Source organism: Caulobacter sp. GW821-FHT09B11, from assembly GCF_059418205.1.
Map to the genome: position 1 here is coordinate 1 of NZ_JBWKPK010000036.1, position 49,623 is coordinate 49,623.

General features: G+C 69.1%; 48 protein-coding genes and 2 pseudogenes. 24 read left to right on the top strand and 26 right to left on the bottom strand.

Going from position 1 to position 49,623, the window contains the following annotated elements:
- Positions 1-313 precede the first annotated feature (313 nt).
- From AC07N1_RS21700 to AC07N1_RS21710, 3 genes are all read left to right on the top strand, one after another.
- Positions 314-1,966, top strand: a complete 1,653-nt coding sequence (locus AC07N1_RS21700) for a M28 family metallopeptidase (RefSeq protein WP_494673677.1) — start codon at positions 314-316, stop codon at positions 1,964-1,966.
- Positions 1,967-2,113: 147 nt separating this feature from the next.
- Entirely contained in the window at positions 2,114-3,502 is a 1,389-nt protein-coding gene (locus tag AC07N1_RS21705) for an L-serine ammonia-lyase (protein WP_494673678.1), read from the top strand.
- 276 nt (positions 3,503-3,778) lie between these two features.
- A complete protein-coding gene (locus tag AC07N1_RS21710) occupies positions 3,779-5,218 on the top strand; it encodes an aldehyde dehydrogenase family protein (RefSeq protein ID WP_494673679.1) in 1,440 nt (479 codons plus the stop codon).
- A gap of 200 nt (positions 5,219-5,418) precedes the next feature.
- Here the strand turns inward: AC07N1_RS21710 and AC07N1_RS21715 are convergent, their stop codons facing one another.
- Complete coding sequence (locus AC07N1_RS21715) at positions 5,419-7,845, bottom strand: M20/M25/M40 family metallo-hydrolase (RefSeq protein WP_494673680.1); 2,427 nt, start codon at positions 7,843-7,845, stop codon at positions 5,419-5,421.
- A gap of 183 nt (positions 7,846-8,028) precedes the next feature.
- Between AC07N1_RS21715 and AC07N1_RS21720 the strand changes: the two genes are divergently transcribed.
- Entirely contained in the window at positions 8,029-8,364 is a 336-nt protein-coding gene (locus AC07N1_RS21720) for a DUF3060 domain-containing protein (protein ID WP_494673681.1), read from the top strand.
- 159 nt (positions 8,365-8,523) lie between these two features.
- Here the strand turns inward: AC07N1_RS21720 and AC07N1_RS21725 are convergent, their stop codons facing one another.
- From AC07N1_RS21725 to AC07N1_RS21735, 3 genes are all read right to left on the bottom strand, one after another.
- On the bottom strand, positions 8,524-9,753 hold the full coding sequence (locus tag AC07N1_RS21725) for a hypothetical protein (protein WP_494673682.1): 1,230 nt from the start codon (positions 9,751-9,753) through the stop codon (positions 8,524-8,526).
- Between the two features lie 193 nt (positions 9,754-9,946).
- Complete coding sequence (locus tag AC07N1_RS21730; RefSeq protein ID WP_494673683.1) at positions 9,947-11,062, bottom strand: tyrosine-protein phosphatase; 1,116 nt, start codon at positions 11,060-11,062, stop codon at positions 9,947-9,949.
- Positions 11,063-11,066: 4 nt separating this feature from the next.
- The gene (locus tag AC07N1_RS21735) at positions 11,067-13,391 is read right to left on the bottom strand and encodes a TonB-dependent receptor (protein WP_494673684.1); all 2,325 of its coding nucleotides are present in this window, start codon (positions 13,389-13,391) and stop codon (positions 11,067-11,069) included.
- 160 nt (positions 13,392-13,551) lie between these two features.
- Between AC07N1_RS21735 and AC07N1_RS21740 the strand changes: the two genes are divergently transcribed.
- The gene (locus tag AC07N1_RS21740) at positions 13,552-14,793 is read left to right on the top strand and encodes a TetR family transcriptional regulator (RefSeq protein WP_494673685.1); all 1,242 of its coding nucleotides are present in this window, start codon (positions 13,552-13,554) and stop codon (positions 14,791-14,793) included.
- A gap of 78 nt (positions 14,794-14,871) precedes the next feature.
- On the opposite strand, the gene AC07N1_RS21745 is transcribed toward AC07N1_RS21740, so the two are convergent.
- A complete protein-coding gene (locus tag AC07N1_RS21745; RefSeq protein ID WP_494673686.1) occupies positions 14,872-17,481 on the bottom strand; it encodes a TonB-dependent receptor in 2,610 nt (869 codons plus the stop codon).
- Between the two features lie 267 nt (positions 17,482-17,748).
- Here AC07N1_RS21745 and AC07N1_RS21750 point away from each other — a divergent pair, with 267 nt between their 5' ends.
- The 3 genes from AC07N1_RS21750 to AC07N1_RS21760 all read left to right on the top strand — a co-directional run bounded on the left by AC07N1_RS21750 (position 17,749) and on the right by AC07N1_RS21760 (position 21,207).
- Positions 17,749-19,200 (top strand): protein adenylyltransferase SelO, encoded by a 1,452-nt coding sequence (locus tag AC07N1_RS21750; protein ID WP_494673687.1) that lies wholly within the window; start codon positions 17,749-17,751, stop codon positions 19,198-19,200.
- 160 nt (positions 19,201-19,360) lie between these two features.
- Positions 19,361-19,486, top strand: a complete 126-nt coding sequence (locus tag AC07N1_RS21755; protein WP_110120497.1) for a hypothetical protein — start codon at positions 19,361-19,363, stop codon at positions 19,484-19,486.
- A 500-nt stretch (positions 19,487-19,986) separates the two neighbouring features.
- Positions 19,987-21,207, top strand: coding sequence for an RtcB family protein (locus AC07N1_RS21760; protein WP_494673688.1), 1,221 nt, complete (start codon positions 19,987-19,989; stop codon positions 21,205-21,207).
- A 141-nt stretch (positions 21,208-21,348) separates the two neighbouring features.
- Here the strand turns inward: AC07N1_RS21760 and AC07N1_RS21765 are convergent, their stop codons facing one another.
- Together AC07N1_RS21765 and AC07N1_RS21770 are read right to left on the bottom strand one after the other, a co-directional pair.
- Complete coding sequence (locus AC07N1_RS21765) at positions 21,349-23,415, bottom strand: KAP family P-loop NTPase fold protein (protein ID WP_494673689.1); 2,067 nt, start codon at positions 23,413-23,415, stop codon at positions 21,349-21,351.
- A complete protein-coding gene (locus tag AC07N1_RS21770) occupies positions 23,393-24,484 on the bottom strand; it encodes a hypothetical protein (protein WP_494673690.1) in 1,092 nt (363 codons plus the stop codon). Before AC07N1_RS21770 ends, AC07N1_RS21765 begins: the two co-directional genes overlap by 23 nt.
- Positions 24,485-24,617: 133 nt before the next feature.
- Here AC07N1_RS21770 and AC07N1_RS21775 point away from each other — a divergent pair, with 133 nt between their 5' ends.
- A complete protein-coding gene (locus AC07N1_RS21775) occupies positions 24,618-25,697 on the top strand; it encodes a hypothetical protein (RefSeq protein WP_494673691.1) in 1,080 nt (359 codons plus the stop codon).
- 75 nt (positions 25,698-25,772) lie between these two features.
- Here AC07N1_RS21775 and AC07N1_RS21780 read toward each other — a convergent pair whose 3' ends face one another.
- The 10 genes from AC07N1_RS21780 to AC07N1_RS21825 all read right to left on the bottom strand — a co-directional run bounded on the left by AC07N1_RS21780 (position 25,773) and on the right by AC07N1_RS21825 (position 32,759).
- Positions 25,773-26,462: a dienelactone hydrolase family protein gene (locus tag AC07N1_RS21780; RefSeq protein WP_494673692.1), complete on the bottom strand. Its 690-nt coding sequence runs from the start codon at positions 26,460-26,462 to the stop codon at positions 25,773-25,775.
- Positions 26,459-27,157 carry a dienelactone hydrolase family protein gene (locus AC07N1_RS21785; RefSeq protein WP_494673693.1) on the bottom strand — a complete coding sequence of 233 codons (699 nt, stop codon included), beginning with the start codon at positions 27,155-27,157 and terminating at the stop codon, positions 26,459-26,461. The genes AC07N1_RS21780 and AC07N1_RS21785 overlap by 4 nt, the downstream gene beginning before the upstream one ends.
- A 55-nt stretch (positions 27,158-27,212) precedes the next feature.
- The gene (locus tag AC07N1_RS21790; RefSeq protein ID WP_494673694.1) at positions 27,213-27,725 is read right to left on the bottom strand and encodes a hypothetical protein; all 513 of its coding nucleotides are present in this window, start codon (positions 27,723-27,725) and stop codon (positions 27,213-27,215) included.
- Complete coding sequence (locus tag AC07N1_RS21795) at positions 27,722-28,300, bottom strand: hypothetical protein (protein WP_494673695.1); 579 nt, start codon at positions 28,298-28,300, stop codon at positions 27,722-27,724. The genes AC07N1_RS21790 and AC07N1_RS21795 overlap by 4 nt, the downstream gene beginning before the upstream one ends.
- A gap of 182 nt (positions 28,301-28,482) precedes the next feature.
- Positions 28,483-29,583: a redox-regulated ATPase YchF gene (gene ychF, locus AC07N1_RS21800; protein ID WP_487290445.1), complete on the bottom strand. Its 1,101-nt coding sequence runs from the start codon at positions 29,581-29,583 to the stop codon at positions 28,483-28,485.
- Positions 29,584-29,928: 345 nt separating this feature from the next.
- Complete coding sequence (locus tag AC07N1_RS21805) at positions 29,929-30,399, bottom strand: NUDIX domain-containing protein (RefSeq protein ID WP_494673696.1); 471 nt, start codon at positions 30,397-30,399, stop codon at positions 29,929-29,931.
- A 432-nt stretch (positions 30,400-30,831) separates the two neighbouring features.
- On the bottom strand, positions 30,832-31,434 hold the full coding sequence (locus tag AC07N1_RS21810; protein ID WP_494673697.1) for a hypothetical protein: 603 nt from the start codon (positions 31,432-31,434) through the stop codon (positions 30,832-30,834).
- Between the two features lie 19 nt (positions 31,435-31,453).
- Positions 31,454-31,861: a GreA/GreB family elongation factor gene (locus tag AC07N1_RS21815; protein WP_494673698.1), complete on the bottom strand. Its 408-nt coding sequence runs from the start codon at positions 31,859-31,861 to the stop codon at positions 31,454-31,456.
- Positions 31,862-32,245: 384 nt separating this feature from the next.
- Entirely contained in the window at positions 32,246-32,527 is a 282-nt protein-coding gene (locus AC07N1_RS21820) for a BrnA antitoxin family protein (RefSeq protein ID WP_494673699.1), read from the bottom strand.
- On the bottom strand, positions 32,478-32,759 hold the full coding sequence (locus AC07N1_RS21825) for a BrnT family toxin (protein ID WP_494673700.1): 282 nt from the start codon (positions 32,757-32,759) through the stop codon (positions 32,478-32,480). Before AC07N1_RS21825 ends, AC07N1_RS21820 begins: the two co-directional genes overlap by 50 nt.
- A gap of 240 nt (positions 32,760-32,999) precedes the next feature.
- Between AC07N1_RS21825 and AC07N1_RS21830 the strand changes: the two genes are divergently transcribed.
- The 8 genes and pseudogenes from AC07N1_RS21830 to AC07N1_RS21865 all read left to right on the top strand — a co-directional run bounded on the left by AC07N1_RS21830 (position 33,000) and on the right by AC07N1_RS21865 (position 37,821).
- A complete protein-coding gene (locus tag AC07N1_RS21830) occupies positions 33,000-33,776 on the top strand; it encodes an SDR family oxidoreductase (protein WP_494673701.1) in 777 nt (258 codons plus the stop codon).
- Positions 33,777-33,787: 11 nt separating this feature from the next.
- The gene (gene folB / locus AC07N1_RS21835) at positions 33,788-34,204 is read left to right on the top strand and encodes a dihydroneopterin aldolase (RefSeq protein WP_494673702.1); all 417 of its coding nucleotides are present in this window, start codon (positions 33,788-33,790) and stop codon (positions 34,202-34,204) included.
- Positions 34,201-34,755 (top strand): hypothetical protein, encoded by a 555-nt coding sequence (locus AC07N1_RS21840; protein ID WP_494673703.1) that lies wholly within the window; start codon positions 34,201-34,203, stop codon positions 34,753-34,755. The genes folB and AC07N1_RS21840 overlap by 4 nt, the downstream gene beginning before the upstream one ends.
- Before the next feature lie 48 nt (positions 34,756-34,803).
- Positions 34,804-34,911, top strand: a pseudogene (locus tag AC07N1_RS21845) (hypothetical protein); the annotation flags it as partial.
- A 129-nt stretch (positions 34,912-35,040) separates the two neighbouring features.
- On the top strand, positions 35,041-35,409 hold the full coding sequence (locus AC07N1_RS21850; RefSeq protein ID WP_494601253.1) for a DUF4870 family protein: 369 nt from the start codon (positions 35,041-35,043) through the stop codon (positions 35,407-35,409).
- A gap of 4 nt (positions 35,410-35,413) precedes the next feature.
- Positions 35,414-35,830, top strand: coding sequence for a DUF4870 family protein (locus AC07N1_RS21855; protein ID WP_494673704.1), 417 nt, complete (start codon positions 35,414-35,416; stop codon positions 35,828-35,830).
- 139 nt (positions 35,831-35,969) lie between these two features.
- The gene (locus AC07N1_RS21860; protein WP_494673705.1) at positions 35,970-37,031 is read left to right on the top strand and encodes a tetratricopeptide repeat protein; all 1,062 of its coding nucleotides are present in this window, start codon (positions 35,970-35,972) and stop codon (positions 37,029-37,031) included.
- Positions 37,032-37,164: 133 nt separating this feature from the next.
- A complete protein-coding gene (locus AC07N1_RS21865; protein ID WP_494673706.1) occupies positions 37,165-37,821 on the top strand; it encodes a class I SAM-dependent methyltransferase in 657 nt (218 codons plus the stop codon).
- Positions 37,822-38,003: 182 nt separating this feature from the next.
- Here the strand turns inward: AC07N1_RS21865 and AC07N1_RS21870 are convergent, their stop codons facing one another.
- Positions 38,004-38,894: a branched-chain amino acid aminotransferase gene (locus AC07N1_RS21870; RefSeq protein ID WP_494673707.1), complete on the bottom strand. Its 891-nt coding sequence runs from the start codon at positions 38,892-38,894 to the stop codon at positions 38,004-38,006.
- 80 nt (positions 38,895-38,974) lie between these two features.
- Here AC07N1_RS21870 and AC07N1_RS21875 point away from each other — a divergent pair, with 80 nt between their 5' ends.
- The 4 genes from AC07N1_RS21875 to AC07N1_RS21890 all read left to right on the top strand — a co-directional run bounded on the left by AC07N1_RS21875 (position 38,975) and on the right by AC07N1_RS21890 (position 42,778).
- Complete coding sequence (locus AC07N1_RS21875) at positions 38,975-39,466, top strand: MarR family winged helix-turn-helix transcriptional regulator (RefSeq protein WP_058349175.1); 492 nt, start codon at positions 38,975-38,977, stop codon at positions 39,464-39,466.
- Positions 39,463-40,164, top strand: coding sequence for a response regulator (locus AC07N1_RS21880; RefSeq protein ID WP_494673708.1), 702 nt, complete (start codon positions 39,463-39,465; stop codon positions 40,162-40,164). Before AC07N1_RS21875 ends, AC07N1_RS21880 begins: the two co-directional genes overlap by 4 nt.
- A 236-nt stretch (positions 40,165-40,400) precedes the next feature.
- On the top strand, positions 40,401-41,738 hold the full coding sequence (locus AC07N1_RS21885) for an ATP-binding protein (RefSeq protein WP_494673718.1): 1,338 nt from the start codon (positions 40,401-40,403) through the stop codon (positions 41,736-41,738).
- 314 nt (positions 41,739-42,052) lie between these two features.
- Positions 42,053-42,778, top strand: coding sequence for an NlpC/P60 family protein (locus tag AC07N1_RS21890; protein WP_494673709.1), 726 nt, complete (start codon positions 42,053-42,055; stop codon positions 42,776-42,778).
- Between the two features lie 12 nt (positions 42,779-42,790).
- On the opposite strand, the gene AC07N1_RS21895 is transcribed toward AC07N1_RS21890, so the two are convergent.
- The 3 genes from AC07N1_RS21895 to AC07N1_RS21905 all read right to left on the bottom strand — a co-directional run bounded on the left by AC07N1_RS21895 (position 42,791) and on the right by AC07N1_RS21905 (position 44,105).
- The gene (locus AC07N1_RS21895) at positions 42,791-43,111 is read right to left on the bottom strand and encodes a HigA family addiction module antitoxin (RefSeq protein ID WP_110120603.1); all 321 of its coding nucleotides are present in this window, start codon (positions 43,109-43,111) and stop codon (positions 42,791-42,793) included.
- A gap of 26 nt (positions 43,112-43,137) precedes the next feature.
- Positions 43,138-43,419, bottom strand: a complete 282-nt coding sequence (locus AC07N1_RS21900) for a type II toxin-antitoxin system RelE/ParE family toxin (protein ID WP_494673710.1) — start codon at positions 43,417-43,419, stop codon at positions 43,138-43,140.
- Positions 43,420-43,559: 140 nt separating this feature from the next.
- Positions 43,560-44,105, bottom strand: coding sequence for a TetR family transcriptional regulator (locus AC07N1_RS21905; RefSeq protein WP_494673711.1), 546 nt, complete (start codon positions 44,103-44,105; stop codon positions 43,560-43,562).
- An 81-nt stretch (positions 44,106-44,186) separates the two neighbouring features.
- On the opposite strand from AC07N1_RS21905, the gene AC07N1_RS21910 reads away from it, so the two are divergent.
- On the top strand, positions 44,187-44,495 hold the full coding sequence (locus tag AC07N1_RS21910; RefSeq protein WP_494673712.1) for a DUF6881 domain-containing protein: 309 nt from the start codon (positions 44,187-44,189) through the stop codon (positions 44,493-44,495).
- Positions 44,496-44,615: 120 nt separating this feature from the next.
- Here the strand turns inward: AC07N1_RS21910 and AC07N1_RS21915 are convergent, their stop codons facing one another.
- Positions 44,616-44,915 (bottom strand): AzlD family protein, encoded by a 300-nt coding sequence (locus AC07N1_RS21915; RefSeq protein ID WP_494673713.1) that lies wholly within the window; start codon positions 44,913-44,915, stop codon positions 44,616-44,618.
- A complete protein-coding gene (locus AC07N1_RS21920; RefSeq protein WP_494673714.1) occupies positions 44,912-45,595 on the bottom strand; it encodes an AzlC family ABC transporter permease in 684 nt (227 codons plus the stop codon). Before AC07N1_RS21920 ends, AC07N1_RS21915 begins: the two co-directional genes overlap by 4 nt.
- A gap of 231 nt (positions 45,596-45,826) precedes the next feature.
- Here AC07N1_RS21920 and AC07N1_RS21925 point away from each other — a divergent pair, with 231 nt between their 5' ends.
- Both AC07N1_RS21925 and AC07N1_RS21930 read left to right on the top strand, forming a co-directional pair.
- On the top strand, positions 45,827-46,285 hold the full coding sequence (locus AC07N1_RS21925) for an Lrp/AsnC family transcriptional regulator (RefSeq protein WP_494673715.1): 459 nt from the start codon (positions 45,827-45,829) through the stop codon (positions 46,283-46,285).
- Between the two features lie 54 nt (positions 46,286-46,339).
- A pseudogene (locus tag AC07N1_RS21930) lies at positions 46,340-46,429 on the top strand (hypothetical protein); the annotation flags it as partial.
- Between the two features lie 50 nt (positions 46,430-46,479).
- Here AC07N1_RS21930 and AC07N1_RS21935 read toward each other — a convergent pair.
- The 3 genes from AC07N1_RS21935 to cobS all read right to left on the bottom strand — a co-directional run bounded on the left by AC07N1_RS21935 (position 46,480) and on the right by cobS (position 49,439).
- Complete coding sequence (locus AC07N1_RS21935) at positions 46,480-47,604, bottom strand: NADH:flavin oxidoreductase/NADH oxidase (RefSeq protein ID WP_494673716.1); 1,125 nt, start codon at positions 47,602-47,604, stop codon at positions 46,480-46,482.
- A gap of 255 nt (positions 47,605-47,859) precedes the next feature.
- Positions 47,860-48,141: a hypothetical protein gene (locus tag AC07N1_RS21940; RefSeq protein ID WP_494673717.1), complete on the bottom strand. Its 282-nt coding sequence runs from the start codon at positions 48,139-48,141 to the stop codon at positions 47,860-47,862.
- 290 nt (positions 48,142-48,431) lie between these two features.
- On the bottom strand, positions 48,432-49,439 hold the full coding sequence (gene cobS, locus AC07N1_RS21945) for a cobaltochelatase subunit CobS (RefSeq protein ID WP_487290473.1): 1,008 nt from the start codon (positions 49,437-49,439) through the stop codon (positions 48,432-48,434).
- Positions 49,440-49,623: the final 184 nt, after the last annotated feature.

Here is a 49,623-nt window from a genome sequence, read left to right on the forward strand (position 1 = left end):
GGGGAGGATCTAGCAGCGCCGCACCAAGAAGATGCTCCCCCTCTGGGGGAGCTGTCGCGGAGCGACTGAGGGGGCCAGCGCCGCTTCTCCAGACCCTCCTCCCGAAGGGGGGGAGGTGGCCGCGAAGCGGTCGGAGGGGGAAGCAACTGCTGATTCAGAAGGATTTTCCCCCTCCGTCGCCTTCGGCGACACCTCCCCCTTCAGGGAGAGGGTCTTTGCAGCAAACCCACTTTCTTCCCACCCCCTAGCGGCGGTCAAAACCACCCGCTAGGGTCCGCGCCTTCGAATGAACCGCTCGAAAAGAACAGCGACGATGAAACGCCTTCTCCTCGCCACGGCCCTGATCGCCGCGCCCATGCTGGCGCACGCGGCCGACGCCCCCAAGATCGATCCCGCCAAGCTGTCGCAGCACATCAAGGTGCTGTCCTCGGACGAGTTCGAGGGCCGGGGCCCCGCCACCGAGGGCGAGAAGAAGACCGTCGCCTACATCACCCAGCAGATGCAGGCGATCGGCCTGGAGCCGGCCGGCGACCTGCAGAAGGACGGCAAGCGCGCCTGGACCCAGGACGTGCCGCTGGGCAAGTTCGAGATCAAGGGCCCGGTCGCCGCCCACATCATGACGGCGTCGAACCATATCAACCTGGCCCAGGGCGAGCAGATCTCCATCCGCGCGGCCATGACCAACGTCGACAAGGTGTCGATCAAGGACGCGCCGCTGGTCTTCGCCGGCTACGGCGTCACCGCGCCCGAGCGCAACTGGGACGATTTCAAGGGCCTGGACGTCAAGGGCAAGATCGTCGTCGTGCTGATCAACGACCCGGACTTCGAGACGGGGAAGGGTGATTTCGGCGGCAAGGCCATGACCTATTACGGCCGCTGGACCTACAAGTACGAGGAGGCCGCCCGCCGCGGCGCCGCCGGCCTGCTGATCGTGCACGAGACCGCCCCGGCCTCCTACGGCTGGAACACGGTCAAGAACTCCAACACCAACACGATGTTCGACATCGTCCGCAAGGATCCGAGCAAGAGCCACCCGGCCCTGGAAGGCTGGATCCAGCGCGACCTGGCCGTCGCGCTCTTCAAGCAGGCCGGTCTCGACTTCGAGGCCTTGAAGCAGCAGGCCCAGACCCGCGACTTCAAGCCGGTGGACCTGAAGGCGACCTTCTCGGCCGACTACGCCGTCGACCACCAGGTCATCGTGTCGAAGAACATCGCCGGCCGGGTGAAGGGCACGAAGTTCCCCGACGAGAGCATCATCTACAGCGGTCACTGGGACCACCTGGGCGTTGGCCTGCCCGACGCCAAGGGCGACAAGATCTACAACGGCGCCGTGGACAACGCCGACGGCATCGCCGCCTTGCTGGAACTGGGCCGCGCCTTCAAGGCCGCCCCCGCGCCGCAGCGTTCGGTGCTGTTCCTGGCCGTGACGGCGGAAGAAAAGGGCCTGCTGGGCTCGGAATACTACGCGGCCAACCCGCTGTTCCCGCTGGCCAAGACCGTCGCCGACCTCAACATCGACGCCCTGTCGGCCGCGGGGCCCGCCAAGGACGTCACCACCTCGGGCGACGGCAAGGTCGATCTGCAGGACATGCTGGTGGCCAAGGCCAAGGAAGAGGGCCGCTACTTCACGCCCGACCCGTCGCCGCAGGCCGGCCACTTCTACCGCTCGGACCACTTCCCCTTCGCCAAGCGCGGCGTGCCCGCCATCTCGGTCGGCTCGGGCAACGACCTCGTGAAGGGCGGCAAGGAAGCCGGCGAGAAGGCCGAGGAAGACTACACCACCAACCGCTACCACCAGCCGGCCGACGAATGGTCGGCGGACTGGGACCTGTCGGGCCAGGCGCTGGACATCGGCCTGTTCTACAAGGTCGGCGCGGATCTGGCGAACTCCCGGACTTGGCCCGAGTGGCAGGCGGGGTCCGAGTTCAAGGACCTGCGCGACAAGACCAAGGCTGAACGGAAGTAGTCATCTGACACCGCGCTCCCCCTAGCCGTCATCCCGGCCGGAGCGCAGCGTAGAGCCGGGACCCAGGGGCCGTGCGCACCGCCCCTGGGTCCCGGATAGCGCCTGCGGCGCTTCCGGGATGACGATCCATTTTGTGATTTCCCTACAATGACCGCCTCCGTCTTCGATCTCTTCAAGCTGGGCGTCGGCCCTTCCAGCAGCCACACCATGGGGCCGATGACGGCGGGGGTGATGTTCGTCGAGCGGCTGCGCGCCGCCGGCAAACTGCCCTCCACGGCCCGGGTCGAGACCCGGCTCTACGCCTCGCTGGCCCTGACCGGCAAAGGCCACGCCACCGACCGCGCCGTGATTCTGGGCCTGATGGGCTTTTCCCCCGCCGACCTCGATCCGGACGCCGGCGAGGCGGCGCTGGCGCAGACCAAGGCCAACCAGTGGATGCTGCTCGGCGGCGAGGTCGGCATCGGCTTCGACGAGGCCCGCGACATCGTCTTCGCCGGCCACGAGCGCCTGCCCCAGCACCCCAACGCCCTGACCTTCACCGCCTTCGACGCCGAAGGCGGCGTGCTGGCCGAGCGCACCTATTTCTCGATCGGCGGCGGCTTCGTGCGCGACGAGAGCGAGATGGGCCGCAACGCCCCGCCCGAAGAAGGCCCGGCCATCCCGTTCCCGTTCGAGAGCTCGGCCGACCTGCTGGAGCGCGCCGACCAGGCCGGCCTGACCATCGCCCAGGTGATGGCCGCCAACGAGCTGGCCCGGATGAGCGAGGGCGAGATGAACGCCGGCCTCGACCGCATCTTCGGGGCCATGGAGGCCTGCATCGACCGGGGCATGCGCGAGGACGGGATCCTGCCCGGCGGCCTGTCGGTCAAGCGCCGCGCCCGCCAGATCCACCAGACCATCCTTGGCCGAATGGAGCGCCAGATGAGCGATCCGCTGGCGGCCATGGACTTCGTCAACCTGTGGGCCATGGCGGTCAACGAGGAGAACGCCGCCGGCGGCCGCGTCGTCACCGCCCCCACCAACGGCGCGGCCGGTCTGGTCCCAGCCGTGCTGCGGTTCTTCATGCGCTTCCACAAGGGTACGCCGGAGCAGGCGCGGGTGTTCCTGCTGACGGCGGCGGCGATCGGCGCGCTCTACAAGAGGAACGCCTCGATCTCGGGGGCCGAGGTCGGCTGCCAGGGCGAGGTGGGGGTGGCCTGCTCGATGGCGGCCGGCGGCCTCTGCGCCGCGCTGGGCGGGACCAACGCCCAGATCGAGAACGCCGCCGAGATCGGCATGGAGCACAACCTCGGCCTCACCTGCGATCCCATCGGCGGCCTCGTCCAGATCCCCTGCATCGAACGCAACGCCATGGGCGCCATCAAGGCCATCGACGCCGCGCGCCTGGCCCTGCTCGGCGACGGCCAGCACAGCGTGTCGCTGGACAAGGTCATCGCCACGATGAAGCGCACGGGCGAGGACATGAACGAGATCTACAAGGAGACGTCGCTGGGCGGCCTGGCGGTGGGCCTGTCGGTGAACCGGGTGGAGTGTTGAATTAACTCCTCCCCCGTGAAGCGGGGGAGGGGGACCACGAAGTGGTGGAGGGGGCGAGACTGGGCTCCGTGCCGGCGGTCGCCCCCTCCGTCACGCTGCGTATCCGCAGCGCGCCACCTCCCCCGCTAAAGCGAGGGAGGAGCTACTCTCACCGATTCCTCGCAGCGGAGGGTCTCCGCTTTCTCCCCTTCCCACCTGATCACCGTTCTCTAAAATGAGCGTTTGAACGAGGCCCGCCCCCACACCAGGTTAGAGCGGCCCGGCAGGAGGATCCCCATGCGCGACTACCTGAAGTTCTACATCGACGGCCAATGGACCCCGGCGAAGTCCGACAAGACGGTGGACGTCATCAACCCCGCCACCGAGGCCGTCGCCGGCCGGGTGACCCTGGGGTCGGTCGAGGACGTGGACCTGGCCGTCCGCGCCGCCCGCAAGGCCTTCGCGACCTTCTCCCAGACCAGCCGCGAAGAGCGCATCGACCTGCTCGAGCGGATCATCTCCGAGTACCAGAAGCGCTTCGAGGACATGGCCAAGGCCATCACCGAGGAGATGGGCGCCCCCGCCTGGCTGGCCCAGCGCGCCCAGGCGGCGATGGGGATCGCCCACGTCCAGACGGCGCTGCAGGTGCTGAAGGACTACAAGTTCGAGGAAGACCGCGGCACGACGCGTCTGGTCAAGGAGCCGATCGGCGTCTGCGCCTTCATCACCCCGTGGAACTGGCCGGTGAACCAGATCGCCTGCAAGGTCGCGCCCGCCCTGGCCGTCGGCTGCACCATGGTGCTGAAGCCTTCGGAAATCGCGCCGTTCTCGGCCTGGGTGTGGACCGAGATCCTCGAGGCCGCCGGCGTGCCGGCCGGGGTGTTCAACCTGGTCAACGGCGACGGCCCCACCGTCGGCGCTGCGCTGTCGAGCCATCCTGAAGTCGACATGGTGTCGTTCACCGGCTCGACCCGCGCCGGCATCGAGGTGGCCCGAAACGCCGCCCCCACCGTCAAGCGCGTGCACCAGGAACTGGGCGGCAAGAGCCCCAACATCATCCTCGACGACGCCGACTTCCAGCGCGCCATCGGCGGCGGCGTGGCCTCGGTGATGATGAACTCGGGCCAGTCGTGCAACGCCCCGACCCGCATGCTCGTGCCCGCCAAGCGCATGGACGAGGTGATCGCCATCGCCAAGGCCGCCGCCGAGGCCCACACGGTCGGCGACCCGAGCGGCAATTCCAAGCTCGGCCCGGTGGTCTCGGAAGTGCAGTGGACCAAGATCCAGGGCCTGATCCAGAAGGGCGTCGACGAGGGCGCGACCCTGGTGTCCGGCGGCCCCGGCAAGCCCGAGGGGCTGGAGACCGGCTACTACGTCAAGCCGACCGTCTTCGCCAACGTCACCCCCGACATGACCATCGCCAAGGAAGAGATCTTCGGCCCGGTGCTGGCCATCCTCGGCTACGACAGCGTCGACCAGGCGGTCGAGATCGGCAACGACACCGAATACGGCCTGGCGGCCTACGTCTCGGGCGGCGATCCGGGCGAGGTGCGTAAAGTCGCCGCCAAGCTCCGCGCCGGCCAGGTCAACCTCAATGGCGCCAGCCCCGACCTGATGGCCCCGTTCGGCGGCTACAAGATGAGCGGCAACGGCCGCGAATGGGGCGACCACGCCTTCGGCGAGTTCCTCGAGACCAAGGCCATCCTGGGCTACGCGCCCAAGCCGGCGGCTGAATAGTCCTTCTCCCCTCCAACCAACCCTTCTCCCATAGGGAGAAGGAGGGGCCCAAGCCGCAGGCTTGGGAGGATGAGGGGTTACGAGGCCAGCCGGCGTGCCGGCACGACGTGGACAACCGGGTGAGGGCGTAACCCCTCACCCTCCCACCGCTGCGCGGCGGGCCCCTCCCTCTCCCTATGGGAGAGGTTTTCCGAAACGGATCACCACTTCACGCTCGCCCGCGTCAGCACCAGCGTCTTGTCCGACAGCCCCCAGGCCATCAGCCCCTCGGGCTTGGCCCCCGGCGAGGGCGTGGCCCTCGGCCAGCCTTCGCGGACTTCCAAGGCGGCGGCCTCGACGCGGCCGGAGCCGTTCAGGCGGCTGAAGCTGAGGGTCACGCCGCTGGGGTCGGGGGCGTGGTAGGTCAGGCTGGTCCATTCGCCGGCCTTGGTGGTCAGGGGCACGGGGCGGCCGTTGAGGCGGGCGCCGGCCAGCATGCCGTCGGGCCTGATCCGCACCGTGACGTATTCGGCGCCCGGACCGGGGATCACCCGCACCAGCAGCCGCTCGCCGGCCTGTTCGAGCACGAGTTGCGGCGGATCCAGCGGCACGGGCCGGGCGTCGGCCAGCCAGGCCTTGGACTTGAAGAACGGAACCAGCTCCTGCTGCACGGGCGTGCCGCCCTGGGCGGTCAGGGCGCCGCGCGACCAGGCGTCCAGCCGCGGCAGGGTCGAGATCCGGTAGGCGCGGCCGGTCGACAGGTCCGAAAGGTGCGCGGCCTCGGTCAGCTCCGGCCGGGCGGCGCTGGCCCCGGCCAGCACGGCGTAGGCGACAAGCGCCGCGCCCAGGCCGGCGACCAGGGTGGCGGGGATGGCCGCCAGCTTCAGGGCCGAGAAGTCGTGGGCCAGCGGGATCAGGGCCGGCAGGGCCAAGAGGCCGAACGCCGCCAGGATCGCCGGCAGCTCGACGCCGAGGCCGGCGAAGGTCCAGCCGCCCCAGGCGCCGACCTGGGCGACAACGGCCACGGCCGCCAGGGCCACGAAGAAGGTCAGGGCCAGGGCCACGCGCTTGTTGCGCGTGCCGCCCTTGGCCAGCACCAGCACCGCCGCCAGGGCCGCGACCAGCAGCGGCCAGGTGGTCATCACCGAGCCGCCGGGCAGCAGCACCATGGTCGCCACGGCGATGGCCAGCAGGCCGAACAGAGCCCCGATCCAGGCCCCCAGCACGCCCACCGGCTTGCCCAGCGACGCCCAGACCAGCACGGCGGCGGCGACGCCCAGACCCAGGCCGATCGGATCGAGCGCCGGCGGGCCGCCGATCAGGCAGGTCAGGCCGCCGGCGGCCAGGGCCAGCAGGCTGGGCCAAATCCGCGCCGCGCCCTTGGCCTGGCCGATCACCACGGCGAGCGCCGTGCCGACCAGCAGCGCCGTGCCGCCCAGCAGCAGCGGGTTGAACCGGCCCAGGAGGGCGTAGTGTCCCTGCAGATCCACGACGCCCAGCAGCTTGCCCGCCAGGTGCAGCACCAGGCCGCCCGAGACGCCCACCAGCAGGAAGCCGCACAGGCCCTTCAGCAGCTCGACGACGCTGGCGCCCTTGATCATCAGGCCGCGCACCAGGGCGTAGAGCACCAGCGCGCCGGCCAGGGCCAGCAGGCCCCAGGCGACCTCGACCGGATAGCTGACCATCACCAGGCCGAAGAGGTCCGAATAGACCGCGTTGGGCGCCTTGGCCGGCAGGTCGGCGGCCGTGGCCAGGGCGCGCACCGTCGGCAGCACCTGGTCGCCCAGGTGCTGCAGGCTGCCCTGGTCGAGGTGGTCGGCGCGGGCCAGGGGCGTGTGATAGGCCAGTTGGTCGTCGATGAAGGCGAAGTTCAGCCCCGGAAGGCCGGCCTTCACCGCGTGGGTGAAGTCGGTGTCGTTGGGCATCTTCTCGTAGACCGCCGCGGCCAGGGAGTTGGCGGCCGGGCGGATGGCCTCGCGGGCGAAGAGGTGCATCAGGGCGCCGTTGCCGGGGCCGGTCTGGAACATCGCCGCGCGGCCGGAATCGCCGCGCGCCTCCATGTTGATCACCAGGCCCACCCGCTCGCGCAGCGGGTCGCGGGCGAAGAAGGCGTCGGCGCCCAGCAGGCCCTGCTCCTCGCCGTCGGTGAACAGGAAGATCACGTCGCGGGCGGGCTTGGGCCCGGCCTTCAGGGCCCTGGCCACCTCGAGGGCGGCGGCCACGCCGGCCGCGTCGTCGGCGGCGCCGGGCGAGTTGGCCACCGAGTCGTAGTGGCTCATCACCAGCACGGCGGGCTTGGTGCGATCGGCCCCCGGCAGCACGCCGATGACGTTCTGCACCGCGCCTGCCGAGAGGAACCGGCCCTGGCTGCGCGCCGGGGCGTAGCCCTCGTCGGCGCGCACGGCCAGTTCCAGCCCCAGCGACGAGATCCGGCTCATCAGATGCTCGCGCACCCGCACGATGTCGGTCGAGCCGGTGGGATGGGGGCGCAGGGCGATGGTGCGCACGTCGGCCATGGCGCGCGTGGCCGAAAAGACGTCAGGCGGGGCGGTCGCGGGCAGGGGCGGCGGGGCCCGCTGCGCCAGGGCCGCCAGCGCCAGGCCCAGCAGCAGGCAGATCCAGAAGCCCAGGAGTCTGATCGCTTTCATGCGGCTCGCCCTCGCGCATCCCCTCGCCTGCATCGAGGGTGCGGGTGTTCGCGCGCGGGGGAAACGGGAAAGGCGGCGTGCGGAGCTAAAATGGACGCGGGCGACACTCGGGTTTTCCCTAGCATGCCGGCGGGCGGCTTCGCGCTATGGCTGGGGTTCCTTCACGCGCGGCCGAGGTCTTCGATGAGCATCGCCACCCTCCTGTCGACCCTGGCCCTGCTGGCCGCGCCGTCCGGGGCGACCGAGCCGCTGGCCGTCACCGGAACCGACCAGATCGCCACCCTGCCCTGCGACGGGCGGGCGGTGACGGTCACCGGCGTCGACAACGCCATCACCCTGACCGGCGTGTGCAAGAGCGTGACGATCTCGGGCAGCGGCAACACGGTGACCGCGGCCATCGCGCCCGGCGGCTCGCTATCGGTCAGCGGCACGGACCAGAAGGTGCGCTGGCGCTCCACCGGCGAGGTCCGCCGCAACGTGACCGGCGTCGACAACCAGGTGACCAAGGTCGGACCGTAGGCGAGCAGTCCGGCCCGTCGAAGGACGAGGTTCTCGCCGCCCCGCCCATCGCCCCGCTCCTCCGTCGGAAGACGAAGGAGCGCAGGCGCGCCGGCGGTCGGCAGGGGCGGGGGCGAGTCGAAGGGCGGACGGGCGAGGCGAGCGGCGTCGTAGCCAGAGCTAACCGTCTACGACCGTAAGACAGTAGTCAGTGAATACCCTGACGTTATGGGCGTACTGCGTGGCTGCGGCGCCGGACCCGTTATAGGCCTTCACAGCCGCCCACAGGTCGCCGCCGAGCCGGGCGAGATTGTCGTCGAGTTCGCCCACGCAACGCGAGAGGCAGGCCCCGAAGTCATGCCACTGGCGGTTCTCAAAGAAGGCGCGATCGCGGAGGATCTTCTGCAGATCGAACTGGAAGATGCCGTAGCCCTTGTAGACCCAGGGCTTGTCGCCCCAGCCCTGCATGCGCCGGGTGAGGTTCGCCTCCTCGATCAGCATGTCGGTGAAGACGTCACCGTAGCGAGCGCGGAAGGCGGCGGTGTTCGTCGGGAAGGCCTTCCGGCTGGTGCCCGGATAGTCGCCGCTGGCGTCGAACACGCAGCGCGCCAGGATTGTCGCTGGCGTTTCGTCGTCCTTCCACTTGAGCCACTTGTAGGCCGTCTCCTGGCAGACGATGGCGCAGAGGAGTTCCACGCCATAGGGCTTGCCCTGCACCGCGCCTGCGAGCTGGTCTCCAAAATTGGTGATCAGCCAGCGCGTGGCGTCCTGCGCCGCGCTTTTGGAGATCGGTAGCACGGCGGGCAGCGCCGGGACCTGAAGCGACAGCGCCGAGAAATCGGCAGGCGCGATCTGCTGCATGGGTTCGTCTTCGATCACGATCGATGCGTTCGGGATCGCGGTCATGGTCTTGTGGCTGAACGAACTCGGCGAGAAGTCGCGCAGGCTGTCGAGCAGCGCGATCACTCGAGCGCGCGAGTCCCAGAAGTTCATCAGTTCCGAGGGCTGCAGCGCATTGGTCGGGTTGAGACACCCGACGCTGGCCAGGAACAGACCGTCCGGCGGATGGCCGGGATGGATCAGGATGCCGGTGCGCTTGTTGGTCGCCGCCAGGAGAATGCCGGGCATCGGATCTACGCCCGGCGTCGTGGTGTTCTGCGAATAGTCGATCGATCTGTAGCGCCCGAACTGAGTCCAGAGCGGATAAGTGTCCGCTTTGACCCGCCGACCGTTGTTGGCCTTGCTGTTGTCGCCTGGACCGATGGCCTCGCACATGAAGCCCGAAAGGTGGTCGAGCTTCCGCCCGTCCACATAGACCTGATATTTCCCGTAGGTCCGCGTCTTCTTGGCGCCCACGTGCAGTCCCAGGCGCTGGACATGGAGCTCCCAGCCTTGTTCGGTGATAGACATCGTTCTTGTCCCCCCTCACGTTTTTAGCGTGTCCTGCAAATAATCAACCATGAGGTGATTTTTGCGCCAAAGGGAATTTTCGCCGACGGGGCCGCCTGTCGCGACACGCCTGACTCTTGGGCGAAAGGTCGCGCCGCTCCCGAAGGGGAAGACGAGAGCGGCGCGACAGCTAGCCTGATGCTGGAGGGGAGCGTCAGGCCAGATAGGTCGCCTTCAGCTTGGCGACGCCGGCGTCGGTCAGGCCGAAGCGGGCCTTGGCCAGGGCGGTGGGGCCGCCGAACCTGGCGTCGATCTGGGCCAGGGCGCGGCGCATGACGTCCGGGTCCGAGCCCATGATGATGTCCAGCACCTCGGGCGGCATGGCCGCGAAGGCCCGCATCTGCTCGGGCGTCATGCCGCCGGTCGCGCCGGCGCCGGCCTTGGCCATCTGCGCCTTGTACATCGACGGCGGGGTGTAGACCTGGGTCAGGGCGTAGTCGGCCAGCACCGTCTCGCGCGGCACGCCCAGGATCGACAGGATCAGGGCCGCGGCCGTGCCGGTGCGGTCCTTGCCGGCCGAGCAGTTGAAGGCCAGCGGCGCCTCGCCGGCCACGAGCCGGGCGAACATGTCGGTGAAGTGCGGCTGCAGGGTGTCGAGGAAGGCGACATACGCTGCGGCGAAGGCGTCGACGGCCTGGTCGCGGGTCTTCAGGCCCGCCAGCATGCTCATCGAGGCGTTCATGTCGTAGTCGAACGCCACCAGCTTGACCTTGCCCGACTTCAGGAAGGCGCTGGGCTCGGCGGCGCGTTCCTGCGGGTTGCGCAGGTCGCAGATCACCGAGACGCCCAGGGCGCCCAGATAGTCGAGGTCGCCGTCGGTCAGGCTGCTGGTCACGCCCGAGCGATAGAGCTTGCCCCACTTCACCTGGCGGCCGTCGGCTGTGTACCAGCCGCCGAGGTCGCGGAAGTTGCGGCCGCCCTGCAGCGGCAGCAGGCGCTCGGCCACGCGGGTGGCGCGGCCGTCGGCGGCGGCGACCAGGAAGTAGGGCCGCGGCGAGACCGGGGCCTCGACCTGCGCCGAACCGCCGGCGACGGCGGTCTTGACCGGGCGCATGGCGGCGCGCTTGGCGTCCGGATCACTGGAGGCGAACACCGAGGCGGCGGCCGCGCCGGTCCAGGCCAGGCGCACCGCCGCCGGGTCGGCCCGTTCGGCCGTGGCCTCCAGGCGCGGCGCGGCGGCGGCGAGGGCGGCGGGGGAGGCGGCGAGCATCGCGCCGCCGCCCAGCGTCGCGGCCATGAAGCCGCGACGGTCGATCTGTTGGTTTTTCATGATCTTAGAACTTCACGTTGGCTTCGATGCCGAAGGTGCGCGGCTCGTTGTAGATGGCGTAGGCGCCCAGCGCGGCGTTGGTGTTGCGCATGAAGGCGTGGGACTCGTCGAGCAGGTTGCGCGACCACACCGACAGCTGCAGGTCGGGCTGGTTGTCGCCCATGCTGATGTCGGCCAGGGTCAGGCGGCCGTTGACGATGAACGACTTGTCGCTGAGCGTCGGGTCGGTGGTCGAGGTGTACTGGCCGTCCGACCAGTTGCCGTCGAGGTGGGCCTTCAGCGTCGCGCCCAGGAACGGACGCTGGTAGTCGGCCGCCACGCTGCCGGCGTTCTTGGGGCTGTACAGCGGATAGATGGTCGACATCGCGCCGGTGAAGGGGTTGTAGGCCTTCGACAGGGTGATGTCGGTGTAAGCGTAGCCGCCCGAGAGCGTCAGGCCCTCGGCCACCTTCAGGGCGAAGTCGAGCTCCACGCCCTTGGTCTTGCCGGTGGCGGCGTTGGTGGTTTCCAGCGTGCCGCGGTTGTTGTTCAGGATGGTGACGTTGAAGTCGACCTGGGCGTCCTTGATGTCGCCGGTATAGGCGGCGACGTTCACCCGGGCGCGGTTGTCCCAGAACTCGGTCTTGGCGCCGACCTCGTACATCTCGACCTTCTCGGGATTGAAGGTGCGGTAGGTCAGCGAGCGCGAGTTGGCGCCGCCGGCCTTGTAGCCCGTGCTCCAGCGGCCATAGACGTTGACGTCCGGCGTCACGTCGAAGGCGACGCTGATCAGCGGGTCGAAGTGGTTCCACTTGCCGTCGAACGGGATGATCCCGGTGACCGTCGCGCCGGCGCTGTTGACGTAGCTGGGCAGGGCGCCGTTGACGATGTCGAGCGTGCCGCTCTTCTTGTCGTTGGTGAAGCGGCCGCCGGCGGTGACGTGCAGGCGGTCGTCGAGCACGGCCGGCGTCCACACGGCCTGGCCGAAGGCGCCGTAGCTGGTGGTCTTGGCGTGGCTGGCCCGGTCCAGCGCGATCGTGTTGAAGTCCAGCGACAGGTAGCTGTAGGCCGTGCCGGTCGAATTCCACTGCAGGGAGTTCGGCGTCTGGGCGTTGTCGCGCACGTTCTCACGGAAATAGAAGGCGCCGAACACGTAGTCGACGCGGTCGGTCTTGCCGACCAGCTGCAGCTCCTCGCTGGCCTGGTCCTGCCAGAAGCGGGCGACGCTGTAGCGGGCGAAGGCGCCGTTCGGCGCGTAGACCGACAGCATCTCCGAGCCGTTGTCGAACTGGTTCTGCTGCAGCTTGCGGTACGAGCTGATCGACTTCAGTTCGAGATTCTCGCCCAGCTTCCAGGAGAGGTTCAGGCGGTGGCCCCAGGTGTCGCCGTCGCTGACCTGCAGCGGCACGCCGACATTGGCGCTCTCGGCGCGGTCGGGCTGGGTCTTCAGCAGCGGGGCCAGGCCGTAGAGGCCCTTCTTCTCCAGCTGCACGTAGTAGGGGGTCGAGCCGTCATACGAGACGTCGAAGGCGTAGTCGGCGCTGAAGTTGTCGTTCGGACGCCATAGGGCTTCGACACTGACGCCGCGCTTGTCGTAGCTGTTGAAGTCCGGCTGGCCCGAGGTGGTCGGGTTGGTGACGGTGCCGTCGCGCTTGCTGACCAGGGCGTCGATCTTGATGCTGACGTCGTGGATCTCGGGCAGGTCGATGTGGGTCTCGGCCTTGTAGGCGTTGTAGTTGCCGTAGCCGAGCGTGGTGTTCATGCCGAACTGGCCGCTCGGGGCCTTGGTGATGATGCTGACCGCGCCGCCTTCGGTGTTGCGGCCGAACAGGGTGCCTTGCGGACCCTTCAGCACCTCGATGCGCTCGACGTCGTACAGCGCCGAGCCCAGGCCCTGGGCGCGGCCCATATAGACGCCGTTGACATAGACGCCGACCGCCTGGTCGCGGGCCGGCTGGTTGGCGTCGCCCAGGGCGCCGATGCCGCGCATGCCGATGGTCAGGGCCGACTTGCGCGAGAAGAACGGGGCCACGCGCAACGAGGGGATCGAGCCGTCGCCCAGGTCCTCGACCGACTGGACGTTACGGGCCTTCAGGGCCTCGGCGTCCATGGCCGAGATCGCGATCGGGGTGTCCTGCAGATTGGTCTTGCGCTTCTGGGCGGTGACCACAACCTCGTCGAGGCTGATGGCGGCGGAGTCGCCGCCCGGGTCGGCGGCCGCAGGGGCGGCGGGTTCAGCGGCGGGTTCAGCGGCGGGTTCGGCGGCGTGGGCCTGGGCCGCGACGGCCAGGGCCGCGGCGCTCGCCAGCAGGGCGGCGCGCAAGGCGGCGCGGTCGGTTTTCTGTCGCATCTCTTTGATCCCCTGAAGCTCGACGTCTCGGCGTCGTCGGTGCGGGGCGAGTAGCCAGCCTCCGTGAACTTGGAACGAACGTTATGTATCGTATTCGTGAAGGTCGTCGTTCGGCGAGCCTAAGGCTTGCGCCGGCCGGGGCGGCTGGGGATCATGGGGCATGACCGTATCGCCGCCGTCCGCGACCTTGATGCTGCAACCTCAATCAACGCGAGACCTGGAAGAGGGCGGCGATCGCGCTTCGCGCCTCGCCCAGGCCGCCGCGCGGCTTGTGGCGCAAGAGGGAATCGCCGCCGCCACGGCCCGCGCCGTCGCCGCCGCGGCCGGCGTTTCGCCCAGCGCGATCAACTACAACCTGGGCGGAATGGAACAGTTGTTATCGTCGGCCTTCGCGCTCGGGGCGCAGGAGGCGGGCGACTGGCTGGCGGCGCGCGCGCGGGAGGTGGCCATGCTGCCGCCCGGACCCGACGGCGCGGCGCGGGCGCTCGAGCACGTGCTGATCGAATGGACGGGTCCGGCCCGGCCGCTGGCCCTGCTCTACCAGGAGGCCGTCGCCGAGGGGGCGGGGCTGGACTGGACGCGGGCCTGGGCCGGCTTCTGGCGCGACGCGGCCCAGGTCCTGGGCCTGCCGCCGATCGCCGGGCGGGGCCTGCACGCCTTCTTCGAGTCCGAGGCGCTGTATCACCTGTCGCCCTGGTCGCCGGCCCTGGAGCGGGCGGTGCTGCGCGACATGGTCGACCACTTCGCCGCCGTCTGGCTGGACGCCCCGGCCCGGCCCGAGGCCGGCGCCCTGCTGGCGGCCGAGCGCGCGGCCGGCGCGCGGCCCTACGGCTCGGTGGCACCGGCCGCCATGCGCATCGCCGCCGCCGCCGCCGAGGTGGTCGAGGAAAAGGGCCTCGCCGGCCTGACCCACCGCGCCGTCGCCGCCCGGGCGGGCGTCACCACCGGGGCGGTGACCCACCACTTCCGCACCGTCGAGGACCTGGTCGGCGGGGCCATCCGCGGCCAGGTGGCGGCCATGGAGGCCGAGGCCGTCGAGGCCGCCGAGGCCCCGCCGCACATCGACGAGGTGCTGACCCTGGAGCGCCTGCGCGAGGTGCTGGCCTTCCACGCCCGCGCCGAGCGTCCCGCCAGCCCGGTGCTGCGCCGCCGCCGGCTGTTCCTGGCCGCCCTGCGCCGCGCCGACCTGGCCGGGGCCGGGGCGGTGATCCGCTATTCCCACGGCGGCACCCTGCGCGACTCCCTGGGCCGGGTCACCGGACGGCCGGCCGAGGCGGTGGTGCTGGCCGCCGGCGTGGCTTCGCGCCTGCTGTCGGCGGTCTGGTTCGCCTGCCGGGCCGACGAGGATCCCGCCGCCGGGCGCGAGGCCCTGTCGGCCTGGGTGCTGGCGCGGCTGGGCTAGGGGCGGGCCGTTTCCCAACGAAAAAGGGCGGCCCCGAGAGGCCGCCCTTTCCCGTCTTGGCGTTCGGATCGACCGTGATCAGAACTTCGCCCGCAGGGTCACGCCGTAGGTGCGCGGCGCGCCGAGGAAGGCGTCGTAGGTGATGGTGTCGCGGCTGGCCGAATAGGTCGGCGCGGTGGCCGAGAGGCCCGACGAGCCTTGCAGCGGCCCGTTGAACACCACCTGGTAGTAGTCTTCGTCGAACAGGTTCTGGGCCCACAGCTCGGCGGTCCACTTGTCGTCCGCGTCGCCGATGCCGATGCGGGCGTTGACCACCGTGTAGGACGGCTGGTGCTTCATCGGGAACAGGTCCGAGCCGGTGTTGTAGTCCGACACGTACTTGGCGCCGATGTTGTACTTGGCCTTCAGGGCCGCGCCCACCGGGTGCGAGTAGCTGATCGAGGCCGAACCCGACCATTCCGGCGCGAACGACACCTGGCTGCCGGGCAGCAGCGACAGGGCGTTGTTCGGGTCGTTCGGGATCGCCTGGTCGCCGTACTCGGTCTTGGCGTAGGTCAGGCCGCTCTGGATGGTCAGGCCGCGCAGCGGGGTGAACCACAGGAAGTCGGCGTCGACGCCCTGCGAGACCACTTCTGGCACCGAGCGCACCGCGAACGAGGTGCCCAGGAAGGTGTTCAGCTGGAAGTCGGTGAACTTCTGGTAGAAGCCCGTGAAGTTCAGCAGCACCGAGCGGTTGAACAGGGTGTTCTTGACGCCGATTTCATAGCTGTCGACGAACTCGGCCGGGAACGAGGTGTCGTAGATCGGCACCACGCCGTTGCCGCCGCTCTGCAGGCCGTTCGACGACTGGGTGCGGTCGAGGTTGTAGCCGCCGCCCTTGTAGCCGCGGGCGGCCGAGACATAGGCGAACACCGACGGGTTGAAGCGGTAGGAGGCCTTGACCGTGCCGGTCCATTCGCGGTCGGTGCGGCTTTGCTGGGTGCCGCGGCCGTTGAAGGCCGGGTTGGCCCAGGGCAGGCACATGTTGCCGACGACGGTCGAGACCAGGGTGGTGCCGGTCGAGGTGGCGAACAGGGCCGCCGGCACGCCGCGGGCGACCAGCTGCTGGGCGACGCGGGTCTGGCCCGCGGTGGTCAGCAGGGCCGCGCAGCCCGGCGCCGAGCCGGTCTGGTAGGTGTCGAGGTCCTTGCTTTCCGAGGTGTAGCGCAGGCCCAGGGTGATATCGAAGGCGTCGGTGACCTTCAGGGTGTTGTTGGTGAACAGCGCCACGGTCTTGGAGCGCTGGTTGTAGGTGTCGTGCAGGCCGGTGCCGGTCGGGAACGAGCTGCCGTAGGTCAGGGCCGTCACCTGCGAGGCGAACAGCGCGCCGTTGGCCTGGTTGACGGTGATGCCCGCGGGAGCCAGCGAACCGGCGATGCCCGACAGGATGATCGTCGACATGTAGGCTTCGTAGTCGGCCCCGAAGCGGAAGTTGGCTTCGTTGTCGAGGCGCTCGTCGGCCAGGAAGGCGCCGACCAGCCAGTTCAGGCGCTCGGTGTTCCCCGCCAGGCGCAGTTCCTGGGTGTAGGTGGTGAACTCGGCGTAGTTGGTGCCGTCCTTGGCGCGATAGGTGATGTCGGCGGCGGTGAAGTCGCTGTCCTGGCCGGTGTCGGTGCGCCAGTTACGGATGGCGCTGATCGAGGTCAGGGTGCCGATCGGCAGGTCGATGTCGGCCTGCAGCGAGACGCCCTTGTCCTCGACTTCCTGCGGCGAGCCGCGGTTGGAGTAGGCCACGCGCTTGAACGGGTCGGCCGGGTTGCTCACGCCGACGCCGCCGGTCGAGAGGGCGTTGACCACGGCGTAGGTCGGGCCGGTGCGGGTCTGCACGGCGCCGCAGCAGTTCTCGTCGCGCTTGGTGTAGTCGGCGATGAACTTGAAGGTGGCGTTGTCGTCCGGCACGAACAGCAGCTGGCCGCGCACGGTGTAGAAGTTCTGGTCGGCGTCTTCCTTCTCGGTGCTGGGGCCTTCGCCCGTCACCACCGTGTTGAAGCCGTCGCGCTTGCGGGCGGCGGCGTACAGGCGCCCGGCCCACTTGTCGCTGCCGAACAGCGGCCCGGTGACCGAGGCGGCCAGGCCCTTGGCGTCGTAGTTGCCGACCGTGGCCTCGACATTGGCCCCGAAGCCGAACTCCGGCTCCTTGGTGATGATGTTGATGACGCCGGCCGAGGTGTTCTTGCCGAACAGGGTGCCTTGCGGGCCCTTCAGCACCTCGATGCGCTCCATTTCGCCCAGGTCGCCGAACGACACGCCGTTGCGCGGGCGGTAGACGCCGTCGATCACCACGCCGACCGAGCTTTCCAGGCCGGGGTTGTCGCCGACCGTGCCGACGCCGCGGATGCGGGCGGTGGTCGAGGCTTCCGACGTGGTCGAGGTCACGGTCAGGCCCGGGGTCAGGATCGTCAGGTCCTTGATGTCCTTGACGCCGGTGTCCTGCAGCAGCTTGGCGCCGACCGCGGTGACCACCACCGGGGTGTCCTGCAGGTTCTGCTCGCGCTTCTGGGCGGTGACGATGATGCTGTCGACGGTGAGGGTTTCGGGCTCCTGGGCGGCCGTCGCGGCCGCGTCCTGAGCATGGGCGACGCCGATCGCGGCGACGCCCGCGAGCACGACGGCGGAGGCCGTGCCGCGAAGCACCTGGGTAAAGCGCATTTCCTACCTCGGTTCGTTATGACGAGAGCGCTTGCACCGCCCCCGCCGGCTTTTTTGATTGGCCTGCACCCGAACGATTGTTCGAATGGACAGCCAATGGTTATGGGCGGTCCGGATGCTCGGCAAGCGAAATCCTTGCTGGAAAACGGATCGGGGCCTGCTGTTGCGAAACTGCGACAGCGTTATGTGAGCATCCGCGCTTTCTTAAAACCGTGCGGGCGGCCCGGACTTCTTGCGCGGGGGCGGCGCCGGGCGCATCTGGCGCTCATGCCGGTCTCCGAACGCTACCGCCCCGATCCCCGATTCGCCGGCCTCGTCGCGGCGGCGAGCGAGTTCGCCGATCCCGTCGCCCCGGCCGACTTTCCGCAGACGATCCTGCGCTTCCGCAACGACCGCGCGGCCGCCACGGTCGGCCTCGAGGGCCTGACCGACGCCGAGTGGATCGCCCGCTTCGCAAGGTTCCAGGCCTTGCCGGGCAATCAGCCCCAGCCCCTGGCCATGCGCTATCACGGCCACCAGTTCCGCTCGTACAATCCCGAGCTCGGCGACGGCCGCGGCTTCCTGTTCGCGCAGCTGCGAGAGTCCGGTTCGGACCGCCTGCTCGACCTGGCCACCAAGGGCTCGGGCCAGACGCCCTGGTCGCGCCACGGCGACGGCCGGCTGACGCTGAAGGGCGGGATGCGCGAGATCCTGGCCGCCGGCCTGCTGGAGGCCCTGGGCGTTCCCACCTCGCGAGCCTTCTCGCTGGTCGAGACCGGCGAGGCCCTGACCCGCGGCGACGAGCCCAGCCCCACCCGCTCGGCGGTGCTGACCCGCCTCTCGCACAGCCACATCCGCTTCGGGACCTTCCAGCGCCTGGCCTATTTCGAGCGCCCCGACCTGATCACGGCCATGGTCGACCACGTGGTCGAGACCTATTTCCCGCACCTGATCGACGCCCCCGACCGGCCGACGGCGATGTTCCAGGAGGTGGTGGCCCGCACCGCCGGCCTCGTCGCCCGCTGGATGGCCGCCGGCTTCGTGCACGGCGTGCTCAACACCGACAACATGGTCGTCACCGGCGAGAGCTTCGACTACGGCCCCTGGCGCTTCCTGCCAGGCAACGATCCCAACTTCACGGCCGCCTATTTCGACCATTCGGGCCTCTACAGCTTCGGCCGCCAGCCCGAGGCGGGGTTCTGGAACCTGCAGCAGCTGGCCGCCTGCCTGGTGCTGATCTCGCCCGACCAGTCAGGCCTGATCGCCGCTCTCAACGGCTTTTCGGCGGCCTATCGCGACGCCCTGCGCGAGGCCGTGATCGCCCGCCTGGCCGTCAGGAGCCGGGGCGAGGAGGTCGACGTCGAGCTGGTCAACGCCGCCTTCAAGGCCTTGGCCGAAGGGACCAAGCTGTCCGGCGGCGAGGCCCTGCGCTGGGAGCCGTTCTTCTTCGACTGGTTCGGCGGCGAGGCCTCGCAAGCCCGGGCGCTGGAGGGGCCGCGCGGCGCGCTCTACCAGGATCCGGTCTTCGCCGAGTTCCGCTCGCGTCTGGCCGGTTTCGAGCCGGATCGTCCGGAGCGCCTGGAAAACCCCGTGTTCGGACGAACCGAGCCGCAGGAACTGCTGATCGACGAGGTCGAGGCCCTGTGGGCCCCGATCGCCGACGCCGACGACTGGACGCCGCTGAACGACAAACTCGCGCTTATCGAGACCACGAGGCTGGCCTACAACCTCGACCAGTGACATAAGTTTGAGGCATTTATGCCGCATGCTGAGTTTTCCGGCGCGCCGGCCGGAACAAACGTCACGCTAGCGGTTTAAGCGACCTGGACGGCGGTCTATCAACCCCGCGGCCGACCCCCTTCCGGTGGGACAAGGCGGGCTCAGAGGTGGAGAAAAACGCATGCGCATCTTCCAACCGATCCTGCTGGTCTGCGCCGTGGCCCTGTCGTTCATCGGCGCCCTCGGCATCCCCGGCTGCGCCCGCGCCATCGGCGAAGCGCTCTCCGACGGCCCGGAGCTGGCCTGAACGTCCTTCTCCCCTTACGGGAGAAGGTGTCATCCGCAGGATGACGGATGAGGGGTCTCTCAAACAGGAGACGCCTCGCCCAGCCTGTCCGCCGTCGCGGCGGCGCGTTCTGAGAAACCCCTCACCCGACCCCGCTCCGCGGGGCCACCCTCTCCCGCAAGGGGAGAGGGACATATCTGCCACACCGCTTGCAACTTCCACTTGCGCTGCTCGCCCGCCCCCTGGCGCGGCTTCGCGTAACCCTGTAATCGCCCGCCTCCCGATGAGGATCTCGAAGACCATGGCGCGCAAAGCCCCAGTCATGACCGTCAGCTACCAACTCGACCGACTGGTCGAGGGTAATGGCGCGCGCGTGTCGGAGGGGAAGACGGCCTAGGTCCAAGCGGACTGTCGGCGTTACGGAAAAACCCCTCCTGGCCTTGGCCGGAGGGGTTTTTCGTTTTGCGCGGAAATGCCTCCGACCATGACGCCGGGAGGGGCGGATTGGAAAGGAGAAGCCCATGAGCGGCTTCATGCACATCGAAAGCGAGGGCGCGCCGATCAAGGCGTGGACCCAAGGCGTGCCGATCGAGGAGTCGGCGCTCAAGCAGCTGCGCAACGTCGCCAGCCTGCCGTTCATCCACAAGCACGTGGCGGTGATGCCCGACGTGCACTGGGGGATGGGCGCCACCGTCGGTTCGGTGATCCCGACCTGGAAGGCGATCATCCCGGCCGCCGTCGGCGTCGACATCGGCTGCGGCATGATGGCGGTGCGCACCTCGATCCGCGCCGAGCACCTTCCGGACAACCTGTTCGGCGTGCGCTCGGCCATCGAGGCCGCCGTGCCCCACGGCCGCACCGACAACGGCGGGCGCAACGACAAGGGCGCCTGGCAGGTCGAGCCGCCGGCGATCGCCGCCGACAAATGGGCGGGGCTGAAGGACGGCTACGACGACATCGTCGCCCGCAACCCCAAGGCCGGCCACCAGCGCGGCGGCTATGGGCACCTCGGCACGCTGGGCACGGGCAACCACTTCGTCGAGCTCTGCCTCGACGAGGCCGGCGACGTCTGGGTGATGCTGCACTCGGGCTCGCGGGGCGTGGGCAACCGCTTCGGCACGTTCTTCATCGAGCGGGCCAAGCACGAGATGCGCCGCTGGTTCGTCAACCTGCCGGATGAAGACCTCGCCTACTTCGCCGAGGGCTCCGACGGCTTCGTCGACTACGTGCGGGCCGTGGCCTGGGCCCAGAAGTACGCCCGGGCCAACCGCGAGGTGATGATGCACGAGGTGCTGGGGGTGCTGCGCGCGCACTTCCCCGACCTCGTGGTGACGCAGGAAGCGGTGAACTGTCACCACAACTACGTCAGCAAGGAGAAGCACTTCGGCAAGGACGTCTACCTCACCCGCAAGGGCGCGGTGTCGGCCAAGGCCGGGGAGCTGGGCATCATCCCCGGCTCGATGGGCGCCAAGTCGTTCATCGTGCGCGGCAAGGGCAACTCGGACTCGTTCTGCACCTGCTCCCACGGGGCCGGGCGGGCGATGAGCCGCAACGAAGCCAAGCGCCGGTTCACCGTCGCCGACCACGTCGCCGCCACCGCCGGCGTCGAGTGCCGCAAGGACGAAGGCGTGATCGACGAAACCCCGATGGCCTACAAGGACATCGACGCCGTCATGGCCGCCCAGAGCGACCTCGTCGACATCGTCCACACCCTGCGCCAGGTGGTGTGCGTGAAAGGCTAGCGGGACGCCGTCCGGTCGGGAGACCGGGCGGCGTTTTGCTGTGGGGCAAAGATGGTCCGATGAGTTCTTGAGGGGGGCGTCCGCAAAGTTTCGAGATAAGCACTTTAGGCGAGGGTCCTGGTCGTGTGGGGCTGGAGCGCCTTATGGTATTCCTCGACGAAGCCACCTTAACGCCTCTTCTGTAGCAATTTGCTCGGGCTCTCCGAGTTCGTCACGTTCCAAGATCCATTGGGCCTGAGAAATAAAATTATCTAGACCGCAAAGTTTCTCTATGAATTCGTACCCAACCATAGAGCCTTGTGGAAATAGTAGCATGGATAGAATCGGTACGGACTCGTGGAGATGGGCCTGTAGATGTTGTCGGCATTTGGAATCCCAGAGATTGAGATTGATCATTATATAAAGCGGATGGCCGCTATTTAATCGTGCGACAAATTTATTTTCTAACTGTAATTCTCGCCAGCGACCGGCAAGGTTATTGGATAATGAAGCAGTTTCTTGCGCTGATAAGAAGAACGAGCCCCCTTTCGGTGTGTCGACGTACCCATTCGGCTCTAAGCCGTGCACGATGATATGCCGGTAGACCCATATTGGTATCAGCGCGAGTTCGTTCAGCCCTAGGGCGTTTACGATGTGGTGTCCCTTGGCCGCTTGGTCTGGACGCCGCGCGATTGCAGTGTCGAGCATAGACGTTAGGCTTGATGCGACGTGGTCGAAACGACCAAATCGCTCCTGCTGAGGGGCGTCCTCATTGTTCAAAAGCTTTGCGGCTCCTTTCCAGAAACCGATATCGTCTAGATGGAGATATTTTGGATAAATGTCCGCCAAACGATCGAGCAAGGGAGCGATCGTATCATTCTGAAGTGCTTCGCTTAGAGTGTCTGTTACTTCTTCGGTGCCTGCCGCCAGCAGAGCGGCGGCCTCGTCGTTAGAGACTGATCCTGGTGTAAGTCCCAGACGCGTTATCACGGAGAAGCCGCGGCGACGGCTGACGGCGTTTGGATGGCGTTCGATCGAGTGCTTTTGACCAGCTAGAGCTGGAAACAATCGATGGGCAATCGCCTCTGCTTTAGCTTCCACGATTACTGTCTGAGACTGTTCTGCGCCTTGGGCGGCGTGGCCTAGCCGGCGCATTGCCTCTTGGTAGGTTAAGGGGTCATCGACGATGGCTTCCGGGTTTTCCCGAAGGCGTTCTACTGTCTGGGGAGCTTTGGTCATTAGGGCCGCGAAGCCCAGAACGTCCAAAGCATCGACTTCATTGTTCACCATCGCGACAAGCGGATGAAAGATTTGGGCTAGGCGTTTGACGTCTCTCGGCGTTGAGGCCAGGTTTGGTGTGATCGCCTCGGCTATGATCTCATAACGCTCGTGTTGTGTGATGCAGTTATCCCAGCCAAGCGCGGCTGAAATTGCGGCGAGTTCGGCATCCATTAGAGCGCGTAACTCTTCAGGCAACGTGGCTGGAAGGGCCAATGGAAGCTGAACAATCTTCTCCAGATAGGCGCGGCCGTGAGTTTGGCGCTCCTCTTCCTGGTTGCCTGTACCGAGCGCTCGCGCGACCCGCTTTGGGTCGTATGCCAGCACGTAACTGATCTGTTTGAAATCGCCCACGGCGCGCACCAACTGGGCCACCGCGCGGACCTCGCTGTCCTCGACCCGATCAAGTTCGTCGATCAGCGCGACGACGGGAACCTTCACCTCCGCAATCAACCGTTCGAGTTCTTTGCGCTGCCCAGGCAGGCTCAGATCGCCTTCCACCAAAAGGCCCAGGCTTTCGAAAAAGCCCCTAACGGCGCCGCCGGCGCCCTTGTGAGCCAAATCGACGATCGGTGAGAGGTGTTGCGCATATTTCCGTAGCGCGCCGATAAGCTTCCGTGCGGCTTTGGCATTGCGCTGCTCCGCCGCCACTGTGCGAACCGCTTCCCGCAGAAATGACAGGATGAGATCCTGTTGCCCGGAAATGATCCAGGGGTCGAAGCGGATGATGAGAGCACCCGGGTTGCGGCGCCTGATCTCTTCATCGACGAGGTTCAAGACCGAAGATTTGCCGCTTCCCCAGGGACCGGTGACCCCAAGAACCACGCCCCGCGCGGCGCGCGCATCACTATCTATCAGGGCGTCGACGATCCGTTCGACGAAGCGTGAACGATCAAGAGCGTCTTCATTGTTGCCCGTGATAGGGCGTTCACCGTGGGCTGGTAGGATCATGTCGAAGTCGCTCCCTGGCGCTTCGAATTTCTAAAGCTAAGCTTGCGGCGTAAGCTAGTCGCATCGACGTTGGAAGGCGCTGAGCTTCAGCACTTCGAATGTCTATTTGAGGCGAACGCCCTCTCCCCTCCCAATCCGCCAGCACCCCCGCCCGCGCCAGGCTGGCGAACAGCCGCTGCACGTTGCCGGCGTTGGTCCGGGCCAGCTCGACCACCCGCGGCGCCATCGCCGCCGGCAGGGCCGCGGCCACCCCGCCGGCTTCGCGGCGGCAGAAGCCCAGCGTCTCCAGTTCGGCCACGCGGCGGCGGACGGTTTCTCTCGGCAGGTTGAGGGCGGCCGCGAGGGCGGCGACGCGGGTGGGGCGGCCCAGGCGGGCGAGGCCGCCGGCCGGGTCGAGGCAGGCGGTGATGGTCCCGTCGGCGGGGCGGGCGCCGGCCAGCGCCAGTTCCATCAGCACGCGGCTGGTCACGACGTCGCCGGTCAGGGCGATCAGGTCGGCGCAGGCGCGCAGGGTGTATTCCGACAGCGCCCAGTTGGCGGCGCGCACCGGCGGTTCGGTTCCAGGCGGGGCGGAAGGCGGGGCGGGCTCGAAGGCGGGCAGGGCGCCCAGGGCCTTCAGCGTCTCGTAGAACCGCCGGGCCCGGTCGTAGCGGGCCCGCTGGTCGGCGACGTAGGACGGCGAGCTGGTCAGGCTGTGGGGCGCGACCATGCCCTGGGGGCCGATCACGCACAGCCCGGCCTTGGCCAGCTTGCGGGCGCGCCGGCGCACGGTCTCGAACGGCAGGTTCAGCGACTGGGCCACGGCGTTGACGCTGACCGGCCGGCGCAGGTCGTCGGGGGCCGAGACATTGGGGCCGCCATAGGCCTGGCGCAGGTCGGGCGCGCGCTTGACCGGGGTCATGTTGGCGTCCAGCGCGGCGGTCAGGATCAGGGCGTCGAGCAGCTCGTGGTCGCCGCGGGTGATCTCGACCGTGTCGCGCACGTAGTCGAGGCTGGCGCGGGCGACCGCCCAGAAGCGGTGGTCGTCGAGCGGCAGGACGGCGGCGGTCGCGGGCGGGGAAGCGGACATCTGACGCTGAACTGGGAGAGGGGCTGAACGGGGGAGCTGGCCGGAGTAATACCCATTTTGGGTCGCGGCCACTTACAGATTTTACGGGTATTGCTAAACCCGCCCTTCGGGGTTGATCGGGAGCGCGCGCGCCATGGCCCAGGAAATCCTGTTTCCGGACGAGCCGTTCTTCATCGTCTCCAGTCTCGACCGCACCAGCCTGGCGCTGTCGCTGGACAAGGCGGGCAAGCTGGTTCTGGCGCCGCTGCTGGGCGCGCCCGGCCAGCGCTGGGTCGCCGAGCGCGACCGGCGCGGCGGCGCCCTGCTGCGCCACGTCGCCAGCGGCCTGGCCCTGACCTGCAAGGTCCGGCGCGTCGGGCCGAGCGGCTTGGACGTGGCCATCGACGGTCCCGAGGCGCCGGTCTTCGCCGCGCCGCACGGCCAGCCGGATCTCGCCCAGCGCTGGCGGGCCGAGACCCTGGGCTTCTGGACCTGCCTCAACAGCCAGATGGACTGGGAATACAAGCTCAACGTCCTTAGCAGCGACAAGACGGGCCGGATCGGCGTGCGTCGCTGGGACAACGGCGCGCCCCAGGAGTGCTGGCTGCTGCCGACCGAGGCCGGCGCGGTCAAGCTGCAGCACGTCCTCTACGACCTCGACCGGGCCGTGGCCGATCACCTGCCGCCGACCCCGGCGGACGCGGCGCTGATCGTCGACAATCGCGCCGGCGCGGAACCGCTGGAGAAGCGCATCGCCCTTGCCCGCACCTGCGTCTCCGAGCGCGGCTGCAGGCTGGACCCGGCCGATCGCGAGCGCCTGTCCGGCGTGACGATCCATGAAGACGAGGTCTCGATCGGCGTGGTGCTCACCGACCAGGGGGACTGCGTCGAGCGCGAGATGGCGCCGACGCCGCTGGACGATCCGGATCCGCATCGGACGGTGTCGGAGGAGCGGGTCGAGGTCGCGGTCCATGTGCCGCCCGGCCGGGTCTACAGCTACCAGGCGCTGGTCCGCCACGCGCGGGTGCAGGCGCCGTTCAGGGCTCGCCTGTTGTTCCACGGGCGGGGGCCGGGCGTGGAGTCGCGCGCATTCGAGGTGGCGGGCGTCTTCACCGGCGTCAATCCGGTGGAGACCAGGATCCAGGTCCGCGACCTCACCTCCAAGGACGGAGACATGCGAGCGGCGGAGCAGGGCGAGGAACCGCCGGTGATCGCGGAGCTGTCGCCGGCCTGACCGGCGCTGTTCGCAACGAGCTCGTCGACGCGCGTGGGGGCGCGCGTCCGGGAGAGGGGGAGGCCTGGCCCGCCGTCAGGCTTCCCCCTTGCTCCCGCCCGAGCGCTGGAAGAGCTGCAGGGTGCGCAGCATCGACAGCCGGGCGCTGTCGGCGTGGTGGCCGCTGGGGGCCACGAAGGCGTGGCCGGCCTCGTACTGGAAGATCGGCAAATCGGGATGCGCCCCGGCGATGGCCTCGACGTCGGCCAGGGGGATCATCGCGTCGGTCTTGCCGAAGTGCAGGATGGTCGGGACCTTCGGCGTCTCGTCGCGGTACCTGACGATGTCGCCGCCGTAGAAGGCCGAGACCGCCGTGACCCCGCTCGCCCGCGTGGCCGCCAGCCAGGCGGTGGTGCCGCCGAAGCAGAAGCCGACGACGAACACCGGCCCGCCCTCCAGGGCGTCGATCGCCGTCTGCACGCGCGGCAGGCAGGCCGCGCCCCAGGCTGCCTGTTCGCCGAGAGCCATGCGGTCGTCGAGGATGGCCGGCTCGGTGTTGAGTTCCGGCCAGGCGGCGTCGGCGGCGTCCAGCAGGTCGGGGGCGATCACCTCATAGCCGTGCTCGGCCAGGCTTTCGCTGAACTCGCGGATGTGCGGGGTGACGCCCCAGATGGCGTGCAGCACCACGACGCCCCCGCGCCGCGCCTCGCCCGGCGGCACGCGCCAGGCGCTGAACGGGCCGCCTTCGCGGTCGGCCAGGGCGATGCGCTGACCGGCGGTGGTCACGCGCCGGCTCCGCCAAAGGAAGCCGAGGCCGCTTCGAACAGCGCCACGGTCCGCTCGCGGGCCAGTTCGGCGTCGGAAAGGTCGCTGTCGGGGCGGCCGTCGTTGTTGAAGCCGTGGCCGCTGTTCTCATAGACGTAGACCGGCACGTCAGGATGCGATGTCCACACGGCCGCCTTGACGGCCTCGGCGTCGATGTGGCCGTCCTTGGCCCCCAGGTGGACGATCACCGGACAGTTCAGCGGCAGGGCCGCGTTTGCCCCCACCTGGCTGCCGTAATAGCTGGAGCCTGCGGCCAGGCCTTCCAGCTTCGAGGCCGCCACCCACACCAGCGAGCCGCCCATGCAGTAGCCGACGGCGAACACCGGGCCCTTGTCCTTTAGGGCGTCGATGCTGGCCTGGATGTCCGACAGCATGGCGGGGAAGCCCACCTGGCCGACGGCGGCGATCCCGGTCTGGAAGCCCTCCGGATCGTGCTCGGCGACGTAGCCCGGGGTGACGCGGTCGAACAGCGACGGCGCGATCGCCTCGTAGCCGCGCGCGGCCCAGCGCGCGACGTCGGCCTGGACGTACTGGTCGATGCCGAAGATCTCCTGGATCACCACGACCCCGCCCTTGCGCGGCCCTTGCGGCGCGGCGTGCAGGGCGGAGAACGCGAAGCCGTCGACGGCGGAGGTCAGGGTGATGGTGTCGGACATGGGCGGCTCCCGGCTCGGTTCAGCGGGCGCATCCAGACCCGCGCCGCCCCTCCGGTCAAGGCGCTCGGTCGTCGAAGTCGATCAGCGAGACATGCGGGGCCAGCGCCCGGACGATGTCGGGCAGGTCCTCGCCCCAGGCGTTCTGGCCGCTGATGTGGATCGAGGCCCGCTCGCCGGGCTGCTCGCCGCCTTGCGCGTCTTCGGGACCGGCGATGTCCAGCTCCAGCCAGCCGGCGTCGTGATGGCGGGGATCGGAGCGGTAGCCGACGCCGCGCAGCCGGCTCAAGGGCGTGTGGCGCAGGGGCTTGCCGAGGCTCGTCCGCCACTGCAGGCCGTCGCGGTCGAGCACCAGCCGGGGGCGCCGGTCCAGCAGCTTCAGGAGGTTGAGCGCCGCCCCGATCGCCAGGGCCGCCCCGCCGCACAGCAGGGCGGCCGGCTTCAGGCTGGGCGAGCTGACCAGGTAGGCGATCACGACGAAGACCGTCATGGCGCCCAGGCCTAGCCAGGGCTTCAGCCGCGAGGGCCGCACCACCAGCGGCAGGCGCGGAACCGCGACGGCCTGGCTCATCGCGTACGCTCCGAGGCTTGAGGGAAGAGGTGGGCCGCGCGCCGGTGGATCTCCGCCTTCAGGTCGCGGGTCGCGATGTCGAGATTGTCGAGATCGATGTCGACGGGCGCCGATATGGGCCAGTCGGGAGCGCTCCGTTCCCCCGCCGCCGGCATCCCCAGGATCAGGCGCAGGGCCTCGCCGTCCTCGCCGTAAGACTGAACCGAGGCCGAGGCGATCCGCGTCCAGGGCAGGAAGTAGAGCGGCCCGTCGCGACCCTCGCGCCAGCGGATCCCGTCGAAGGCGACGATCAGGCGGGGGGTCTTGTCGCGCAGGGCGAAGGGCGTCCGTCCGATCACGACGGCGGCGATCGCCAGGGGCGCCAGCGAGACCCACGCCGTCGCCGAGATCGGCCACGACCACACCTGCGAGAGCCAGGCCCGCCAGGACCAGATCGCATGGGCGTCGAGCGCCTGCGACCAGGCCGCCACCCCGGCGAAGGCGACCAGGATCAGCGCGGCCGCGGCGTGCATGGCTGCGAGGCGCCGCAGATCGGGGCGGACGACGACGGAGGCGGTGTCGACCGCCTGGCTCATGGCGTGATCCTCACCGCCGCGCCGTCGCGCACCAGCCTCCAGACCTCTTCCATCTCGGGATGGGTCGAAAAGGTCGGGACGAGCGCCCGCGCGCCCCCGGCAATCCACGATCTCACGCCTGACCAAGCTCCCACGCGATGCGGGCAGGCTCGGCCAGGCGAGGTCTCATTTCAAGCCCGTGATCAGACGTTGAAGCGGAAGTGCATCACGTCGCCGTCCTTGACGACGTAGTCCTTGCCTTCGGCCCGCATCTTGCCGGCTTCCTTGGCCCCGTTTTCGCCGCCCAGCTTGACGAAGTCGTCGAAGGCGATGGTCTCGGCGCGGATGTAGCCCTTCTCGAAGTCGGTGTGGATGACGCCGGCCGCCTGCGGGCCGGTGTCGCCGACATGGATGGTCCAGGCGCGGGCTTCCTTGGGGCCGACCGTGAAGTAGGTCTGCAGGTCCAAGAGCTTGTAGGCCTCGCGGATCAGGCGGTTGAGGCCCGGCTCCTCCAGGCCCAGGGTCTCCAGGAACTCGGCGCGCTCCTCGGCGTCGAGCAGGGCGATCTCGCTCTCGATCTGGGCCGAGATGACCACGCTCTTGGCGTTGTCCTTGGCGGCGCGTTCGGTCACCAGGTCGCTGTACTTGTTGCCCTTGTCGGCGCTGCCCTCGTCGACGTTGCAGACATAGAGCGCCGGCAGCGAGGTCAAGAGCTGCAGCATGTGCCAGGCTTTTTCGTCGTCGGCGTCGATCTTGGCGGCGCGGGCCGGGCGGCCTTCGCGCAGGAGGGCCAGAGCGACATTGGCCAGGCGCAGGGTGTTGGCGCTTTCCTTGTCGGCGCCGACCTTGGCGCGCTTCTCCAGGGCGGGAACGCGCTTTTCCAGGCTCTCCAGGTCGGCCAGCATCAGCTCCATCTCGATGATCTCGAGGTCGCTCAGCGGGTCGATGCGGCCTTCCACGTGGACGATGTCGCCGTCCTCGAAGCAGCGCGCCACGAAGGCCACGGCGTCGCAGTCGCGGATGTTGGCCAGGAACTGGTTGCCCAGGCCCTCGCCCTTGGACGCGCCGCGCACCAGGCCGGCGATGTCGACGAAGGTGATCCGGGCCGGGATGATTTCCTTGGAGCCGGCGATCTTGGCCAGGGCGTCCAGGCGCGGCTCCGGCACGGCGACCTCGCCGGTGTTGGGCTCGATCGTGCAGAACGGATAGTTGGCGGCCTGGGCCGACGCCGTCTGGGTCAGGGCGTTGAACAGGGTGGACTTGCCGACGTTGGGCAGGCCGACGATGGCGACTTTCAGGGCCATGGAACTCTCGTGAATTTCGTTGGCCGGGCGCTTAGCACGGATCGGACGGGAAGTCGCGGTGCGGCGTCGGTCGCCCCCTCCATCCCCTCTATCTCCCTCTACTCCCGTCATTCCCGCCCTTGTGGCGGGAACCCCTCTGTCAACCGCAAGGGCAGTAGTGGCGGCGTGCTCAGCACGCCGCTTGCATCTCACCTGCAAGCGGAACCAGGGTTTCCCGCCACAAGGGCGGGAATGACGGGAGAAAAGGCGGGCGAGACTCTTCCCAAAACGCCAGCCTCAGCCGCGCCTCCGCCGCGCCCGAGCGCAACGACCCGTCCAGGCGGCCGCGATCGCCGTCGCAGGCGGTCACCACATCGGATCGATCTCCGCCCCATGCAGCGCCTCGGCGATGCGCTGGCGGGTGGCGGCGGTGACGTCGTCGGGCAGGTCATCGGGGCGCCGCCAGGCGATCTCGTGAATCTCGCCCTGGGCCGAGGCCTCGCAGGGCTCCCAGGCGTGGACGCGGTAGAGCAGCACGTGGTCGCCCGGGTGGCGCGGCTCGTTGCTGTGCACCGACAGCAGGGTCGGCCGGCCCAGCACCCGCACGCCGGCCTCCTCCTGCAGCTCGCGAGCCAGGGCGGTCTCGGCCGTCTCGCCTCTCTCCACCCCGCCGCCGGGCAGGTACCAGCCGGGCACGTAGGTGTGCTGGATCATCAGCACCCGGCCCTCGGTGTCGGTGACCAGGCCGCGCACGCCCAGGGTCAGGCCCCGGGTCCAGCGGAACCAGGCGAAGATGAAGGGGCGGGCGAACGGTTCGACCTTGCGGCGCCAGAGCATGGCGCGAGGCTAGAGGGTTTCGGGGGCGCGTGGCAGTCGAAACTGTCGGCGGTCGCGGCGGTCGCGGCGGTCGCGGCGCGCCGAGGGCTCAGGCCCTTGCTCCGGCGAACATTGGCCGCTAAAGCCGCCGGAGAGGAAACAGACAACAACAAGCGGAGACACGCCCATGCTCGCGATCCTGATCATCGCCATCTTCCTGGGCGTCATCGTCGGCCTGAACGCCTTCGAGTTCGGCCGCATCGACTGAGGCCCGAGGGGCTCGAGGCCTCTCAAGTTTCCCGTCATTCCCGCCCTTGTGGCGGGAACCCCTGGTTCAGCGCGCATGTGAAGCGCAAGCGGCGTGCTCGGCGCGCCGCCTCTCCTGCCCTTGCGGCTGATAGAGGGTTTCCCGCCACAAGGGCGGGAATGGCGGGCGAAGGGGGGCGTCCCCGTTCAATCCCCGCCCAGCCGCGCCATGAGCCGCCGGCCGCCCGCGCGCATCAGCCAGCGGGTCTCGGCGTTGGCCGGGATGCGGGGGTCGTCCCATAGCGCCAGCTGCAGCCAGGCCTCGACGCGCAGGCGGCGGGTGAGGCCGCGCGCCGTCTCGAAGGCGTCGCCCAGCTCGCGCACCGTGCGGGCCTCGACCGCCTGGGCCACGGCCTCGCCGTCGCTCAGCATTGGGTCCGCCCCCTCTTTCTCGGTATGCGCCAGCACCCAGTCGCGCACGTCCTCGCGGGCCTCGGTCGGCGGGGCCAGGTCGCGGGCGAAGAACAGCGGCCAGTGGGCCAGCGGCCGGCGGCCGGCCTCCAGGTCCTGGGCGGCCAGCTCCAGGGCGCGGCTGAGCAGCTGGTCGCGGGCCAGGGGCGAGCTGGCCAGCTCCTCGGCGTGCAGCGACAGGCGCACGACCGCCTCGCGCGCGGGCCTGCGGGTCCAGGCGTCCTCGACCACGTCGGCCGCCGCGATCAGCGCCGCCGCCGCGGCGGTGGACAGTCCCTGGCCGGGGCTGGGGCACGGTCCGGGGTCGTCGACATCGGGAGGCCTGATATCGGGGGGCATTACATCGGGGGGAAGGGCGTCACGCGTCATTGCGCACCGCCAGGATCTCGATGGTCCGCGCGCGGCCGTCGGCCTGCGTCCACGAAAAGCGCTGGCCGGGCGCAAGGCCCAGCAGCGCCGCCCCGATCGGCGCGGTGACCGACACGCTCCCCTCGTCATGGGCGGCGTGGGGCAGGGCCAGGACCACCGTGCGCACGCGGCCCCGATCGAGGTCGCGATAGGTCGCCTGCGAGCCCAGCCGCACGCGGTCGGCGGCCGGCGCGCCCTCGACCAGGGCGGCGCGTTCCAGCTCGGCGGCCAGCAGGGCGTGGCCCGGAGCGGCGTGCGGGCCGCTGGCCACCAGCAGGGCCAGGCGGTCGTAGTCCTCGCCGCAGACGGCGATCGGCGGGCGGTCCTCGGGCTCGCGGGCGGGGATGGACGCAGGCATGTGGGCGCTCCTTTGCGGACGCGCGGCCGCATCCCGCCCGGCGGCCATGCGTCATCGCATGGCGCGGCCCCGGATCAGGTCGCGACGCAGTAATCGGATGAAAGGCGCAAGATCGCGAAGCCTCGAACATCGATGCTCGAAGTCTTGCGCAACGAGAATGTCGCGTTGATTTTCGTCCCGAGCCCGACGTCTAGGCGTCGATGGGGGCTCGGGACTAGGCTCCTGCGATGAGGTGGCCCGCCCGATGCTGGTCGCGATTGAACAATTCGATCCGATACATGGCGAGAGGCATCATAGGCCCGGCAGCGCTGCTGTCAAATCGATCAACAGGCGCCGGCTTTTCGAGCGGTGGTGGGGCGGGGGCGTTGCGGATGGGCGGCCGGCTCAGACGCCGACCGCCTTCCTCAGCAGATCATTGGCCCGGCTCTGCCAACCGGGGCCGTCTTCGCGAAGCTTGTCGATGACGTCCTGATCCAGGCGCAGCGTCACCTGCTTCTTTGGAGCGTCCAGCTTGGGGCGGCCGCGCCTGGTCAGCGTCCCGGAAGCGGGGCGCAGCACACGGTCGCCGTCCTTCAGTTCGGCCCGGTCGAGAACCTCGTCGGACCATTCGGGCGCGTCATCCGGATCCGTCCAGACTGGGCGCGTATCGTTGTTGTTCCCTGTCATTGCACTTTCTCATCGAAACGATGCGTCGTGCCTGACCGCGTGGAATCCAGACCACCATGACCATCCGGCCATCGAGCCGGCCGATCGTCTGGTAGCGGGTCTCTCCATAATCAACTCGATCGTCCTCGATGGTCAGGTGCCGACCTTCGAACACGACGCTCGCATCGGAAAAATCCAGCCCACGATGGGTCAGGGTTTGCGAGCGCTTCGTCTCATCCCATTCCAGTTCCATTTTGATGATCCAGATGGCGTGACCTAGGGCCCAGAGGACTGGGCGAGCAATGGATTTGCATGACGTGGCCTCTGCTTCTGAAGTCGGCCAACTGGCCTAAAATTATGTAACTACAAAAAAGAAGGAGTGTCAAATAATTGTAGCTACCATAATTCGGTCCTTACTGCCGCTAACGACAGGTCGCCCGTCGCCTCGCCAGCCGCTATGAACGGCGGCAACGCTCATCAGTCAGGACCCAGCATGCCCGCCACCACCTCCTCCCCATCCCCTCGCGGCGGCGCGCTGGTCACCGGCGCGGGGCGCAGGATCGGGCGGGTTCTGGCGCTGGAGGCGGCGCGGGCGGGGTATGACGTGGCGGTGCACTACCGCTCGACGCGGGACGAGGCCGACGAGGTCGTGGCCGAGATCGCCGCCCTGGGCCGCCGGGCCGTCGCCGTGCGGGGCGAGCTTGCCGATCCGGACGTCGGCGCGGCCCTGGTCGGCGCGGCGAGCGCGGCGATCGGCCCCCTGACCCTGCTGGTCAATTCCGCCTCGACCTTCGAGGACGACCGCATCGGCGCCGTCACCGCCGACGGCTGGAACCGCCACATGGACGCCAACCTGCGCGCCCCGGTGCTGCTGGCCCAGGCCTTCGCGGGCGCATTGCCGGCGGAAACCAGGGGCCTGGTGGTCAATCTGGTCGACCAGCGGGTGCTGAAACCCAACCCGCAGTTCTTCAGCTACACCGTCTCGAAAGCCGGCCTGTGGTGGGCGACCCAGACCCTGGCCCAGGCCCTGGCGCCGGCCGTCCGGGTCAATGCGATCGGCCCGGGACCGGTGCTGGCCTCGGTGCACCAGGCCCCCGGCGAGTTCGAGGCCGAGGCCGCCGCAACCCCCCTCGGCGCGGCCGTCGATCCGGCCGAACTGGCCGCCGCCATGCGCTATCTCATTGACGCGCCGTCGGTCACGGGCCAGATGATCGCGGTCGATGGCGGCCAGCACCTGGCCTGGCGCACGCCCGACGTCCTCGGTTCCTGAAAGCCTCCGCCGTGTCCGTCTCCCCCCTCTCCGACAAGCCGTTCGCGGCCTCCGCCCCGGCCCCCGTGGTCAAGGTCATTGTCACCAAGGTCTTCGTGCGCGGCCTCAAGGTCGACGCCGAGATCGGCGTCTACGACCACGAGCACGGCCGCGTGCAGCCGCTGGTCATCGACGTCGAGCTCGACGTCGCCGCCGTGCACTGCGAGCAGCTGGGCGACACGGTGAACTACGAGACCATCCGCAACGCCGCCCAGGACATCGCCGCCGCCGGCCATATCGACCTGGTCGAGACCTTCGCCGAGCGCCTGGCCCAGGCCTGTTTCGACGACCATCGCGTCACCCGCGCCCGGGTGCGGGTGGAAAAGCCCCTGGCCCTGGCCCCGCACGCCGCCGCCGCCGGCGTCGAGATCACCGCCGTCCGGGGGTGAGCGACCTGCTCCATACGGCTCGCCTCGCCCCGTTCCAGCCCGAGACGGCCTGGAGCCTGGAGGGCGGGACGCTGGTGGAACGGCGCGGCGGCCGCGAACGCCGCTTCGACCTGGAAGACCTGACCCGCTACCGCCTGGCCATGCCGCGCGGCGGCGGTCGCAGGCGCGCCCTGATGTTGAGCTTCGGCCGCCGCAGGGTGGCGATCGCTTCGCAGAGCTGGCGCGGCCCCGGCCGCTTCGACGACCGGCTGGAGAGCTTCTCGCTGCTGGCCCGCGCGCTCGCCGCCGTCGGCGCCGACCTTGCGCCCCGCGCCCGCTTCGAGACCGCCGGCTTCAAGCTGGCCGACGCGACGACCCTGGTCGCCGGCCTGCTGGCGATCGGCACGCTCGCCCTGCTGCTGCTGGCCGTGTCGTCCTCGATGCGCGGCATGGCCATCGACGTCGCCGCCCGCATGGCCTTCCTGCTGCTGCTGCTGTTCGCCGCGGTTCCCTGGCTGCCCAGGGGCGAGACGCTGGACCCCCACGACCTGCCGACGCGGTGGTTGCCTTAGGAAGGCAAGCGCGGCGGACTCTTCTTATCCGCCGCAAATATTCATCGTCATCCTGGCCGCAGCGAAGCGGAGAGCCGGGACCCAGGGGCCGCCGCAGTGCAGTGGCCCCTGGGCCCCGGGTCTGCGGTCCGCTGCGCGGCCCTTCGCCCGGGATGACGAACTGATTTGATCAACCGAGATCGTGGCTCTCGCCTCATCCCAGGTCACCTCTCCGAACCTTCATTTGCATCGCCGCGCGTTTTTGGCGAGCATCGGGAAAACATCGCTTTTCAACGAAGGACGCCCGTGACCGATCCCGTGCAAGACCAGACCGTCCCGCCCGCGCTGCAGGACGACAAGACCATGGCGATCGTCGTCTACGCCTGCTACCTGGCCGGCTGGGTGACGGGCTTCTCGCCGATCGTCGGCCTGGTGCTGGCCTATGTCTCCAAGGGCTCGGCGCCGGAATGGCTGCAGAGCCACTACGTCTTCTCCATCCGCACCTTCTGGCTGTCGCTGCTGTTCGCGGTGATCGGCGTCCTGACCCTGATCATCGGCGTCGGCGCCCTGATCCTGGTGGCCGTCGGCATCTGGGTGACGGTGCGCGCCGCCGTCGGCCTGTCGTGGCTGCTGAAGGGCCAGGCCTATCCCACGCCGCGCAACTGGATGCTGTGAGCCGATGAGCGACTTCATCCAGGCCGACCTCGATCCGGGCGCGGAGCGCCACGCCGAGGACAAGATCCTGCCGGCCGTGGTCTACGGCCTCTACCTGCTGGGCTTCACCAACGGCCTGACCTTCTTCATCGGCCTGATCGTCGCCTATGTGCAGCGCGGGACGGCGGGGCCGATCAACGAGAGCCACTACACCTTCGCGATCCGCACCTTCTGGCTGTCGATCGCCTGGTTCCTGATCGGCGCGGTCCTGGTGCTGTTCGGCATTCCGCTGTCGCTGGTGCTGATCGGCGTGCCGATGCTGATCGCGGGGGTGGCGATCCTGTCGGCGATCAGCCTGTGGTTCGTGGTCCGCTGCATCGCCGGCATCGCCTATCTCGTGCGCGGCGAGGCCTATCCCCGCCCGCGCGCGTGGCTGATTTAGAGGCAGACTGCGCCGTGGGCGCCTGCACGGGCGTCGTACAGGTTATCGCTGTTCCCCTGAGAGGCGAGCAGGCTCGACGGGCGGCCCCCGCTCCTATGACTTTCCGCCCCTGGCGGACGGACGTCGTGGAGGGGGCGACATGCTGGCTCGCATCGTAGGGATCATCTTGGGGCTGATCCTGACGACGTCGGGATACGTGATTTCTGGTCTGGGCGCGCTGGGGACGTGGGCCGCGGACTGGGATCTCGGCCCGTTCGAGCCGCACCGGCCGTTCGCCGGTTGGGCGGCGATGACGATAGGGGGGATCCTTCTCGTCGCCGCCCTAACTCCGCGAAAAGGTGCGAGCCGCACCGAGTCGCGGACCAAGAGGAGCGCCCGTGGGGGCGGGCGCTCCTCGGCCGGTCCGGCCGTGCTGGACCTTGGCGAGCCCGTCGCGACGCCGGTGGTCCTGGCCGAGCCGGTCGTCGCCGAAGCGCCCGCGCCCGTCGCACCTGAACCCGTCGCGCCCGAGCCTGTCGCGGAAGCCTTCCCGCAACCGGTCTTCGCGCCCGAGCCGATCGCCGCGCCCGTCGTCCAGCCGGCGCCGGTCGCCCTGCCGCCGGCCGAGGCGGACTTCGAGACCCTACGCGCCGAGCTTTTGGCCCTCACCGCCGCCGAATCCTGGAACCCGGCCGCCCGCGTGCTGGCCCGGATGGTCCGCGTCGCCCGCACCGACCGCGAGCGCGCCGTCGCCCATCGCGACCTGGGCGACTTCGCCGCCGGCCAGGGGCGTCACGACGACGCCGCCGAGGCCTATGAGGAATCCGTCTCCTACGCCCGGTCCGTCCGCAAGGCCGCGCCGGGCGATCCGTCGGCGGACGAACTTTTGGCCGGGGCCCTGGCCGGGATCGGCGACGTGGCCGAGTCCGAGGGCCGCCTGAACGAGGCCCTGTCGGCCTTCGAGGAGGCCCTGGCCCTGCGTCGCTCGGCCGGCGGCCGCGAAGCCGCCGACCCCGGCGCGCAGCGGGCGCTGTCGGTGGCGCTGGAGCGCCTGGCCGACCTGCGCGAGGACCGCGGCCACCGCATGCGGGCGCTCGATCTCTATCGCGAGAGCTACGACGTCACCGCCCGCCTCGCCGCCGCCGATCCGGCCCGTTTCGGGCTGGACCTAGCCGCCACCCGCGCCCGCCTGGCCGAGATCGAGGCGCGGGTCGCGGGGTAACGGGCTGCCGAACAGGCGCCCGGCGCCCGTCGATTGAGCTTGGCCGCGCCGATTCCACTTTCCCTTGCGGCGCGACGCACGCGGCGACGTCTCTTTTCCGGTGGGGGATGTTTCCTCCGTGTAGGAGGGACCCATGCCGTACATCCGCTGGCGCCGTTTCATAGAGATGGCCTCGCTCGACCGTCCGTGGGTCGGCGACCTGATGGAGAAGCGCAAGGGAGAGGCCTTCCGCGCCGCCCCGGTCGAGCGCTGGGACCAGGAATATCGCGACGGCGTCTACGACCGGCTGCACCGCTCCGACCAGCGCCACCATCACCGCCTGCTGGCCGCCATGATCGCCGACCGCTGGCCCAAGGCCCGGGTGCTGGAGATCGGGGCGGGCGAGGGCGTGTTCTACGAGGCCCTGCGCGCCCACGGTCCCGCCCGCTATGTCGGCGTCGACTTCGCCGCCCCGGCGGTGGCCAAGGGCCGCATGCGGCTGGCCGCCGAGATCGACACCGGCCGGGTCGAGCTGCTGCTCGGCGACGGCCGCGACTTCCGCACCGACGAGACCTTCGACGTGGTGGTGTTCTCCGAGTGCATCGAGCACCTGGGCGACGTCGAGCCGCTGATCGAGCACTACCGCGCCAGCCTGGCCCCCGGCGGGGCGGTGGGCCTGACCATGTGGCTGTCGCTCAAGCCCCTGCGCCTGTGGCGGCGGCTCAAGACCCTGGGCGAGGTCCTCGACGAGGCGGTGGTCAACACCCCGTGGGGCGGCGGCTGGCTGGTGGCGACGGTGAAGCCGGACTGAGGGGAGGTCCCCCTGCGGCCCTCCGGGCCACCTCCCCCAGAGGGGGAGGATCTAGCAAGACAGATGCTCCCCCTCTGGGGGAGCTGTCGCGGAGCGACTGAGGGGGTCTTCCCCGGCCAAAGAAAAACCCCGGTGCGTCACCGCCCCGGGGTCTTCAATCTCGATAGCCGCAGCCCGGCGCCTTACGCGGGCACGACTTCCTCGCGCCGCACCAGCGCCGCATAGGCGTCCATCAGGCTCAGCGACAGCTTGCCGGGCGTGAAGGTGAACTCGCCGATCTCGGCGACCGGGGTCACCTCGGCGGCGGTGCCGACGATGAAGCACTCGGTGAAGCCGGCCAGCTCTTCCTTCTCGATGTGGCGCTCGACCACCTCGATCCCCTTGCCCTTGGCGATGTCGATCACCGTGCGGCGGGTGATGCCGTCCAGGAAGCAGTCGGGCTTGGGCGTGTGCAGCACGCCGTCCTTGACGAAGAACACGTTGGCGCCGGTCGCCTCGGCCACGTAGCCGCGGTAGTCCAGCATCATCGCGTCGGTATAGCCGTCCTTCTCCGCGGCGTGCTTGGAGATGGTGCAGATCATGTAGAGGCCGGCGGCCTTGGCCGCGACGGGGGCCGTCTTCGGGTCCGGGCGGTTGTACTTGGCCCAGGTCAGGCGGATGCCCTTGGCCTTCAGCGCCGGGTCGAAATAGCTGGGCCAATCCCACACGGCGATGGCCACGTGGATCTTGGTCTGCTGCGCCGAGACGCCGATCATCTCGCTGCCGCGCCAGGCGATCGGGCGCACATAGCAGTCCGACAGGCCGTTCTTGGCGGCCGTCGCCTTGCAGGCCTCGTCGATCTGCTCCACCGTGTAGGGGATCTCGAAGTCGAGGATTTCGGCCGACTTGAACAGGCGCTCGGTATGCTCGGTCAGCTTGAAGATCTCGCCGCCGTACATGCGCTCGCCCTCGAACACCGACGAGGCGTAGTGCAGGCCGTGCGTCAATACGTGCACCTTCGCCTCGCGCCAGGGAACGAACTGGCCGTCCAGCCAGATCCATCCGTCGCGATCATCGAAGGGAACGAGAGACATCGGTCCAAGACCTCCTTATTTGGAACCCGGTCCTTAGACGCCCGAGGAGCCGGAAGGTCAAACAAAATGGACGCGCCCGCATGACCCCGCACGCCGATCCCCGGCTGATCCTGCGCGAGGAGGAACTCGATGGCGGCCTGGAGTTGATTCTCCTGGCCGAGGCGGCGCTGTGGGCGGCTGTCGATGGGGTGCTGGAGACCGAAGGGCCGGGCCTGGGGCGCTCGCACTGGCGCGCGGCCTTCCTGCTGCGCCGCCGCCCCGGCATCGGCGTGCAGGACCTTTCCAAGCTGACCAGCCTGTCGAAACAGGCCGCCAGCAAGACCCTGTCCGACCTGCAGAAGCTGGGCCTGGCCGAGAAGGCCGCCGGCGATCTCGACGCCCGCCGCCGGCCCGCCGTGCTGACCGAGGCCGGCAAGGCCTTCGAGGCCCGGGTCAGCGAACGCCTGCGGGCCTTGCTCGGCCGTGCTTATCGCACCGGCGGGCTCGATGGCGTGCCCGGCGCGCGGCGGATCCTGGCGGCCCTGGCCGGCCCTCGCCAGGGCGTCGGCGTCAATCGGAGGGAGGCCCTGTGAGCCCCGAGGAAAGACGCGAGCGCCACCTGCTGGTGGTCGACGACGACGACCGCATCCGCGACCTGCTCAAGCAGTTCCTCAGTCGCGCCGGCTTCAGGGTCAGTGCGGCGGCCGACGCCGCTCACGCCGACCGGCTGGTGGCGGTGATGGACTTCGACCTGCTGGTGCTCGACGTGATGATGCCCGGCGAGGACGGCTTCTCGTTCACCAAGCGCCTGCGGGCCAAGGGCGGCGAGGTCGGCAAGGTTCCGATCCTGATGCTGACCGCCCGCGACCAGACCGGCGACCGCATCGAGGGCCTGACGCACGGCGCCGACGACTACCTGGCCAAGCCGTTCGAGCCGCAGGAACTGCTGCTGCGCATCGAGTCGATCCTGCGCCGGGCCGCGCCCAAGCCGATCGGCCCGCGCGAGATCGTCATGGGCGACTGCGCCTTCGCCCCCGACCGGGGCGAGCTGACGAGGGCCGGCGTGCCGGTGCGCCTGACCGAGGCCGAGGTCTCCCTGCTGCGCCGCCTCGCCCGCGCCCTGCACGAACCCGTCGACCGCCTGGAACTGGCCCGCGACACCGCCGACGCCACCGGCCGCGCGGTCGACGTCCAGGTCACCCGCCTGCGCCGCAAGATCGAACCCGACCCGAAGAACCCCCGCTACCTGCAGACCGTGCGCGGGGTGGGCTATCGGCTGGCGCCGGATTGATGGCTACGCATCAAAATCCTTCTCCCCTTGCGGGAGAAGGTGTCGGCGAAAGCCGACGGATGAGGGGTCTCTCAAACCCGTCCGCTTCGCTTCTCCTCCCCCGCTTGCGGGGGAGGGGGACCACGAAGTGGTGGAGGGGGCGAGACTGGGCGGGGCAGCGGCGGTCGTCCCCTCCGTCACGCTGCGTATCCGCAGCGCGCCACCTCCCCCGTTGCACGGGGGAGGAGTAGTTGCGTCTGCGCACCCGCCTGTTCATTCCGCGCCAGATCAAGCGCTGGCTGCCGACCTCGCTGTTCGGCCGGTCACTGCTGATCATCGTCCTGCCCGTGGCCGTGATGCAGATCGCCGTCACCTGGGGCTTCTTCGACGCCCACTGGGAGACGGTGAACAGCCGCCTGTCCGAGGGCCTGGCCGGCGACATCGCCTGGGCCGTGGCCACCTACCAGGATGATCCCAGCCCCGCCGCGGTGGCCCGCATGGCCCAGCGGGCCGAGGACACCATGGACCTGTCGATCGCCCTGCTGAAGGGGCGCGAGCTGCCCACCGGGCGGCGGCCGGCGATGTTCGCCTCGCTCGACCGCTCGATGCAGCGCGCCCTGGCCGAGCGCCTGGACGAGCCGTTCTGGTTCGACGCCTCCAACCGCTACGCCGCCCACGTCGAGATCCGGGTCAAGGTGGCCGAAGGCACGCTGCGGATCTTCGCCCCCCGCGACCGCGCCTTCGCCACGCAAGGCCACATCTTCATCCTGTGGATGGTGGTGGCGACGATGCTGCTGACCGCCATCGCCATCCTCTTCATCCGCAACCAGGTGCGGGCCATCGAGCGCCTGGCCGACGCCGCCGACGCCTTCGGGCGCGGGGCCGACCACGAGTTCAAGCCGCACGGCGCGCGCGAGGTGCGCCAGGCGGCCCAGGCCTTCCTGGCCATGAAGGCCCGCATCCAGCGCCACATCGAGCAGCGCACCGCCCTGCTGGCCAGCGTCAGCCACGACCTGCGCACCCCGCTCACCCGCCTGAAGCTGGAGATGGCCCTGGCCGAGCCCGGCCCGCAGGTCGAGGCTATCAAGCGCGATCTCTCCGAAATGGAGCACATGATCGACGAGTACCTGGCCTTCGCGCGCGGGGAGGGCGGCGAGGCGCTTCAGGCGGTGGAGCTGGCGCCGCTGATCGCCGGGGTCTGCGCCGGGGCCGAGCGCGGCGGGGCCAGCGTCGAAACGGTGCTGGAGCAGGGCCTGACCGCCAACCTGCGCCCCAGCGCCTTCAAGCGCGCCCTGACCAACCTAGTCGACAATGCCGCCGCCCACGGCGAGGCCGTCCGCGTCACCCTGGAGCCGCGCCTGACCGGCGGGGTGCTGATCATGGTCGACGACGACGGTCCCGGCATCCCCGAGGACCGCTACGAAGAGGCCTTCAAGCCCTTCAACCGCCTCGACGAGTCGCGGAACCAGAACGAGAAGGGCGTCGGTCTCGGCCTGGCCCTGGCCCGCGACATGGCCCGCGGTCTGGGCGGCGACCTCGTCCTGGAGCGCTCGCCGATGGGCGGCCTGCGGGCGGTGATGCGCCTGCCGGGGTAGGGTGGATCGGACTTCCGGGGCCTCGCGTGGTCCTGGCGCCATCGGGACCCTCTTCACCGAGCATCCCCGCGAAGGCGGGGACCCAAGCCGAATCCGCGGATCGCCCGCAGACGCGCCTCATCCTGAAAGTCAGCTTGGGTCCCCGCCTTCGCGGGGAAGGACGGATTGGGGAAGGGGGATCCGGCTGGGGGCGCGACCGTTTCCGACGTCGCGCCGATGTAAGTATTGCGCGTAATCCGAGTAATGCACTCCATGATTGACTTATGGCGCGGCTTGTCGTTCGGATAACGTCGATATGCAACGGAGTTGCGGTCATGAAAATCAAGGACATACAGCAGCAGCTGGCGGCGCGCGGCTATACGCCCGGGCCGATCGACGGGGTGTGGGGGCGGGCCACGGTGGCCGCCGTCCGCCGCTTCCAGCTCAAGCACGGGCTCGAGCCCGACGGCGTGGTCGGCCCCCTGACCCTGGCGGCGCTGTTCCAGGGCGCCCCGGCGGTCAACGCGCCCACGCCCCTGACCCTGGCCGATTTCGACGATCCGAGCCTGGTCTGGTTCCAGGAGGCCCGCCGGCTGATCGGCACCCGCGAGAAGCCCGGTCGCGGCGACAATCCCGAGATCATCGACTGGGCCTCCGACCAGGGCCTCAAGAGCATCTACACCGGCGACGACGTGCCTTGGTGCGGCCTCTTCGTGGGCCACTGCGTCTCGGCCACCCTCGACCGCGAACCCACCCCGTCGGGCCTGCTGTCGGCCCGCGCCTGGGAGCGCTTCGGCATTCCCACCGCCCCGACCCCGGGCGCGGTGATGGTGTTCTGGCGCGACGGCCGGGGCAGCGGCAAGGGCCATGTCGGCTTCTACGCCGGCGAGGACGACGGGGCCTATCGCATCCTCGGCGGCAACCAGTCCGACAGCGTCTCGCTCGCCTGGCTGACCAAGGAACGCTTCGTCGCCGCCCGCTGGCCCGCCACCGTCCCCCCGCCCGTCGCCCGCGCGATCAAGGTGGCCCGCAACAGCAGCCTGTCCTGGAACGAGGCTTAGGGGGAACGAGGCTCAGGCCGCGACCAGCGGCTGGATCGCTTCCAGGTCGGCGCGGCGTTCGATCACCGTCCGGGACAGGTCGTGCTGGGCCTGAAGGTTCATCCAGAACCGCGCGTCCATGGAAAACACCCGCTCCAGCCGCAGGGCCGTGTCGGGGGTCACCGGCTGGGTCTCGCGGGTCAGGCGCTCGATCCGCGTGCGGTCCTTCAGCCCCATGGCCTTGGCCAGCGCGCCGGCCGTCAGGCCCATCGGCGCCATGAAGTCCTCGCGCAGGATCTCGCCGGGGTGCGGCAGGGGCGAGACGAAGTCGAGATCGAGGAAGGTGTCGCTCATCGTTCGTGTCCTTCGCACTCATGCGCTCAGTGATAGTCGCCGAACCAGACGTCTTCCGGTCCGTCGTCGCCCCACCGGAAGGTGATCCGGAACTGGTCGTTGACGCTGACCGACCACTCGCCGGCCCGGTCCCCGTCCAAGGCGTGCAGGCGGTTGCCGGGCGGTATGCGCATCTGCGCCGCCTCGGTGACCGCATTCAGCTGGGTCAACACCCGACGGGCTCGCCGCACCAGATCGGCGGGAAAGCCCTTGGGCGAATGTCCCAGGAAGACGGCTTTGGCGGCGTCGCTCTTCCAGCTTTGGATCATCAATGTCCGCCATCATGTGTAGCGTAACGCGCTACGAATGTCGAGCAGAATGTAGCGCAGCGCGCTACGACCGCTCGTCGACGAACAAGCTTAACCTTGGCGGGATTTGTAGGGCAATGATGCGCTCATAGATTGCGCCTCTAGAACCCCGCGCCGACCTTGCCCAGCTGCTCGGCCATCTGTTTCAGGCGCTTGTCGAGTTCGGCCATGGTGCGGTTCAGGGCGCCTTCGTCGTCGCGCCAGACCTGCAGGGTGCGGGCCCAGACGGCGGTCATGGCCGCCAGCCGCACCGGCGTGGCCTCGACGCTCGCCGCCTCGAGGATCGCCCGGGCGGTCCTGGGGAAGCGGGCGGCCGAGCGGGGCAGGCCTTCGGACTTGGCGATGGCGATGAGGGCGTGGCGGTGGGGTTCCATGGCCTCGACGCGGGCCATGGCGGCGTCGAACAGGCGGTCATGGGCGGCCGCGCCCTCGCCGGCGTCGGCGTTCAGCGCCGCCTGGTCGAAGCGGCGCGACAGGTGGCTCAGCACCTTGGCCTTGCTGTCGGCTTTCACATAGAGCTCGGCGAACGGCGCGCCCGCGGCGACGGCGATGTCGCGCAGGGCGATCTGCGGCCAGGGACGTTCGGCGGCCAGCGACAGGGCCGCGGCGGCCGCGCGGTCGAGCAGGTCTTCGGCGGGCGTGGTCATGGAAGAAGAGATGGCCGCGCCCCTCGAGGAAGACAAGGGCGGGCCTTGCCTCGCGCAGCGCAGCGGGGGAAAGGAGCGGCCATGAGCCTTTCCCACTACCGCTGCGACTGGACCCACGACCACGCCGAAGAGCCCGTCACCCTGTTCTACGAGGTCGACGAGGACGGCCGCGTGCTGCGCATGGTCGATGTCTTCCGCGACGGCCGCCGCGAGCGCGACACCGTCGAGAACTACGCCGGCCGCGAGGCCGAGAACCTCACCGACGGCGATTTCTACGAGAGCACCGAGAACCTGCGGGCCGGCTACGAGGCCGTCGAGGGCGACGAGCGGATGTCGCTGGTCCAGATCGAGCCGGCCGCGTTCGAAGCCGCCTGGCGGCCGGACGCCTGAGGGGGTCGTGCGTGGTCCTCGTCCTTCGACAAGCTCAGGATGAGGACCATTTACAAGCTCGGGCAGTAGAAAAACCTCATCCTGAGCTTGTCGAAGGACGAGGTTTTCACCCCCGGAGCCCTACCCCAGCAGCCACCGCAGTCCGCCGGCCGCCAGTATGCCGATCGGCACCACGGCCAGCATCGGCAGGCGCAGGGCCGCGACGAAGGTGATCGCCAGGGCCAGCAGGTCGGCCGGGCGGGGCGAGACGAAGTGCGGGGCGATCACCGCGATCAGCACGCAGCCGGGCGCGGCCTCCATCACCGCCGTGGCGCGCGGCCCCAGCGTGCGGTTCCGCAGCACCAGATAGCCGCCGATGCGGGTCAGGTAGGTGACGGCGGCCATGGCCAGGATGGTCGCCAGGACGGGCAGGGAGATCATGCCGCCGCTCCTTCTTTTTCTTCCCGCTGCTCGCCGCCGGCCCACAGCCAGGCGCTCAGCAGGCCGGCCAGGGCGCCGGCCGCCACTGTCCAGGCCCCCGGCGCCAGCAGGTGGCCGCAGGCGGCGACCGCCAGGCTGACCAGCCAGGGCCGCGCCGCCGAAAAGCTCTTCCACATGCCGCGCAGCAGCACGAGGAAGATCGCCGGGAAGGCCATGTCGAAGCCCAGGGTCTCGACGTTTCCCAGCACTGGCCCCACCATCGCGCCCAGGGCGGTGAAGGCGATCCAGGCCAGCCACATCGGCAGGGCGACGCCCAGATAGTGCGCCAGGCTGAAGGTCCCGCGCGCCTTCGCATCGGCCAGGGCCATGGCCCAGCTCTCGTCGCACATGAGAAAGAGGGCCGGCAGCACCCGGCGCTTGGGCAGGCCCTTGAGGAACGGTGTCAGCGCCGCGCCCATCAGCAGGTGGCGGCTGTTGATCATCAGGGTGACGGCGGCGATCAGCAGCAGGTGCGGCGGAGAGGTCCACAGGCCGATGGCCGCGAACTCCGAGCCGCCGGCGAAGTTGAGGCCCGTCATCAGCGGGGTCTCGGCGACGTTCAGGCCCTTCTGGGCGGCTTGGGCGCCCAGCACCAGGGCGAACGGCACGAAGCCGGCCGTCACCGGCAGCGAGGCGACCACGCCTCGCCGGAATTCAGGCCTGAATTCAGAACGCAGTTCGGAGGGCCCGTCGCCAGTCATGGCGGCGGGAGCGCAGGTTTCTATTGTCATGGGCGACCGGGGGAAGAGCGGTTGCGGGAAGGATTGGCAGCCTAGCGCAAACCCCGCGCAATCGGGTTGCGATCATGCTCCCATATGCTCCAGGATTGGCATCAGGGCGATGCTGATCGCCAAATTCTGGCAGTAGATTCCATGAAGCTCGACGACATCGACCGCCGCATCCTGCGCGAACTGCAGAAGGACGGCCGCATCCAGAACGCCGAACTGGCCAAGCGCGTGGGCCTGTCGCCCTCGCCCTGCCTGCGCCGGGTGCGGATCCTGGAGGAGTCGGGGGTGATCGCCCGCTACGTGGCGGTGGTCGACGCGGCCAAGGTCGGCCGGGGCCAGACCTTCTTCACCCGCATCTGGCTGAACTCGCAGCACGAGGACGCCGTCGACCACTTCGTCGCCGAGATCAACAAGCTGCCCGAGGTGGTCGAGTGCTACGTCATGCTCGGCGACTGCGACATGCTGCTGCGCGTCGTCGCCGCCGACATCGCCGCCTATCGCCGCTTCCAGGCCGACCATCTCAGCCGCATCCGCGGCGTGCTCAACGTCAAGACCGACATCCCGGCCCAGACGGTCAAGCAGACCTTCGCGGTGCCGCTGTAAATCACCTCTCCCGTCCCCGAGGTCGTCATCCCGGCCGAAGCGCGTAGCGCGTAGAGCCGGGACCCAGGGGCTAGCGACGTGACGTCGGCGGCGGCTGAAGGCGCTAGCCAGACCGCGATGCGCCGGCCCCTGGGTCCCGGATAAGCCCTGCGGGCTTTCCGGGATGACGAGGTTTGGGGTGGGAGAAGGGGTAGTTACTCCGCCGCCTCCGCCAGTTCCGCCGCCGGACGATACTTGTCCAGCCAGTGCGCATAGGGCGCCGGCAGCGTCGCCCAGGTCGGACGCTCGACGCCCAGTTCCTGGGCCAGCTCGTAGGCGTAGTGCGGATTGGCCAGGTGGGCGCGGCCGATCATCACCAGGTCCATCTGCTCCTCGGCCACCAGGCGCTCGGCCAGGCGCGGGGCGTCCAGGCCCCAGGACGAGGCCACCGGCAGGCCGGCCTCCTCGCGCACCCGCCGGGCGATCGGCCCCAGGAACGGCGTGCCCCACGGGATGCTGGTGTTGGGAATGGTGAAGCCGACGCTGACGTTCAGCAAGTCGAGGCCCCCGGCCTTCATCCGGCGGGTCAGGTCGATCGACTCGACCAGGGTCTCCTCGTCGTGGCCGTCATATTCCAGCACGCCGAAGCGGGCGGTCAGCGGCAGGTTCTCCGGCCATTCGGCGCGGACGGCCGCCAGGGTCTCTTCCATGAACCGGCCGCGCGCCAGGGCGTCTCCGCCGTACTGGTCGGTGCGGTGGTTGGAATGGCGCGAGAAGAAGCTCTGGGCCAGGTAGCCGTGGGCGAAGTGCAGCTCCAGCCACTCGAAGCCGGCCTCGCGGGCGCGGCGGGCGGCGGCGGCGAAGTCGGCCTTGACCCGCTCGATGTCGGCCAGGGTCATCTCGCGCGGAACCTTGGGCAGGCCTTGGCCATAGGCGATCGCCGAGGGGGCGATGGTCTCCCAGCCGCGCGGATCGCCCGGCGCGATATGATCGTCGCCTTCCCACGGACGGTTGGCGCTGGCCTTGCGGCCGGCGTGGGCGATCTGGATGCCGGGCACCGCGCCGGCCGCCTTGATGGCCGCGGCGATCTTGGCGAGGCCCTGCGCCTGCTCGTCGGTCCAGATGCCGGTGCAGCCCGGGGTGATGCGGCCCTCGGGCGACACCGCCGTCGCCTCGACGATGACGAGGCCGGCCCCGCCGCGCGCGAGACCCGCATAGTGCGGCAGGTGCCAGTCGGTCACGACGCCGTCTTCGGCGCTGTACTGGCACATCGGCGGGATGGCGATGCGATTGCGAAGGGCGGCGTCCTTCAGGCGGAAGGGCGTGAACAGGGCGGACATGAAGGACGTGCTCTTTGCGGGAGGAGGAAGGGCGCAGATGTGGGCGCGGGCGGAGCGGCTCAAGGGCGATGGTGGAAAAGCAGCTGTGCCTTGGGGGCACAGGTCTTCCCCTTTCCCCTTCTCCCGTCATTCCCGCCACAAGGGCGGGAATGACGGGAGAAGGGGAGGGCGCTCAGCTCCGCGCCGCTTTCGCCAGGCCGTCCATCCACCATCACACCGAAGTACAGTTGTCTCGGCTGCTGAATTCCTACTCGGTCAATCCGCCTGATCGGGCGGGGTCTTACGACCGATCGCACCATTCGGCTTCTTGCCAGGTGGCGGCCTCCGACCCTCGTCGCGCCCCCAGATGAGTTGCACGAGATCAACCGGCGCGTTTTCCGGATTAACGGCGTGCTGAGAAACAATCGCGCGGATGATGCGCAGTCGTTCATATTCCAAATGCCAGCGACGGATAATGCGTGCGAGAATGCATAGCGTCGCGATTGCAGTTGCCAGGACGTGCAAAGGGCCTAAATCAGAGGTCATAAGCGCGTTCATCGCAGTTCCTCGGTTGGGCAACCGCGAAGTTGAAATTGCCCGTGTGGGCACAACGAGTGAGCTGAGCTCCAGTTCCATCACTTACTATTGTGTTGCCAGAATGCCGGCCCCAACTCCAAGCTAGCTCAGCTTAGTTGTGCCTGACGCAGGCGGCTTGTCCCCGCGTGAAGACGCAGGCTCCATGGCGAAGCTTATGGTTGGCTGGATCGCAGAACGAAAAAGGCGGCCTCCTCGCGGGGGCCGCCTTTCGATCTTTCCGGACGGGTCTTTCCGGACGGGGAAGGGGCGCTTTAGGCCACCTTCACCCGCGCCGCGCTTTCCGGCAGGTCCTGGCCGAAGGCGCGCTGGTAGAACTCGGCGACGGTCGGGCGTTCCAGCTCGTCGCACTTGTTGAGGAAGGTCAGGCGGAAGGCCAGGCCAATGTCGCCGTCGAAGATCTCGGCGTTCTGGGCCCAGGTGATCACCGTGCGCGGGCTCATGACGGTCGAGATGTCGCCGTTCATGAAGGCGTTGCGGGTCATGTCGGCCACGCGGACCATGGCCGCCAGGGTGCGCTTGCCCTCGGCGTTGTCGTAGGACGGGTTCTTGGCCAGCACGATGGCCGCCTCGACGTCGTGCTCGAGGTAGTTCAGCGTGGTGACGATCGACCAGCGGTCCATCTGGCCTTGGTTGATCTGCTGGGTGCCGTGATAGAGCCCGGTGGTGTCGCCCAGACCGATCGTGTTGGTCGTCGAGAACAGCCGGAAATAGGGATTGGCGCGGATTACCCGGTTCTGGTCGAGCAGGGTCAGCTTGCCGCCGGCCTCCAGCACGCGCTGGATGACGAACATCACGTCCGGACGGCCGGCGTCGTATTCGTCGAAAACGAGCGCGATCGGGCGCTGCAGCGACCAGGGAAGAATGCCTTCGCGGAATTCGGTGACCTGCTTGCCGTCCTTCAGGACGATGGCGTCCTTGCCGACCAGGTCGATCCGCGACACGTGGCTGTCGAGGTTCACGCGCACCAGCGGCCAGTTCAGCCGTGCGGCGATCTGCTCGATGTGGGTCGACTTGCCGGTGCCGTGATAGCCCTGGACCATCACCCGGCGGTCCTTGGCGAAGCCCGCGCAGATGGCCTTGGTCGTCTGCGGATCGAAGCGGTAGGCGCTGTCGATCTCCGGCACGTGGCTGTCGCGATGGCTGAAGGCCGGAACCTTCATGTCGCTGTCCACGCCGAAGGCGTCGCGAAGCGTCACCCACTTGTCCGGGGCCAGGGTGATCAGGGGATCGGCGGCGTGGCTGTCGGTCAGTTCGGGCATGTTTTCCGATTAGCGCTTCGACCCCCGGGAGGGGAAGGGGGAATTGCGTCAAAATCATCCTTCTCCCCTTGCGGGAGAAGGTGTCGGCTTTCTTCTCCTCCCCCGCGTGCGGGGGAGGGGGACCACGAAGTGGTGGAGGGGGCGAGACTGGGCGGGGCAGCGGCGGTCGTCCCCTCCGTCACGC

Coding starts and splice junctions, on each gene's coding strand:
- AC07N1_RS21700 (WP_494673677.1), top strand. CDS start 314: ATGAAACGCCTTCTCCTCGCCACGGCCCTGATCGCCGCGCCCATGCTG.
- AC07N1_RS21705 (WP_494673678.1), top strand. CDS start 2,114: ATGACCGCCTCCGTCTTCGATCTCTTCAAGCTGGGCGTCGGCCCTTCC.
- AC07N1_RS21710 (WP_494673679.1), top strand. CDS start 3,779: ATGCGCGACTACCTGAAGTTCTACATCGACGGCCAATGGACCCCGGCG.
- AC07N1_RS21715 (WP_494673680.1), bottom strand. CDS start 7,845: ATGAAAGCGATCAGACTCCTGGGCTTCTGGATCTGCCTGCTGCTGGGC.
- AC07N1_RS21720 (WP_494673681.1), top strand. CDS start 8,029: ATGAGCATCGCCACCCTCCTGTCGACCCTGGCCCTGCTGGCCGCGCCG.
- AC07N1_RS21725 (WP_494673682.1), bottom strand. CDS start 9,753: ATGTCTATCACCGAACAAGGCTGGGAGCTCCATGTCCAGCGCCTGGGA.
- AC07N1_RS21730 (WP_494673683.1), bottom strand. CDS start 11,062: ATGAAAAACCAACAGATCGACCGTCGCGGCTTCATGGCCGCGACGCTG.
- AC07N1_RS21735 (WP_494673684.1), bottom strand. CDS start 13,391: ATGCGACAGAAAACCGACCGCGCCGCCTTGCGCGCCGCCCTGCTGGCG.
- AC07N1_RS21740 (WP_494673685.1), top strand. CDS start 13,552: ATGACCGTATCGCCGCCGTCCGCGACCTTGATGCTGCAACCTCAATCA.
- AC07N1_RS21745 (WP_494673686.1), bottom strand. CDS start 17,481: ATGCGCTTTACCCAGGTGCTTCGCGGCACGGCCTCCGCCGTCGTGCTC.
- AC07N1_RS21750 (WP_494673687.1), top strand. CDS start 17,749: ATGCCGGTCTCCGAACGCTACCGCCCCGATCCCCGATTCGCCGGCCTC.
- AC07N1_RS21755 (WP_110120497.1), top strand. CDS start 19,361: ATGCGCATCTTCCAACCGATCCTGCTGGTCTGCGCCGTGGCCCTGTCG.
- AC07N1_RS21760 (WP_494673688.1), top strand. CDS start 19,987: ATGAGCGGCTTCATGCACATCGAAAGCGAGGGCGCGCCGATCAAGGCG.
- AC07N1_RS21765 (WP_494673689.1), bottom strand. CDS start 23,415: ATGATCCTACCAGCCCACGGTGAACGCCCTATCACGGGCAACAATGAA.
- AC07N1_RS21770 (WP_494673690.1), bottom strand. CDS start 24,484: ATGTCCGCTTCCCCGCCCGCGACCGCCGCCGTCCTGCCGCTCGACGAC.
- AC07N1_RS21775 (WP_494673691.1), top strand. CDS start 24,618: ATGGCCCAGGAAATCCTGTTTCCGGACGAGCCGTTCTTCATCGTCTCC.
- AC07N1_RS21785 (WP_494673693.1), bottom strand. CDS start 27,157: ATGTCCGACACCATCACCCTGACCTCCGCCGTCGACGGCTTCGCGTTC.
- AC07N1_RS21790 (WP_494673694.1), bottom strand. CDS start 27,725: ATGAGCCAGGCCGTCGCGGTTCCGCGCCTGCCGCTGGTGGTGCGGCCC.
- AC07N1_RS21795 (WP_494673695.1), bottom strand. CDS start 28,300: ATGAGCCAGGCGGTCGACACCGCCTCCGTCGTCGTCCGCCCCGATCTG.
- ychF (WP_487290445.1), bottom strand. CDS start 29,583: ATGGCCCTGAAAGTCGCCATCGTCGGCCTGCCCAACGTCGGCAAGTCC.
- AC07N1_RS21805 (WP_494673696.1), bottom strand. CDS start 30,399: ATGCTCTGGCGCCGCAAGGTCGAACCGTTCGCCCGCCCCTTCATCTTC.
- AC07N1_RS21810 (WP_494673697.1), bottom strand. CDS start 31,434: ATGCCCCCCGATATCAGGCCTCCCGATGTCGACGACCCCGGACCGTGC.
- AC07N1_RS21815 (WP_494673698.1), bottom strand. CDS start 31,861: ATGCCTGCGTCCATCCCCGCCCGCGAGCCCGAGGACCGCCCGCCGATC.
- AC07N1_RS21820 (WP_494673699.1), bottom strand. CDS start 32,527: ATGACAGGGAACAACAACGATACGCGCCCAGTCTGGACGGATCCGGAT.
- AC07N1_RS21825 (WP_494673700.1), bottom strand. CDS start 32,759: ATGGAACTGGAATGGGATGAGACGAAGCGCTCGCAAACCCTGACCCAT.
- AC07N1_RS21830 (WP_494673701.1), top strand. CDS start 33,000: ATGCCCGCCACCACCTCCTCCCCATCCCCTCGCGGCGGCGCGCTGGTC.
- AC07N1_RS21855 (WP_494673704.1), top strand. CDS start 35,414: ATGAGCGACTTCATCCAGGCCGACCTCGATCCGGGCGCGGAGCGCCAC.
- AC07N1_RS21860 (WP_494673705.1), top strand. CDS start 35,970: ATGCTGGCTCGCATCGTAGGGATCATCTTGGGGCTGATCCTGACGACG.
- AC07N1_RS21865 (WP_494673706.1), top strand. CDS start 37,165: ATGCCGTACATCCGCTGGCGCCGTTTCATAGAGATGGCCTCGCTCGAC.
- AC07N1_RS21870 (WP_494673707.1), bottom strand. CDS start 38,894: ATGTCTCTCGTTCCCTTCGATGATCGCGACGGATGGATCTGGCTGGAC.
- AC07N1_RS21875 (WP_058349175.1), top strand. CDS start 38,975: ATGACCCCGCACGCCGATCCCCGGCTGATCCTGCGCGAGGAGGAACTC.
- AC07N1_RS21890 (WP_494673709.1), top strand. CDS start 42,053: ATGAAAATCAAGGACATACAGCAGCAGCTGGCGGCGCGCGGCTATACG.
- AC07N1_RS21895 (WP_110120603.1), bottom strand. CDS start 43,111: ATGAGCGACACCTTCCTCGATCTCGACTTCGTCTCGCCCCTGCCGCAC.
- AC07N1_RS21900 (WP_494673710.1), bottom strand. CDS start 43,419: ATGATCCAAAGCTGGAAGAGCGACGCCGCCAAAGCCGTCTTCCTGGGA.
- AC07N1_RS21905 (WP_494673711.1), bottom strand. CDS start 44,105: ATGACCACGCCCGCCGAAGACCTGCTCGACCGCGCGGCCGCCGCGGCC.
- AC07N1_RS21910 (WP_494673712.1), top strand. CDS start 44,187: ATGAGCCTTTCCCACTACCGCTGCGACTGGACCCACGACCACGCCGAA.
- AC07N1_RS21915 (WP_494673713.1), bottom strand. CDS start 44,915: ATGATCTCCCTGCCCGTCCTGGCGACCATCCTGGCCATGGCCGCCGTC.
- AC07N1_RS21925 (WP_494673715.1), top strand. CDS start 45,827: ATGAAGCTCGACGACATCGACCGCCGCATCCTGCGCGAACTGCAGAAG.
- AC07N1_RS21935 (WP_494673716.1), bottom strand. CDS start 47,604: ATGTCCGCCCTGTTCACGCCCTTCCGCCTGAAGGACGCCGCCCTTCGC.
- AC07N1_RS21940 (WP_494673717.1), bottom strand. CDS start 48,141: ATGAACGCGCTTATGACCTCTGATTTAGGCCCTTTGCACGTCCTGGCA.
- cobS (WP_487290473.1), bottom strand. CDS start 49,439: ATGCCCGAACTGACCGACAGCCACGCCGCCGATCCCCTGATCACCCTG.